Here is a 55,625-nt window from a genome sequence, read left to right as displayed (position 1 = left end):
GCCATGATCTGCGCGAAGAGGCCGACGGTGGGCACCACGAAGATGCGGTCCCGCGCTTCCTCCATCATGTCCAGCAGTTCCTCGTCCGCGTATTCGCAGTGGAACAGGCCGTCCACGCCCGCGCGGACGCAGTGCTTGGAGCCTTCGATCGAGCGCGTGTGGGCGTTGATCTTGCGGCCATAGGCATGGGCGGTCTCGGCGGCGACGCGCACTTCCTCGAACGTCATCGGCGTCGTGTGGCCAGGGGTGCCGGGATAGAATGGGTCGCCCGAGACATCGAGCTTCACGTTGTCGATCCCCTCGCGGCAGTGGAGGCGAACGGTCTTGCGCATCTCCTCCACGCCGTCGACGATGGCGGAGGGGCCTTGCCTCGGATTGTGCAGCTTGCTTTCGTCCCCCATCGCGCCGGTGACGGAGATTTCCAGGCCGCCGGCACGGATGCGCGGGCCGGGAATGCGGCCGGCGTTCACTTCGTCCCGCACGGCGACGGCGAGTTTCAGCTTGGCTTCGGAAGCGCCGTAGGCAGAAGTGAATCCCGCCTCGATCAACGCCTTGGCCCCGCGCGCGGCGGTGAACACCTGGGTTTCGGGGCAGGGGGTGATCAGGTCCTCGGTCGCGCAGACGTTCTCGAAAGAGAGGTGCGCGTGGCCTTCGACCATGCCGGGCATGCAGAACTGGCCGGTGCCGTCGATCACCACGTCATCGGGCCGTGCGGTCGTGGGTTGGCCGACCGACATCACGCGGTTGCCCTCGATAACGAGGTCCCCCTTGATCGCGGCCTTTCCTGTCCCGTCGAATATCGTGGCGTTCTGGATCAGTGTCCGTCCCACGTTTTTTCTCCTGCTGGCCGCGCGTATCCTCGCGGCTGTCGTTTTGCAGGTTAGGAGCGGCGGCGGGCGCGGCAAATGACGGGCCGGGCAGAGGGCTTGTCCTGTACCGGAACGCCGCCCCGCTTCGTGGTGGCGGTTTTCCCGCAGGGGCAAGTCGCAGGGCATGGGGAGCGCTTTGCGCGGGCTCGGGGCTGCGGCATCACCGGTGAAAATCAAACGAAGAGGACCGGGCCGGATTTATGGGCAACCTTCATGTCACCATGACCGACATCGACGGCGTGAAGCACGAATTTTCCGATGTGGATGCGGGCGTCAGCCTGATGGAGCTGGGTCGTGCGCGCGGGGTCACTGGGATCATGGGCGATTGCGGCGGTGGCTGCGCCTGCGCCACCTGCCACGTCTATGTCGCGCAGGACTGGTGGAGCGAAGTGGGCGAGCCCGATGATGTCGAATTCGCCATGCTCGACATGGTGGCGGACGTCATGAAGGACACCAGCCGGTTGGGCTGCCAGATCAAGATGAGCGACGATCTGGACGGGCTGGAAGTGACCGTGGCGCCTGCTTCCGGCTACTGAGAGTGTGATGGTTTTGAAAATGCGCCGAAAGCGCATTTTCGTGCGGCACCGGCCCACGCCCCCACCCGACCTCCCAACAGGGTACACTTCGTGGGAGGTCGGGTGGGGGCGTGGGCCGGTGCCGCAAAATCCGGCGGCGCCGGATTTTCAAACGAACTATCTTCCCTTCGGGGCAAGCCTGGGTTCGAGGGCGGGCATGGCTGGCTGTCGCCACCCGGTCCATAGAAGATGACAAGAGGCGGCGCGGATCGCCGCATCAATTCACGGGACAGGTAGATGGCAACGTCAACGCAAATTGGGGCAACCGAAGATCGCGTCAGTGAGCGCAAGGAACTGACAGCGGAGGAGCAGGCGCTGCTCGACAGCGGTTCACTGGCCGATACCGCGATCCAGGCGCAGCCCAACCAGTTCTACCGCGCGATGCGCCATGGCGATCCGATCCACTATGACGAGCGGCTCGGCTCCTGGCTGGTGACGCGGCATGAGGATATCTCGAAGATCCAGTCCGATCCGGTCACTTTCTCGGTCAAGCACGGCTATTCGGAACAACAGGCGCGCGGCATGCGTGAGGAGTTCCAGGCCTATCTTGAGGAACATGGCGGCGGCTATTTCCCCGACGCGATCATGTCCGATCCGCCCTATCACACGCGCATCCGCCGCTTGATGGAGCAGGCATTCACTGCACACCGCGTGAAGGAACTGGAGCCGCGCATCACCGAAGTCGTGCGCGATGTGATTGCCGGCGTCGTCGCGCGCGGGGAGGGCGAGTGCGATGCGGTGAAGGACATCGCCATCCCGCTGACCATCCGCGTGATCGTGGAGCAGCTCGGGCTCGACCAGGGCATGGAGGAGAAGATCTCGCGCTGGTCGGTCGCGGTAACCGCGCAGATCGGCGCGATGCAGAGCCGCGAGACGATGCTGGCCAATGCCGCGCAGATCGCCGAATTGCAGCAATACCTGATTGGGAAGATGAAAGAGCGGGAAGCGAACCCGTCGGAAGACATGATCTCCGACCTCGTCAACGCGGAAGTCACCAATGAGGACGGCAGCAAGGAGAAGCTGAACTTTGCCGAAGCCGTCTCGCTGGTGCGGGCGACGCTGATCGCGGGGAACGACACCACGGCGACCGCGATCGGCAACTTGTTCTACGTGCTGACCACAAGACCCGGCATGGCCGAACTGCTGGAGAGCGTGGTGGACGACGACCGCCAGCTCAATCGCTTCATCGAGGAGCATCTGCGGGCCGAACCGCCCGTCCGCGCGCTCAGCCGCATGACCACGCGCGAAGTCACCGTGAACGGCACCACGATCCCGGCGCACGCGCACATGTTGCTGGTCTACGGGTCGGGCAACGATGATGAGACGGTGTTCCCGGAACCGCGCAAGTTCGACATTACGCGGGCCAATCTCGGCCGCCATGTCGCCTTCGGCGGCGGTCCGCACCGCTGCGTCGGCCTGGCGCTGGCACGCATGGAAGTGAAGGTGGCCGCGCGGGAGATTTCCCGGCAGATGAAGAACCTGAAGCTGGCCATTCCCGAAAGCGCGATCCGCTACACGCCCACCGTCGCCACGCGCACCATCGAGTCGCTGCCGATCACTTTCGAGGCACGCTGATGGCTAATGAACTCGCAGGCAAAGTCGCCGTCATCACCGGCGGGGCGAGCGGCATCGGCCGCGCCACCGTGGAACTGTTCGTGGGGGAGGGGGCCAAGGTCGTCATCGCCGATATCGCCGACGAGGCGGGCGAGGCGCTGGCGCAGCGGCTGGGCGCTTCGGCGGTCTATCAGCGCACCGACGTATCCGATCCGGCGGCGGTGGAGGCGATGATCGACCTCGCCGTCTCGCGCTTCGGCGGTATCGACGTGCTGTTCAACAATGCGGGCATGTCCTGCGGCGCGTTTCCCAGCTTTCTAGACGATACGCTGGAGGATTTCGATCGGGTGATGCGCGTCAACGTGCTTGGCCCGATGTTGGGCACGCGCAATGCCGCGCGGATCATGGCGAAGTCTGGAAAAGGTGGCGTGATCCTCAACAACGCCTCGATCGCGGGCACGCTCGCGGGCCATGCGATGATGACCTATCGCGCGTCGAAGGCGGCGCTGGTGCAGTTCTCCAAGTCTTCCGCCATCGACCTTGCGCGGCATGGCATCCGCGTGAACTGCATCGTGCCCGGCCATGTGCGCACCGAACTGTCGTCGTTCGGGGAGAAAGGCGCCGATTCCGGGTTGGCGACGCGGATCGAGGAGGGCGTGAATGCCGTCTACCTCTCCAACCAGCTGATCAAGCGGCGGGGCGAGCCGGAGGACGTGGCGCAAGTGGCGCTGTTCCTTGCCAGCGACCGCTCGCGCCACATGACCGGCGCGGTGATCCCGGTGGAAGGCGGGGTGACCGTGGGCGATCCGGTCAACCATCTGGAGCAGATTTTCGACGCTCGCGCGGCGGCATTCGCGGCGATGGAGCGCGTGGAAGGCTAAGAGTTGGTTGAAAATGCCTTTGGGCATTTTCGGCGCGGCACCAGCCCTCTCCCCCACCCGACCACCCGACAGGGTATGCTCATGGGTGGTCGGGTGGGGGAGAGGGCTGGTGCCGTAAAATCCGGCCGCGCCGGATTTTCAAATGAACTCTGAGAGACCCCGAATACGGGGCCAAGGCTTTGAAGCGGTGGTGTGCCGCTTCCGGGGAGGAGAGGGAACATGAGGAACTGGCTGAAGGCCGCGCTGGCGGTCGGCACCGTGCTGTCGGGCGCGAATGGCGCTTATGCACAATCGCAGCAGGCGGCCCCATCGGGCGGCGTCATCATCCACGAAGGCGATATCGTTGTCACCGCGCGGCGGCGGGACGAGAGCCTGTCCACCGTGCCGGGGGCGATCACCGCGCTCAATGCCACCGATCTGGTCGAGCGGGGGGTGAAGACCGATTCCGATCTCCAGCGCATCGCTCCGGGCCTGACGATCCGCCAGACGCAGGGCAACAACTCGCTGACCTATTCGATCCGTGGGCAGACGGCGGATACTTTCTCCGGATCGCCCTCGGCGGTGATCGCCTACCTCAACGAAGTGCCGCTGACGATCAACAGCGCTTCCTCGTTCTACGATCTTGAGAACGTGCAGGTGCTGAAAGGCCCGCAGGGCACGCTGTTCGGCCGCAATGCCACCGGCGGCGCGGTGCTCTACAATACCGCCAAGCCCAGCGACAAGCTGGAGGCCGCGCTTACCGGCCGCGTCGGCAATTTGAGCATGTGGGAAGGCGAGGGCATGCTGAACGTGCCGCTGCTGGCGGACAAGATCCTGCTGCGCGGCGCCTTCAACGTGATCCGCAAGGACGGTTACATCCGCAACTTGCTCAACGATGAGCGGCTGGGCGACATCCGCCGCGACAGCGGGCGCGTGACGCTGACGGTGAAGCCCACCGACGCGATCAGCAACACCACGATGCTGCAATATACCAATACGCGCGGCACCAACACCGGCGCGTCCTACACCTATAGCGTCTATTCCTGCGGCCAGACCAACAACGGCTTCGCACTGACCTGCGGGGCGGGATCGCTGTTCGGGCCGGGGCTGGACGCGATCACCGGCGCGGGCTCTTGGGCCGCCTATCTCGCCGCCCATCCGGATGCCTATGCGCCGGGCCTGATCGATTACGTGAACGAACAGCGCCGCATTGGGCCCTACAAGACCCGCCATCCCGGCGGCGCCAGCCACCACGGCAAGGATTGGTTCGTCACCAACACCACCGAGTTCGAGATCGGCGACGATATGACGCTGCGCAACATCTTCGGCTGGTCGGATTCCAAGACCCGGTCCGAACAGCCGCAGCTGGGCGCACCGTTCGTCACGATCCTCACCGCCAATGCGGCGGCCGGCGAATACGGCAACCAGCTCAAGGTTCGTTCCGTGTCGGAGGAGCTGCAGCTGGTCGGAAATACGATGGATGGCAAGCTGGACTATATCTTCGGCTACTACTTCCAGAACCAGCGCAGCGACACGCTCTGGCCGCAGACCTATTTCGACGTCTCGCCGATCATTCCGCCCAGCTACGTCACCAACAACTTCCGCACGCGCAACCGGACCAACGCCGTCTACGGCCAGGTTTCCTACGAAGTGGTGCCGGACCTGAAGCTGACCGGCGGGTTGCGCTACACCTGGGAACGCGTCTCGATCGCGCAGCTTCCGGCGGCGACGTATACTTACGGGGCGCCGGACCAGAAGAAGACCTTCTCCGACCCGTCCTGGGAAGTGGGCCTGGAGTACAAGGTCACGCCGGAGTGGTTCGCCTATCTCAAGACGCGCGGCTCGTTCCGCTCGGGCGGGTTCAACGGCGCCGCGCCGCCGGTCAACGCCACGGCAACCGATGGCGGCAACCTGTTCGGTTCCGAGCATACGCAGGATATCGAGGGCGGCGTGAAGTTCTCAGGCGAAATTGCCGGCCGCGCCGCCAACTTCGCCAGCGCCGTATTCATCCAGTGGGTGCAGGACGTGCAGCGCGTGGAATTCCCCGATCCGGACGGCCCGGGCGGCCTTTCCTCGATCGCGGTGACGGCCAATGTGCCGTCCGAACGCATCTGGGGCTTCGAGGCGCAGGGCAACCTTCGCCCGGCAGACTGGCTGGAGATCGGCGGTTCGGCCGCCTACACCAAGGCGACTTTCACGGACGGCCATATCGAACTGTTCGGCACGCCCTATTCCTACGGCCCGGTGGGGGATACGCCGAAGTTTTCCGGCACTGCCTATGCGCAAGTGTTCCTGCCGGTGGGTGAGGACGCGGGGCAAGTCTCGCTACGCGGTGACCTTTATGGGCAGACCGCGCAGTATTTCTCCAACGCGGCGGATTCGATCGCGCCGGGCACCAAGCTGCCGGGCTATGTGCTCGTGAACGGCCGGCTGGGCTGGAGCGGCATCATGGGGTCGGACTTTTCGGCCGCGCTCTTCGTCAAGAACCTGACCGACAAGGCCTATTTCGTGGGCGGAATGACCCTGGCCGCCGCGCTGGGTCACAATGCCGCGGCCGTGGGCGAACCGCGCACTTATGGGCTGGAGATCAGCTACAAGTTCTAAATTGTCGGCGGGATTGCGTCGCATTTGTCGCAATCCCGCCAATTCGTCATTCGATCCATGTTGGATGTGAAAAGCGTTGCTTAATTGCATCGCTGAATCGGAAATCATCGTTGCGCAGGTTAAGTACGCTGGTGTGTGAAGTTCTTGTAACGGAAATGTAATCGCCCGTTTCTAGCTGCGCCCATCGGCTCAACCCAAAAGGGACACACCCGTGCGACACATTTCCTGCCTTCGACCCGCCCTTCTGCTCGGCTGCGGCCTTGCTTCGCTGGGCTTTGCCGACGCTGCCCTTGCGCAGGACGCCGATGCTGCCGCGCCCGCCGCGACCGAGGGCCTTGGCGATATCGTCGTGACGGCGGAGCGCCGCCGCGAAAACCTGCAGGACGTGCCGGTGTCGGTCGGCGTCGTATCGGGCGATCAGCTGCGCAATTTCCAGGCGGCGGGTGACGATACGCTGGCGCTGGCGGGCCGCGTTCCGGGTCTCTACGCGGAAACCACCACGGGCCGCATCTTCCCGCGCTTCTACATTCGCGGCCTTGGCAATATCGACTTCTACCTTGGCGCGTCGCAGCCGGTATCGATCATCCAGGACGATGTCGTGCTGGAGCACGTCGTGCTGAAGTCCAACCCGGTCTTCGACATGGACCAGGTGGAAGTGCTGCGCGGCCCGCAGGGTTCGCTGTTCGGCCGCAACACCACGGCCGGCATCATCAAGTTCGATACGATCAAGCCCAACACCGATCACTGGACCGGCCGCGCCAGCGCCAGCTACGGCTCGTACAACACCGCCACCTTCGATGGCGGCGTGGGCGGCCCGATCATCCAGGACCTGTTGGCGATCCGCGTTTCCGCGCTCTACCAGCGCCGTGACGACTGGGTGGACAATACCTACAGCGGCCCCAGCGCCGACGGTACCGTCTCGCCCAAGAAGGACGCGATGGGCGGTTTCGAGGAACGCGACGCGCGCGTCCAGCTGCTGCTGGCGCCCACCGGCAGCGGTTTCTCGATGCTGACCAGCATCCACGCCCGCAAGTATGACGGCACTTCCACGATCTTCCATCGCGGTGCCTTCACCAAGGGTTCGAACGACGTTTCCGACGAGCCGCGCGACAAGATCGCGCTGGACGAGGCGCACAACAACCCGCAGGCTTACGATACCTACGGCGCATCCAGCCGCATCGCGATGGATTTCGGCCCGGTAACGCTGACGTCGATCACCGCGTGGGAATCGACCTCCGGCTACAGCCGCGGCGATACCGATGGCGGCGCGGCCACCAACTTCCCGGTGAATGGCGTGCCCAACGGCTACGGCCAGTCGCAGGGCAATGTGCGCGATCTGGACCAGCTGACCCAGGAACTGCGCCTCGCCAGCAATGGCGACACCCGCTTCAAGTGGCAGGTCGGCGCGATGTGGTTCGATTCGCGCGACATTACCGACTTCTACCAGCGCGCCTATTTCCTGACGCCGCCGGCCAACAATCCCAACAACTGGGTGCGTCTGCGCAACGTCAACACCAGCTGGGCCTTCTTCGGGCAGGCCAGCTATGAACTGGTGGACGGTCTGACGCTGACCGGTGGCGCCCGCTACACCAACGACACAAAGAAGACCCGCCTGATCAAGACTGCGGACACGGCCGCCGGCGCGGTGACCTACACCGGCCGCCGTTACGTGCGCCTGTCGGATGAGAAGCCCAGCTGGGATGTCAGCCTGAACTACAAGGTGAACCCGGACGTCAGCGTCTATGCGCGCGTTGCCACGGGCTTCCGCGGGCCGACCATTCAGGGCCGCTCGGCCGTGTTCAATGCGGACTTCACCACGGCGGATTCGGAAACGATCCTCTCCGGCGAAGCGGGCATCAAGACCCAGCTGTTCGACAACAAGGTGCGCTTCAATCTGTCCGGCTTTGCCTATCGGGTGAAGGACATCCAGCTGAACGGCAACGACGTGAACGGCAACGGCGTGCTGTTCAATGCCGACAAGGCCGAGGCCTACGGCATGGAAGCCGAACTGGAAGCGCGCCCGATCCCGAACCTGACGCTGACCGCGGGCCTCAGCCTGCTGCACACCGAGATCAAGGACAAGAACGTCTACGCACAGGTCTGCGCGCTGAACGGCGTGGTGGTCTGCACCGTGCAGGATCCGACGATCACGATCGCCGGCAAGGGCGTCTTCGCGCAGATCGACGGCAATCCGCTGCCCAACGCGCCGAAGTACACCGCCAACGTCACCGCACGCTACGACGTGCCGCTGGGCAACGGCGGATCGCTGTTCGCGGCGACCGACTGGATGTTCCAGGGCTACACCAACTTCGTGCTCTACAAGACCAAGGAGTTCTACTCCGACGGTGACTTCGAAGGCGGTCTGAAGATCGGCTACTCGGCCCCCGGCGGCCAGTACGAGATCGCCGCTTTCGCCCGCAACATCACCAACGAGAAGAACCTGAAGGGCGTGATCGAGAACTACATGGCCGCCGTGTTCAACGAACCGCGCGTGATCGGCGCCTCGTTCTCCGGCAAGTTCTGATCCGGACGTACGCGATTGAGGAGAGGGGCCGGAGAAGTTCTCCGGCCCCTCTTTTTTGTCGTCGTGGCCTGAAGGTGAAGGGCGTCAGCCTCGCCCGTTACGCCTCTTGTTTCTTCTGCTTGTCGATCAGGACGGCCTGTTGCCACCGGCTTGGCGCCTTGTCCGTGCGGTGGATGCAGCCGGCCCAGCAACAAGGCCGTTTCTTGCCTTCCACCAGTTCCTCGCGGGTTCGCTCGATGCGGCGCTGGCGGGTTTTCGCCTGCTTCGCGTCATCGACCCAGCAGATGAACTCGTTCCGGCCGAGCGGCGTCAGGCTCTCCCACAGCAGCAGGATTTCCGGGTCGGCACGCAGGGCGGCTTGCAGGTCTTCGCCTGCCTGATGGACGGTGCCGTGCGCGAAAGTTGTCACCGCGAAATCTCCGAGTGATCGAGCCGTGGGTTGCAAGAACGAACCTGCTCGCCACGCGACCGAATGTCCATGACAGGAAGCGCGCGTTTCCATTTGAAGGCGGGAAGGCCGCCCGTTCAGCCGCAATCTCCGTTTTCCGCCGTTCGTGAGTGCAGGATTTGGGCGATCCGGATGGCGCATTGGCCCTCATGTTAACGATTTGCGCGGTAAGGTGTACCCGTTCCGAAAAATGACAGGATTCCGGCTGTAGCGGCGCCGCAAGGTCGCGAATTAAGGAGTTTCAATGTTGTTTGGCGTTCTTGCTGCGGCGGCTGTCGTTGCCTCCAGCACCCGGCCGGCCGTAAATGAAGCTCAATTTCAGGATGTTGTGCTCGCCGTTCACAACCGGGAGCGCGCAGCCGTAGGCTCGGCGCCGTTGCGCTGGAGCGCCGAACTGGCCCGCGATGCCGGGTATTGGGCGGACAGGCTGGCGGCATCCGGCGTGTTCCGCCACGATTCGTCCAACCGGGCGGAGGGTGAGAACCTCTGGATGGGCACCCGCGGCGCGTATCGCATCGAAGAGATGGTTTCGGGCTGGGCGAGTGAAAAGGTTCCGCTGCGCCGCATGCGTTCGTGGCAGGACGATTACCATCGCGTCGGCCACTACACGCAGATGGTCTGGTCCGGCACGACGGCGGTTGGCTGTGCCGTATCGAAAGGCGGGCAGTTCGAATATCTGGTGTGCCGGTACGACCCGCCGGGCAACGTCTGGAACGAGAGCCCTTATGGCAGGGCAGCGGCCGCAGACCCGCAAATCTCACGCAGCCGCGTTGTCGCGCGGAAGGTAAGCGCTGTGGGGACCACCCATGTCGCTGCGAAAAGCGGAGTGAAGGCGAGGTAAGTCCACCAAAGCGGCGAATTCGAACCCGTTGTCGTGCGAGCGCAGGGGGTGAGATCGAAGGCCGAAGGCTTTCCCGCGTCGATGGGGGACATGCTTTTCACGATTTCGATCCGGAAGAGGGAATCCGGGATGCGCCGTCATTGCCGTCATTCCCGACTTGGATACACTGCGCCGATGAAATCCAGGTTCGCAGTCGGGATAGTGATCATGGCTGCCGCTGCCAATGGCTGGTGGACGCAGGGGGCAACTCGATACCGACGCATGTTTGGATCACGGCGGGAGCTGGCAGTGAACGTCCGCATCGCAGGCCTTGACGCTTCAACATAGTGGATGTGGTTGATCGCGTGTCCGTTCTGGAAAATGCAGCCAACCTTTCGCTCTTTCGGATAGCCGGTGACAGGGAAAGGACGGAGAACTGCCGATGATGCGCCTTTCCCGCACGAGAACAGTCGCCATCCCGGCGGCATGCCTTGTCGTGGGCATTGCGATCGGGTTTGTAATTCCGCGCCCAGCTCAAGTTGTTCCACCCAGTTCGGCGGGGCAGGACCGTCTGCGTTATGCCAACTCCCCATCGCTCGTGAGAAACATGTGGTCCCCGGACATCCGGCACGATGATTATGTTCTTCGGGAACAACTTAGAATTGTGGAGATGCTTGAGCAGGAATGTCGGGCGACCAGGAAGGACTGCAAGCTAGCCGGAGCAGCCCGACAAACGCTGAATAAGAACCTGAGATAGAGTCGAGGCGGCCCATTCCGGCGCCTCCCAAAGCGGCTATTCCTGACATTGAAAGGACGTGCCGTTAGTGGGTGTCGGCCGGGTTCGAGCCTGCCAACGGTTGGTTCGGTGGGCGGCCAATTCCGCATCCTTCGCTTAAATGCTACACGGCCTTAGGAAAGGAACGCCTTGATTTCGCGGGCCAGCGTGTCGGGTGTTTCAAGGTTGAGCAGGTGCCCGGCCTCGGCACGGTCAAGGCGCGTCACGTTTTGTCCGGCCCCTGCAATCAACTCGGCGATCAGGCGAAAGTCTTCCGTATCGCGCGCGCCGGTGAGCAGCAGGGTTGGCGTGGCTAGGTCGGTCAGGCGGTCCACTTCGGGCAATTCGGGGCGCTGGTCGTCCTGTGCCCACTGGTGGCCGGCGAAGGCGTCGATCGAGGCTTTCAGATGCGCGGCTGCCTCCGGGATTTCGCGCGTGCTGTCGAACAGGGGGTGGTGCCACCAGAGTTCGCGCGCGGTCGCCATGTCTCCGGCGCGGGCGGCGCGGCCCATGGCTTTCCAGCGGTCGATCCAGTCGCTCGTCCACGACCAGCCAAGCATCAGCGGGCTGACCAGAATGAGCCGCCGCACGCGCTCCGGATGGTCGAGCGCGAAGTGGAGCACGTTTCCGCCGCCCATCGAAAGGCCGCAGAGGTCGGCCTGCTCCACGCCCAGCGCATCGAGCAGGGCGAGCAGGTCGTCCGCATGAGAGAAGGCAACGCCCGGCTCAGCAGTGGATGCGCCGAAGCCGCGCGCGTCGTAGGCGATCAACGGCAGTTCCGGGGGCAGGGAGGCTATCACCCGTTCCCAGTCGTGCCGGGAACCGCCGAAACCGTGGGCCAGTACCAGCGGCGTGCTCGAACTTTGGCCCGAACTTTGGCTCGAACTTTGACCCGCACCTTCGCGCCGCACGCCGGCGAGCGTTCCGCCCGGCAGTTCGACGCGAAAGTCTTTCACGACGGGATCACATCCGCTCTGCAAAGCCGCCGTAGCGGCCCTTGTGGAACAGCATCGGATCGTCTTCGCGCACCGTTTCCATGCGCAGCACTTCGCCCAGCACGAACCAGTGGTCGCCCGCCTCGGTCACCGAATAGAGGCGGCATTCGATGGCGGCGATCGAGTTGGCGATGATCGGCAGGTTATGCGCGGACACGGTGTATTCCACGCCCACGAACTTCTCCGCGCCCTTGGCGGTGACGGCGCGGCACACATCTGCCTGGTCGCTGGCCAGCACGTTGACGCAGAAGTGGCCCGCCTTCTCGATCAATGGCCACGAGGTGGAACGCCGGTCGGGAAAGAAGCCCACCAGCGGCGGATCGAGCGAGACGGAGGTGAACGATCCCACCACCATGCCTGCCGGGCGATCCTCGTCCAGCGCGGTGATTACGCAGACCCCGGTGGGGTAGCTGCCCAGCACCTTGCGGAATTCGGCCGGATCGATGGTCGTGATGGTCACTGTGCGGTCTGTCCCTGAATTTTGCCAATCATGGCGTGAGAACTCCCTCCATGTGCCTGACGGTTTCGTCAAGCCACTGCCGGAAGGCGACTACCCGGGGCAGCTTGCGGATGTCTTGGTGCGTGACGAACCAGAAGCTGCGCAGGATGCGCTTTTCGGGGAGGACAGGCACCAGCCGCGCGTCGCCATCGGCCATGAAGCAAGGCAGCACGCCAAGGCCGGCGCCGCTGGCGATCAGGCTCTGCTGGGCGGTGATGCTGGGGGAGCGGATCGTGGCGCGAAGTCCGCCGTGGATCTCGTCCAGATAGCGCAGTTCGGGCGCGTAGATCAGGTCCGGGATGTAGCCGACGAGGCCGTGGCCTTCCAGCAGGTCCGCCGGGCGCTGCGGGGTGCCGTGCCGCTCCAGATAATCGCGGCTGCCATAGAGGGCCAGCGTGTAGTCCGCCAGCTTGTGCGCCACCAACGGCCCGGTGCGCGGGCGCGAGAGCATGACGGCCACATCCGCCTCGCGTCGGCCGGGGCTGAGGAAGCCGCTCGATGCCACAAGATCGATGGCAAGGCGCGGGTGGGCGGACTGGAAGGCGGGCAAGTGGCGGGCGAGGAACCAGCAGCCGAACCCTTCCGAGGTGCTGATGCGCAAGGTGCCGGAAAGCCCGTCGCCGTGCGCGGCCTGTTCGCTGATCTGACCGACGGCCTTGGCCATCGCCTCCACCGACGCGAGGAGGGCCTCGCCAGCCTCGGTCAGATCCTGCCCGCTGCGGGTCTGTTCGAACAGGCGGGTGCCCAGCGCGGCCTCCAGCCGGCGCAGGCGGCGGCCCATCGTGGTGGGGTCCACGCCCAGCGCGCGCGCCGCGGCGGCGAGTTGCCCCGCCCGGGCGATGGCTAGGAAGGCCTGATAGTCGCTCCAGTCGATCGAGGGCATCAGTAAGGCATCGTCACTGCGGGAAATCACCCTTCGGGCTGCAAATGTGCAGTTATCGATGGCGTATTTTCAGCTTGCCTGCAAATCGGACCGGGACCACCTACCCCTTCTAAGGGCGCGAACGTGCCCAGGACAGAATTTCGAAAGGATGAGGAATGCGCCTGATTGACCATTTCGTAGTCGGCGGACCCGGCAGTCCGTCCGCGCGTCTCGGCGACGTCTTCAACCCCAGCACCGGTGCGGTGCAGGCGCAAGTGCCGCTGGGCGATGCCGCGCTGCTCGACCGTGCGGTCGCCACTGCACAGGCCGTGCAGCCCAAGTGGGCGGCCATGAACCCGCAGCGCCGCGCCCGCGTGCTGTTCAAGTTCAAGGAACTGATCGAGCAGAACATGCAGAGCCTCGCCGAACTGCTGGCGAGCGAGCATGGCAAGGTGGTGGACGACGCCAAGGGCGACATCCAGCGCGGGCTTGAGGTCGTGGAATTCTGCTGCGGCATCCCGCACATGCTGAAGGGCGAATATACGCAGGGCGCTGGCCCGGGCATCGACGTCTATTCGCTGCGCGCGCCGCTGGGCGTGGGCGCGGGCATCACCCCGTTCAACTTCCCGGCGATGATCCCGATGTGGATGTTCGCCCCGGCGGTCGCGGTGGGCAATACCTTCATCCTCAAGCCGTCGGAACGCGATCCCTCGGTGCCGAACCGTCTGGCCGAACTGTTCATCGAAGCCGGCGCGCCCGAGGGCGTTCTGCAGGTAGTGCACGGTGACAAGGTGATGGTGGACGCGATCCTCGATCATCCGGGCATCGCCGCCGTCAGCTTCGTCGGATCATCCGACATCGCGCACTACGTCTATTCGCGCGGCGTTGCCGCCGGCAAGCGCGTGCAGGCGATGGGCGGTGCGAAGAACCATGCCATCGTCATGCCCGATGCGGACATGGACCAGGCCGTCAACGACATCATGGGCGCCGCCTATGGCTCGGCGGGCGAACGCTGCATGGCGCTGCCGGTTGCCGTTCCCGTGGGTGACGAGACCGCCGATATCCTGCGCGAAAAGCTGATCGCCGCGATCGACAAGCTGAAGGTGGGCGTCTCCAACGATCCGGAGGCGCAGTACGGCCCGGTGGTCACCGCCGTGCACAAGCAGAAGATCGAGAACTGGATCCAGACCGGCGTCGACGAGGGCGCGGAACTGGTGGTCGACGGTCGCGGCTTCTCGCTTCAGGGGTACGAGGAAGGCTTCTTCGTCGGCCCGTCGCTGTTCGATCATGTGACGCCGGAGATGAGTGCCTACAAGGAAGAGATCTTCGGCCCCGTGCTGCAGATCGTGCGCGCCAAGACGTTCGAGGAGGCGGTGGAGCTTCCCACCAAGCACCAGTACGGCAACGGCGTCGCCATCTTCACCCGCAACGGCCATGCCGCGCGCGAGTTCGTGAACCGCGTGCAGGTCGGCATGGTCGGGGTGAACGTGCCGATCCCGGTGCCGGTCGCCTATCACAGCTTCGGCGGCTGGAAGCGTTCGGCCTTCGGCGATCACAACCAGTACGGCATGGAAGGCGTCCGCTTCTGGACCAAGGTGAAGACCGTGACTCAGCGCTGGCCGGACGGCGGCGCGGGCGACAGCGCCTTCATCATTCCGACCATGGGGTGATATAGCGGGGCAGGAACAGCGGGGCAGGAGCAGCGGGGCAGCCAGGGGCGTTCCTCGTTGAATGCCCGAAGTGCAAGAGGACGTTTCATGATGAATATCAGGACCGTAGCTGCCCCGCTTTCCCTTACCGTTGCGCTCGCTCTCGGCTTGGCGGCCTGCCAAAAGCAGCCGCAGCCGGAGGCAACCGCCACGAGCGAAACGCCGGTGACGCAGGCTACTTCGGAGGTCGTTCCGGCCCCGCTGCCCACCGAAATCCCCCAGGCTCTGCGCGGCCGGTGGGGCGTGGTCGATGCGGATTGCACCAGTACGGCCGGCGATGCCAAGGGCCTGCTGACGATCGATGCCAAGCGGCTGACTTTCTACGAAGCGGTCGCCGGGCTCGGCACCATCAAGTCGGCCTCCGATCATGCGATCACGGCCGATTTCGCCTTTTCGGGCGAAGGGCAGACCTGGAACCTTGACGTTGCGCTCTCCACCCCCGACGGCGGCAAGACGCTTGTCCGCAAGGACACCGGGCCGGACGCCGCGCCCGGAACGCTCACCTATAAGAAGTGCCCCTAGAGGCGCCACCAGACAGCAGCAGGACACTATGACCGAACAGTTTGGCCTCACCGAAGACCAGCTCGCGATCCAGGAAACGGCGCGCAAGTTCACTGCCGACCGTATCACGCCCTTCGCGGCCGAGTGGGATGAGAAGCACCACTATCCGGTCGACGTGTGGAAGGCTGCGGGCGAACTGGGCTTCGGCGCGATCTACGTTTCGGAAGAGAACGGCGGCATCGGTCTCGGCCGTCTGGACGCGGCGCTGATCATGGAGGCCATGTCCTACGGCTGCGCGGCGACCAGCGCCTATATCTCGATCCACAACATGGTCGCCTGGATGATCGACAAGTTCGGCGATCAGCAGTTGAAGGATCGCTACCTGCCCGATCTGGTGACGATGGAGAAGATCGGCTCCTACTGCCTGACCGAGCCCGGCTCGGGTTCCGACGCGGCGGCGCTGAAGACCACCGCGCGGCTGGATGGCGACGCTTACGTCCTCAACGGCACCAAGCAGTTCATCTCCGGCGGCGGCGTCAACGACGTCTATGTGGTGATGGCGCGCACGGGCGAGCACAAGTCGCGCGGCGTTTCCTGCTTCGTGGTGGACAAGGATACGCCCGGCGTTTCGTTCGGCGCGCCCGAAAAGAAGCTGGGCTGGAATGCCTCGCCCACCGCGCAGGTTATCTTCGAGGATGCCCGCATTCCGGTCGAGAACCGCGTCGGCGCAGAGGGTGACGGTTTCAAGTTCGCCATGGCCGGCCTCGACGGTGGGCGCCTGAACATCGGCGCCTGCTCGCTGGGCGGTGCGCAGCGCTGCCTCGATGAAGCGATCGCCTATGTGAAGGACCGCAAGCAGTTCGATCAGCCGATCGCCGAATTCCAGAACACCCAGTTCCGCTTGGCCGACATGGCGGCCGAACTGGAAGCCGCCCGCGCGCTGCTCTACCTCGCCGCCGCGAAGGTGACCGCAGGCGCGCCGGACAAGACGCGCTTTGCCGCTATGGCGAAGATGATGGCCAGCGACACCGGCTCCTCCGTCGTCGACAGGGCGCTCCAGATGTTCGGCGGATACGGCTATCTGAGGGATTATCCGATCGAGCGGTTCTGGCGCGACCTGCGCGTCCATCGTATCCTTGAAGGCACCAACGAGGTCATGCGCATGATCATTGGGCGCGACCTCCTCAAGTAAGCCTGAACGGGGACGACCATGACCACCGATTTGCTGACTGAAGAACTGCTTACGTCCCGCGAAGGCATTGCCGGTGTGATCGCGCTGAACCGCCCGAAGGCGATTCACGCACTCACTTTGGGCATGTGCGAGTCGATGCGCGATTCGCTGGCCGAATGGGCTGACGATCCCAGCGTGAAGGCCGTGTGGATCGAACACAGCGAGGGGCGCGGTTTCTGCTCCGGCGGGGACATCAACCTGCTGCGTCGTTCGGCGCTGGAAGATGACGGTCATTCGGGCCGCCGCTTCTTCTTTGCCGAGTATCAGCTGAACCATCAGCTGTTCGAATATCCCAAGCCCGTGGTCGCCTTCATGGACGGCATCACCATGGGCGGCGGCGTCGGCATCTCGCAGCCCGCGCATTATCGCGTGGCGACCGAGAACACCCGCTTCGCCATGCCGGAAACCGGCATCGGCCTGTTCCCGGACGTCGGCGGCGGCTGGTATCTTTCGCGCCTGGAAGGGCGGCTGGGCCAGTTCCTGGCGCTGACTGGCGCGCGGCTGGACGGGGCGGAATGCCTCTGGGCGGGCCTTGCCACCCATTACCTTCAGAGCGAGGATCTGCCCGAAGCCAAGCGCCGCATCGCCGCCGGGCATGATATCGGCGCCGTGCTCACTGCGCTGTCGGTCACTCCGCCGGAACCGAAGATCGCCGCGCACGATGCGCAGATCCGCAAGCACTTCGCGTTCGATACGCTGGAGCAGGTGCTGGCCTCGCTCGAAGGCGACGAGAGCGAGTGGGCCGTGCGTGAACTTGCCACCTTGCGCACCAAGAGCCCGCAGGCCTGCAAGGTCTCGCTGCGGCAGCTTGCTACCTCACTGACGCTGAGCACTTTCGCGCAGAACATGGCGATGGAGTACCGCATCGGCTGCCGCGTGCTGATCCTGCCCGACTTTGCCGAGGGCGTGCGCGCGGTAATCGTCGACAAGGACCATGCGCCGAAGTGGAAGCCGGCCGAGCCGGAAGGCGTGACCGAGGACATGCTCGATGCGATTTTCGCGCCGCTGGCGCCGGAAGAAGAGTGGAGGCCTTTTTGACTTTTGCGACGCCGATCGATCTCTACCACGTCGTCAAGAAATCCTGGGGTCCCGATTCCATCCCCGATCCGTTCGATCCGTCGAATCCCTGCCGTAACCAGTGCGCGGTAACCGCGCTGGCGGTGCAGCACTATTTCGGCGGGGACATCTTCAAGACGGCCACCAAGGGCGGCACCCACTTCTACAACCAGGTGGACGGCCGCTTCTGGGACCTTGCCACCGATCAGTTCGACGAACCGATCCCTTACGACAACACGCTGACTTCCAAGGAAGAGGCGCACGAACACGCCAGCGCCGCGCATCTTGCCGCGCTGATCGCCAACATCGAAGCGAACACCTGAAGGATATCCGATGAGCTACGAGACGATTCTGGTCGAGAAGAAGGGCAACGTCACTCTCATCACGCTGAACCGGCCGCAGGCGTTGAACGCGCTGAATTCCCAGGTGCTGGCCGATCTGATCGAGGCTTTCGCTGCGTTCGAGGCGGACAAGTCGCAGGGCTGCGCGGTGATCACCGGATCGGGCGAGAAGGCATTCGCCGCCGGCGCCGACATCAAGGAAATGGTCGAGAAGGCCAGCGCCGAATTTTATGCGCAGGACTTCTTCGCCGGCTGGACGGCGCAGATCGTCAAGACCACGCGCAAGCCCTGGATCGCGGCCGTCAACGGCTTCGCGCTGGGCGGCGGCTGCGAACTGGCGATGATGGCGGACTTCATCATCGCCTCTGAAAATGCGAAGTTCGGCCAGCCGGAAATCAAGCTGGGCGTCGCGCCGGGCATGGGCGGATCGCAGCGCCTTGCGCGTGCGGTCGGCAAGTCGAAGGCGATGGACATGTGCCTGACCGGCCGCATGATGGACGCTGCCGAGGCGGAGCGTTCGGGCCTCGTCAGCCGCGTGGTGCCGCTCGATCAACTGCTGGATGAGGCGCTGAAGGCCGCTGCGGCCATTGCCGGCATGCCGCCGTTGGCCGCGATGATGAACAAGGAAATGGTCAACCTGGCGTTCGAGACGACGCTGGACACCGGCCTCGTCATGGAGCGCCGCATGTTCCAGGTGCTGACCGCCACCGAAGACAAGGCCGAAGGCATGGCCGCCTTCGTCGAGAAGCGCCCGGGCGTCTGGAAGGGCCGGTAATATCCAATTGGAGTCATCCCAGCGAAAGCTGGGATCGTTGCGGGCCGGGCACGCTCAGGAGCTGCCCGGCTACTCAACTGGCCTCGCGTAAACCGATAGCGGTCCCAGCTTTCGCTGGGATGACGGGCTTGTGCCCGTGAGATTGGGAGAGAATGTCATGAAAATCGCCTTCATCGGTCTCGGCAACATGGGCGGCGGCATGGCTGCCAATCTGGTCAAGGCCGGCCATTCCGTGAACGCTTTCGATCTTTCCGGCGACGCGCTTGCCCGCGCGGCCGAGCAGGGCTGCGCGGTGTTCGAAACCGTCCCTGATGCGGTCGAGGGTGTTGATGCCGTCGTCACCATGCTGCCGAATGGCGGGATCGTCCGCGCCGTCTATACGCAGGAAGTTTTCGGCAAGGCGCCCAAGGGCGCGTTGTTCCTCGATTGCTCGACCATCGATCTCGCCACTGCGCGCGAGGTGGTCGAACTGGCGCATGGCGAAGGGTACGAGATGGTAGACGCGCCCGTCTCCGGCGGGATCGCGGCGGCCAATGGCGGCACACTGACGTTCATGGTCGGCGGCAGCGATGCGGTGTTCGATCGCGCCAAGGTGGTGCTGGAGCCCATGGCCAAGGCGGTGATCCATGCCGGCGATACCGGGGCAGGGCAGGTCGCCAAGATGTGCAACAACATGCTGTTGGCGATCCACATGATCGGCACTTGCGAGGCGCTGGCGCTGGCCGAGAAGGCGGGCCTCGATCCGCAGACGTTCTATGAGATCAGCTCGAAGGCCACCGGCTATTGCTGGTCGCTCAACGACTATACGCCGATGCCCGGCGTTGGTGCGACCAGCCCGGCGGACAACGGCTATGCCGGGGGGTTCGCCTCGGCGCTGATGCTGAAGGACTTGCGCCTCGCGATGGCGGGGGCGGAGACTTCGGGGGCGACGGTGCCGATGGGCGAGCATGCGACGAAGATCTACGAAGCCTTCGTCGAGGCCGGTAATGGCGGCAAGGATTTCGGGGCGATCTTCACGACGCTTTGAGGGCGGCGGAGGCCGCAGTACGCAGGTTCCAGGCTGGATAGCCTCTCATTCCCATATCTTCACCTCAGCAAACAACCTCGTCATCCCCGCGTAAGCGGGGATCCCGCTTCCTTCTTTAACGCCTGTGCTGAGACGCGCCGTTGCCAAGAAAAGCGGGGCCCCCGCCTTCGCGGGGGCGACGGGTGAGTTAGTTCGGTGAATGAGTTGGTTGGAGACGGTGTAGCTGCAGCAGCGGCAAACCCGCCCCCGCTTATGCCGCCAAAACCTCGGAACGGCCGTCCAGTACCACACGGTTCCGGCCGTCGCGCTTGGCGCGGTAGAGCGCGGCGTCGGCGGCCTTGATCAGCGTGGAGCCGTCGCGCTCCATGTTCTCTTCCCAGGTGGCGATGCCGAACGACATCGTCGTCAGGCCCAGCATTCGGCCTCCCTGGTGGACGGTCAGTTCGCTGATTGCCTGGCGGACCATCTCCACCCGCTCTGCGAGCACGATCGCGGATGAGCCCGGCGCGATGATCGTGAATTCCTCTCCGCCGAAGCGGCAGACGACGTCGCCGTCGCGGAACCGCGCGCGCATTTCCGCGGCCACGGCGTGAAGCACCGCATCGCCGGCTTCATGGCCGAACTCGTCGTTGAAGCGCTTGAAGTGGTCGACGTCGCACATGACGAGGCTGAGCGGGCTGCCGGTGCGCGTGGCGCGGGCGATTTCCAGCGCCAGCGTCTCTTCCATGTAGCGGCGGTTGAACAGGCCGGTCAGCGGATCGCGGATCGTCTGTTCGCGCAGGCCGCGCTGGAGGCGGTGGTTGACGAGGGCGGAGGCGATGTTCTCGGTCAGCACGGTCAGGCGGAAGCGGTTTTCCGCGCCGACCACGCCCTTCAGATAAAGCACGCCGATCACCTCGCCGCCAGCCAGCAGCGGTTCGCAGTGGTAGTGGTCGGTATGGCCGCCGACATGGGCGCAGACGATGTCCGAACCCGGCTCGATCACGTAGTGGCTCTGGCCGCGACGCAGCGCCCAGCACTGATCGGGCGCGAAACCGGCGGTTTCCACTTCAAGGCCGGCCCAGGAGGCGATCGGCACCAGCAGGTTGCGCGAATTGTTGTGGGCGTAGAGCGCGCCGGGGATCTCGGGCAGTACGCGCGGCACGAAGACGCGGATGATCGCGGCCAGTTCATCGTCGGTGCGGGCGGCCTGCATGCGATGGGCCATGCCGCCCAGCAGTTCGATCACCTCGCCCCGCTCGCGCAGCACTTCGGCATTGCGGCTGAGTTCGTGGTTGGCGTTGTGGAGCTGTTCCGCGCTGGTCACCTGATCGGCGACGGCCGCCTGCAATTCGTCCGCCATGGCGTTGTAACCCTTGGCGAGGCGCTGGAACTCGTTCGAATCCATCCGCCCCGTCACGCGTGCGCTGCGGTCACCAGCGCCCAACTGGCCCATCACTGCCATCATCTGGTCGACCGGGCGGCGGATGCGGTGGATCAGGGCCGTGGCCATGAAAGTGATCGTGATGACCGAGATCGGCGTGCCGAAGATCACCAGCCAGCGGATGCTGTCCAGTCGCGCCTGCACGGTGTCCATGCGTTCCGCCGCCAGCGTGCGCTCTGCCGCCAGCAAGTCATTCATCCGCGCGTTGACCAGCAGCATCAGATAGCGGCCCTTGCCCGAGGCGACGCGATCGCGGGCGCCCGCGAAATCGCCCGAGCGGGCAAGGCTGCCGGTTTCTTCCAGCGCCTGCGTGCGCTGCGCGATCAGCGACTGGACTTGCCGTGCGCGGACGTTCTGGAGCGGGTTGTCCGAGGTCAGCGCCACAAGGCCGCCGGCATCGCGGCGGGCCGCTGCCACTTCGTCAGCCACGCTGTTGGCGAATTCGGGATTTTGCGTGAGCATGAAGCCGCGCTGGCCGGATTCGGCGGCCTGCAAATGACGCAGCGCGCGGCTGCCGGTTTCCAGCACTTCGGACGAATGCGCCACCCAGCGAAGGCTCGTGCGCATCTGCGCCGATGCGTCGAGCAGCAGGCCGGCCAGAACGGCCAGCACGACGCTGAGGATGGCGCAAAGCACGACAATGCGCCGGGATAACGATCCGACCAAGGGAAACTCCATAGGGGGCTGAGGGGAAGCCCTCGGTCAATCGTAGGAGTCTTGCAACCTCAATCGGTTGCAATCGCGAAGATTTTACAGGTCGAGGCCGGAATTTCGATGAAGCGAGCTTACGTCGCCATCAGGACTGGTGGCGATCGGCGGGCTGTTCCCCTTCGCGCCTCTCACGCTCGAATCGCGGCAGGCGCATGCCCTTGGTGCGGCTTGTCAGGTGATAATGACGGCATAGCGGGCAGCGGTAGGGGCGCAGCGTCACCTCTGCCCGCGCCGCCACGGCCAGAGCTTCCTCCTCGGTTTCGAAGCGCTTCTTGCGCTGGCATATGCCGAGCGTGGTCTTCATCGCGGTCAATGTCGGAAGGAGAGGGCGATCAACGCCAGTCCGATGAACACCGAAAGGATGCCAACCACGCGCGTGCGCCGGTCCGTCCTGCATGGTGGGTAGGCAATCAGGGAGCGGCGTTCTTCGAAATAGGATTCCGGCGCGCCGCCTTCCAGTTCTTCAAGACGTTGACGCCATCGCGCATTGGCGATGCTCCGGTTGCGGGCTGGCCGGAGCGCCATCGGAACGCCACGGGCAAGGGTCGGGATGCCCAAAAAGAGGGGGAGGGCATCCATCGCTTTCAGCCCAGTATCCGTGCGCCCAGCAGCATCAGCAGCTTTACATCCATCGCATAGCCGGCGCCGCGCCATTCGGCGATCTGGTGCTGGATCCCGGCCAGCGGCACGCGGTGGACGACGATGTCCTCGCTATCGACGCCGCCGCCTTCGCCCACTTTCACCAAGTCATGCGCCTGGAACAGGGTGAAGCTTTCGCTGACCATGCCGGGGGAGGAGTAGAACTCGCCCAGGTTTTCCATGCGGCCGGCGTGGTAGCCGGTCTCTTCCTCCAGTTCGCGGGCGGCGGCGATGGAAGCGTCTTCGTCCGCATGATCGTCATGATCGCCCACCAGGCCGGCGGGCAGTTCGATGCAGCGCTTACCCAGCGGCACGCGGAACTGGTCGACCAGGATCACGTGATCTTCGGCATCCACGGCCAGAATCACCGCGGCGCGAATGCCGCGCGCGCGGCTGACGTATTCCCAGCGGCCGCGCTTGCGGGTGGTGATGAATTTGCCCTGCCACATCACCTCGTCGGGCGCGTCCGCGTCGGGCGGGAGGGGAAGGTCGGTCAATTCGGTCATACTTCGATCAGCCTGTCGGGTAGTTCGTTGATGTCGTCATCGGCGCGGGGGAAGTGTTCGGAAAGGATCGCGCCCACTTTGCCCACGGCCACCACCATGCCGTCCGCCACGCGGTCCTGCCCCACATGGGCGAGCATGGCGGACATGACATGGCCCCAGACGTCGGGATCGACCTTTGCGGCGATGGCCTTGTCGGCCACGATCTCCGCCCGGTGTTCGCGCATCGAAAGGTAGATGAGCACCCCGGTGCGGCCCACTGTGCGCTGTTCCGCGCCGATGCGAAATGCGCGGATGGCGTTGGCGTGGACGCGCATGGTCTTGACCGGGCCGGGCACCAGCCAGAACTTCAGCGGTTGCCACATTTGCAGCGCCAGCATCGCCGCGAACTTGATCGCGACCACGCCGCCGACCAAGCCGACGATCATGCGCGGGGTCCATTCGTGGCCCCACTCGGCCAGCATCCGGTCGTACAGGCCCATGTAGAACCCCGGCGCAATCGTGAGCGCGGCAAGGGCGAGGAAGGCCACGACGACACTCCACGCCAGAGCCACGTCGGTATAGCCGTCCGAACGGTCCGCCAGCACGGTCACGATCTCGCCCGAGCTGTGCATTTCCGCCTCGCCCACGGCCGCGCTGATGCGGGCATGATCGTCGGGCGAAAGGTAGATGGGGGAAGGCATCGTCCGTCTCTCCTCTACCAACTGCCGCTCGCGCCGCCACCGCCGAAGCTGCCGCCGCCGCCCGAGAAACCGCCGCCTCCGCCGAAGCCGCCACCGCCGCCCCAGCCGCCGCCACCACCCCAGTGGTCATCGTCATCGTCGCGGCCGAAGGGGCCGGGCATCCAGATGATCGGACCGCCCAGGCCGCTGCGCCGCCGTCCGCCGCCGCGCGCCTCGTTGATCATCGGCAGCACCACGAACAGGACGATGAAGCCGATGAAGACGATGGTGCCGATCGGGAAGCCGCCCTCCTGCGGTTTGCGCGCGGCATCGGCGTCCGCCGCCACCTTGCGCGCCTGATCGGGCGGCAGGGTCAGCTGCTTGATCAGCGCATCGGCGCCGGCATTGATGCCGCCGGGATAGTCGTTGGCCTTGAAGCGCGGGAGAATATCGTTGTTGATGATCAGGAACGAAAGGCCGTCGGTGATGATCGGTTCCAGGCCGTAGCCGACTTCGATCCGCACTTTGCGCTCGTTCGGGGCTACGATCAGCAGGGCGCCGGTGTTCTTGTCCTTCTCGCCGATGCCCCAGGCGCGGCCGAGCTGGTAGCCGTAGTCCGAAATCTCGTACCCCTGCAGGCTGGGCAGGGTGACGACCACCAGCTGGCGGCCGGAGTTCTTCTCCAGCGCGTCCAGCTTCTGGGTCAGCTGCGCTTCCTGATCGTCCGGGATGATGTTGGCATCGTCGACGACGCGGCCGGTCAGCTTGGGGAACGTCGGTTCGGCGGCTGCTTGCTGGGCAAGCAGCGCGCCGAAGGCCAACAGGATGGCCGCAACAACGGCCCGGAGGCTGTTCACCGGATCACATCTTGCCTTCGAGGCTGGGCGCCACTTCCGCACCCGGCGTCGTCGCCTGATAGGGCACCATCGGCGATGCGCCGCGCAGCTTGGCGCCGATCATTGTCGGGAACGTGCGGACTTCGGTGTTGAAGTCCTGAACGGCGGCGTTGTAATCGCGCACGGAGATGCGGATGCGGTTTTCCTGGCCCTCAAGCTGGCTCTGCAGCATCTGGTAGTTCACGATCGACTTGAGATCGGGATATCGCTCCACGCTGACCAGCAGGCGCGAGAGGCTGTCGCCGAACTGAGACTGGGCGGCCTGGAACTGCTGCATCTTCGCCGGATCGGTAAGGTCGCCGGCGTTTACCTGCACGCTGGTGGCCTTGGCGCGCGCCTCTACCACGCCGGTCAGGATTTCCTTCTCCTGCGTGGCTGCGCCCTTGGCCACGGCGGCAAGGTTCGGCACCAGATTTGCGCGTTCCTGGAAAGCGGCCTGCACGTCGGCCCACTTGGCCTTGGCGGCTTCCTGCTTGGTCGGCACCGAGTTGAAGCCGCAGCCGGCCAGCGATGCGGCCGCGCCGATGACAAGGGCATTGCGGCCGAAACGCGATGCGGTGGAAAGGCGCATGGGGGGATCCTCCTGATGGGCGTGTGTTCCCGAGGGGGCCGGACCGGCCCCATCACGTCCTTGTGCATAGATAGCAGGGGTGGGTGGCGGTTCAAGGACCGTCCCGGATGCAACCGTTGACCGCAACCGATTGTTACATAAGGGCCAATGTGCCACCCTCGCAGGGCACAGCCCGGCCTGCCGGCCGGGGAAACCCAGGGGACCCGTGAAATATGCTTCAGGAATTCAAGACTTTTATCGCGCGCGGCAACGTTCTGGACCTTGCCGTAGGTGTGATCATCGGCGCCGCGTTCGGCAAGATCGTGGCCTCTCTCACCGATGACGTGATCATGCCGTTCATCGGCCTGATCACCGGTGGCATCGATTTCAGCAACAAGTTCGTCGTGCTCGGCACGATTCCGGACACCTACAAGGGGCCGACGACCTATGCCGCGCTGAAGACGGCCGGCGTGGCGATGTTCGGCTATGGCGCTTTCATTACGGCGGTGATCAACTTCCTGATCCTGGCCTTCGTCATCTTCCTGATCGTGCGCCAGGCCAATCGCCTGATGCCGGCCAAGGAAGCCGCGCCTGCCGGTCCGAGCGAAGTGGAACTGCTGGCCGAAATCCGCGATGCGCTGAAGAAGTAAGAGGCCTTTTGGGGATTCGCCGCAGGTGACGGCCCGGAAATGCCCTTTCAGGCATTTTCCAAACAGGCTTTACCGCGTTTCACACCCGAAATGCCGAGGGGGGAGGGCGTTTGCTCTCCCCCTTTTCTTTTGCGGCGGACACCCTATATGCGTCTCTGCCGGCTTGCCGGATATGATGATAAACTGCGCCGTACAATAGGCACAGCGGACCCGGGGGCGGTACCCGGCGGCTCCACCATCACCCGTCCAGCCCAGTGCTGGGCAACCCTGTTGTCGCAGGGGTGATGACGGGGCCGAACTAGGATCGACGTGTGTTGAAAAGCGGTGTTTTCATTCGGGCTGAGTAACCCGTTCAAGGCTCAAAACTCACAAGTGCCAACGACAACGAAGCACTCGCTCTCGCCGCGTAATTCTAGGGCCTAACGGCCTGACGTTACAAAGCTAAAGCGCGGTTGGACCCACCGGGCAACAGAAGGGATTCCAGGGGTCCGGGGTGTACCTTGCAACAGAAACACCCCACCTCCCTTATTATCGATTTCAGACCTCGTCGCGGATTTCAGGCGGACACCGGCACCAGCGCGCTGGTAGCTGGCGTTGCCGTGCCCAGCCGGATGCGGCGCGACAGCCAGTGCGAGGGGCGCTCGACCATCCACCACAGCAGCGCGGCGCCGACGATGGAGGCAGCCAGGATCAGCGCCAGGCAGATGAGATCGGCTGCGGGCCCGCTGCCGAACAGGCGGTGGCCGATGAAGCCGGCCGCGCCGGTCAGCGGGTTGTGGATCAGGTAGAGGCTATAGGAAATCGTGCCCAGGAACTGAAGCCAGCGCCAGTTGAGGCCGGTCTGCGCCCAACCGCTGCGAACGGCCAGGAACAGGAATATCGCGGTAAGCGCGGCGGTGCGATCGAAGCCGGGCGTGCCCAGCAGGATTATGGCCAGCGCAAGAAAGCCCAGCTTCGCCACTTCCGAATCGAGTGCCCGGCGCGCCAGGACGCCCAGGTAGAAAACATGCCAGAACTGCACGAAGACGCCTGACCAATCCTTGCCGAACAGGCAGAAGGCGGCAGCGATGGCCAGCGCAAAGGCCGCCAGGTTGATCGCGGCAGCCATCGGCCACCCCGCCTGCGTCCATCGCGCGCGGACCAGCAGCATCAGCGCGAAGAAGAGGTAGAACTGGAACTCGCAGGCCAGCGTCCAGTAGACCGGGTTGATCTCCGCGACGCCCAGCAGGTCCTGCAAGTAGAGCAGGTGCGCGGCGATCTGCCCGCTGGTCGGCACCAGATGGGGTTCGTGCCGGATCATCGCCGCGAACCCGGCGAAGCCGATGGTGATGAGCATCGATGTCCAGTAGGCGGGATCCAGGCGCAGCGATCGCCGCAACAGGAACCGTCCAAGATCGCCGCTTGTCGCGATCGGCGAATCGCCCCCTCCACGGCCCGACAGGCTATGGGCGATCACGAAGCCGCTGAGTGCGAAGAAGATCGCCACGCCCAGGTGGCCGTCCCTGAAGAGGAACGGCGCGTAGGGCACCAGGCTGTCTATATGACGGCCCTCGGCCGCATGGAAAAGCAGGACCCAAAGGCAGGCGATTCCGCGAAGCGCGTGGACGACCGTGAAGTTGGTACGACTCTGCGGCATGGTGGGCGACATGGTGGCAGAGTGTCAGCAAGCGCACTGCAGCAGCAACAATCAGGACTACGGACTGCAAAGGGGGGGCGGAAGAATCGGGAGGCCGGAAGAGCCGGAATCAGGCCGCTTCGCGTTCCCGCCGCGATGACGATTGCCGGGCCTGTCGTGGGGCAGCCTCTTGCGCGGCGGCGGCCAGTCTTTGCGCCTTCTCGTACTTCAGCGCATCCAGGATCTTGCCGCCGGCCATGAACACCGCGCCTGTGCAGGCCAGGAACAGCAGCTTGCCGCCGAAACCGGGAAAGCGCGTGAGGTAGACGCTGCCACGCTCCACCGCGCCCAGCGCGAGCGCATAAATGATCATGTAAGCTTCCCAGTTCGTCTTGATGACGAAAAGACGGGCGATCTTGCGAAACATGACGTTCCTTCTCAGCCTCGCCCCCACCTAGCTCCAAATTCTATAGAGCAACGTCCATGCCAGTCACGGGTTCCAGGCGGACTCGATGGTTGACGAGTCCTTGCAATGTAAGCGTTTCCGACGGTGTTGTAAGAGGGGCCGACGGGGTACTCCCTTTGCGGCACACTGCGGTAAACGGGGCGAAGGCGCTGTTGCCATTTGCGGATCGATCGGGCATACGGGCGGCCATTCCTCCCCGGGACAGTCTTGGCTACTATCACGGAACGCGCCGCGCCCGCGTGGCTCCGCGCGTATGGACTGCGAGGAATGATGACGGACAATCTGGAGCGTTCGGGCCACATCGAACGAGCTGGCCTGCGGGTCGACGGCGCACTGGCGCGCTTTGTCGAGGAGCAGGTCCTGCCCCCCGTGGGGCTGGATGCGGCGGCTTTCTGGAGCGGCTTTGCAAAGCTGCTGGGCGAATTCGCCCAGCGCAACCGCGCCCTGCTGGCGAAGCGTGACGATCTTCAGGCAAGGATCGACGCCTGGCATGAGGCGCGCACCGGCAAGCCCATCGAGCAGGGCGAATATCAGGCTTTCCTGCGAGAGATCGGCTATCTGGTCCCCGAACCTGACGCATTCACCATCGGCACCAGGGGCGTCGATCCCGAAATCGCAACGATGGCAGGCCCGCAGCTGGTCGTCCCCGTGCTCAACGCGCGCTTCCTGCTCAATGCCGCCAATGCGCGCTGGGGCAGCCTCTATGACGCATTCTACGGCACCGACGCGCTGGACGCTGCGCCCGCGCAGGGCAAGGGCTATGACCCGGTGCGCGGCGCGGCGGTGATCGCGGCGGGCCGGGCGTTTCTGGACAAGGCGCTGCCGCTGGCGTGCGGTTCGTGGGCCGATGCCGAGACCGTGGATGCGCTGCTGGCCGATCCGGGGCAGTACATCGGTGAGACCGCGAGGGGGCGCCTCTACCGCTCCAACGGTCTTGGCATCGAGATCGTTATCGATCCGTCGAGCCCGGTCGGCGCAACCGACCAGGCGGGCATTGCTGATATCGTTCTGGAATCCGCGCTGACCACGATCGTCGATCTGGAGGATTCGGTCGCGGCGGTCGATGCCGAGGACAAGCTGGCGGCTTATGCAAACTGGCTGGGCCTGATCCGCGGCGATCTGACCGAGACGTTCGAGAAGGGCGGCCGCACGCTGACGCGCGAACTGGCGGACAACAAGGCCGTTACCGTCCCCGGTGGTGAGCAGATCGCGCTCTCGGGCCGATCACTGCTGTTCATCCGCAATGTCGGCCATCTGATGACCAATCCGGCGATCCTGCTGCCCGACGGCAGCGAGATTCCCGAAGGCGTGATGGATGCTGTGATCACCAGCGCGATCGGCAAGCAGGATGTCATGGGGATCACCCGCTTCGGCAACAGCCGCGAACGCTCGATCTATATCGTCAAGCCGAAGATGCACGGCCCGGAAGAGTGCGCCTTCACCAACGACCTGTTCGATACGGTGGAGGATCTGCTTGGCCTCGATCGCCACACCATCAAGGTGGGCGTCATGGATGAGGAGCGGCGCACGTCGGCGAACCTTGCCGCCTGCATCCACGCGGTGAAGGATCGCATCGTCTTCATCAACACCGGCTTCCTCGATCGCACGGGGGACGAGATCCACACCTCGATGCGGGCGGGGCCGATGATCCGCAAGAACGCGATCAAGGGCTCCACCTGGATCGCCGCTTACGAGAAGCGCAATGTCGCCATCGGTCTTGCGCATGGGCTTTCGGGCGTGGCGCAGATCGGCAAGGGCATGTGGGCCGCGCCGGACATGATGCGGGACATGCTGGAGCAGAAGATCGGCCATCCCAGGACCGGCGCCAACACCGCCTGGGTGCCGTCACCCACGGCGGCGACGCTTCACGCGATGCACTACCACGAGGTGGACGTGTTCGGCCTGCGGGGCGAGATTGCGGGCGGGGACATCCCCGGCCTCGACCTGCTGCTGCAGGTTCCGCTGGCCGATGGCGTCAACTGGTCCGAGGATGAAATCCGCGAGGAGCTTGAAAACAACGCACAGGGCCTGCTGGGCTATGTCGTGCGGTGGATCGACCAGGGCGTCGGCTGTTCCAAGGTGCCGGACATCAACGATGTCGGGCTGATGGAAGACCGCGCAACCTTGCGCATTTCCAGCCAGCACATGGCCAACTGGCTCCTGCACGGCGTCTGCAGTGAGGCGCAAGTGATGGATGCGCTGCACCGCATGGCGGCCAAGGTCGATGCCCAGAATGCCGGCGATCCGCTTTACGAGCCGATGACGGGCAACTGGGAAACGTCCTTCGCATTCCGCGCGGCCTGCGATCTGGTGTTCCGGGGTGTGGAGCAACCCAACGGTTATACCGAACCGCTGCTCCACGCCTGGCGTCTGCGCAAGAAGGCGGGCGCTTCGGCGATGGTGGAGGCCTGACTTTTTTCAATCTTGCTTAAAAGTTAACTTCCTTTTGAAACTTCCGCTATAGGGTCCCCGGAAAGAGAGTTCCGGGGGCCAAATTCCATGAAGGAGCAGCGGATTCTCGCCGAGGATCGGACGCGTGCGCCCGTCAGGGTGCGTGTGCGCGGTTCTGCGAGCGACGGCGATGCGCGGGTGGTGGGCGCCAGCACGCGGGCACTCCGCGTGACGATGGACCGACCGCCGGCTCGCGGCGAGATCGTCGAGGTTATGGTGGGTCGGCAGGCGCTGGTCGGCCGCGTGCGCTGGCGGATTGGCCGGCGTTGCGGCATTTCACTGGGTGAGGCGATCAACGTGGCGGCGCTGCTGCTGGGCGATGCGGTTCCGCTGCGCCTGAGCCCTGCGGCGGCAGCAGCTTTCGAGCCGCGTCGCGGGTTGGCAAAGGCCCTCGCTTCGGATGGACCGCTTTCCGCGCGTATGCTTCAGGCGGCCGTCATGCTGGTGATCCTGGCCGGTGGCGTGGCCTGGGCGCTGTATCTTGCGGATATCGCGATCTAGGGCGTTTTCTAATCAGGTGGACTCACCTGATGACTCGGAAATGCGGAAAACCAAAAACTTAGAGCAGTTGATCCGATGCAATCGGATCGGAAACTGCTCTAAGTAAGGCTAAGCCGAAGCCTCAGGATAGGGCGCGGCCAACTTCCACGAATTCGGAGACGGACAGCGTTTCGGCGCGGCGCTGGGTGTCGATCCCCAACCGCTCCAACGCGTCCAGCGCGCCGGGAACGCCCTTCAGGCTCTGACGCAGCATCTTGCGGCGCTGGCCGAAAGCGGCCTCTGTCACCCGCTCCAGCACGCGCATCGATACGCCTGCGGGGGCCTCGCCCGGCACCACGTGAATGATCGCGGACATGACCTTGGGCGGCGGTGTAAAGGCGCTGCGATGGACCTTCAGCGCCAGCTTCGCTTTCGAACGCCACTGGGCCAGTACGGCAAGACGGCCATAGGCGGACGTGTTCGCCTCCGCCACGATGCGGCGGGCCACTTCCTCCTGGAACATCAGCGTCAGCGATTGCCACTGCGGCGGCCAGGATTCGCCCGAAAGCCAGCCGGTAAACAGCGCGGTGCCGACGTTGTAGGGCAAGTTGGAGGCAATATGGTAAGGCCCGTCGAACAGCGTCGCCGGGTCGATCTTCATCGCATCCCCCTCGATCACTTTCAGCTTGCCGGGAAAGGCGGCTTCCAGTTCGGCGAGCGCGGGCAGGCAGCGCCGGTCCATCTCGATAGCGGTGACATTGGCACCGGCACGCAGCAGCGCGCGGGTCAGGCCGCCGGGGCCGGGGCCGACTTCCAGCACGTTGGCGCCGTCAAGCTTGCCGGGGATGGCGGCGATCCGGTCCAGCAACTGTTCGTCGAACAGGAAGTTCTGGCCCAGCGCCTTGCTGGCCGAGAGCCCGTGCCTGGCGATGACTTCGCGCAGGGGGGGAAGGGACGGGAGAGGGGTATTCATGCGGTAATTCCTGCGGCGCGTCGGGCCGCGCATTCGCCTGCCATGCGCAGGGCTGCGATCATGGCGCCGGCGCTGCCCACGCCCTTGCCGGCGATGCCGAAAGCGGTGCCGTGATCGGGCGAGGTGCGGACGATCGGCAGGCCCAGCGTGACGTTGACGCCGGCATCGAAGTCCAGCGTCTTGATCGGGATCAGCGCCTGATCGTGGTACATGCAGAGCGCCACGTCGAACCTGTCGCGCTCATGCGCGGCGAACAGCGCGTCAGCGGGATGGGGGCCGGTGACGGCAAGGCCCTCGGCCGTGAGTGCGGTAATGGCGGGGATGATGGTGTCGATTTCCTCGCGCCCCATGCGGCCGTCCTCGCCGGCGTGGGGGTTGAGGCCGGTGATGGCGATGCGCGCGGGGGAGAGGCCGAAGTCCCGCGCCAGCGCGCGGGCAACGATCCGCGCCTTGCGCTCGATCAGGTCGCGGGTGAGCAGCGCGGGCACTTGCGTCAGCGCGACGTGGACGGTCAGCGGCACGGTGCGCAAGTTCGGGCCGGCCAGCATCATCACCGCATCGTCATGCGCGACACCGCAGGCATCGGCGCAGAATTCGGTCTGGCCGGGCTGGGTGAAGCCGACTTCGGCCAGCTTCGACTTGGCGATGGGGCCGGTGACGATCGCGCCTGCCGCGCCGGAAACCGCAAGTGCGGCGGCCTGCGTCAGCGAATGGAGCGCCAGTTCGGCGCCCTCACGCGAAGGCTGGCCGAACTGGACCGGCGCATCCGCGTCGCCCAGCACCGGCAGGCCGCTGGCGAAGGCTTCCACGGCTTCCGCCGGATCGGCGATGCGGATCACCGGCAGATCGATGCCGCGCGTGTGGGCGGCTGCGGCAAGGACATTGCCGCCGCCCACCACGAAGAACGGTGCGAGCGCAACCTCGCCGCGGCGGGTCCAGCTTTCCGCGATCAGTTCCGGGGCGATCCCGGCCGGATCCCCCAACGAAACGGCGAGCGGCGCCGCAGGCATGGCTTCGGAGCCGCTCATCGCAGGATCAGTTGTATTCGATGATCGCGTCACGCCGCAGGTCGCGCAGGTACATCTGCGCGCGCTTGTTGACGCGGTCGTCCTCGATCTGGGCCTGAAGCTGTTCGAAGCTGGGGCCCGAATCGACCTGCGGATCGTCGCGGCCGCAAAGCATCAGGATGCGCACGCCCTCGGTCAGCGAACCGAACGGAGGCAGCGTCTCGCCGGGCGAGAGGTTGAGGATAGAGGTCTGGATCGGGCCGGGCAGATCGCGCGCCTTCACCTGATCGTTGGTGACGACCTGGGCGCCGATGCCGGTGGCAACCTTGTCCACGTCGCCGCAGCCCTTGGCGGTGGCGATGCTCTTGGCGAAGGCTTCGGCCTTGCTGTTGGCTTCGGCTTCGCTGATGCCCTTGGGGAAGTTCATCGAGATCTGCTTGAGCGACAGCACGGCGTCGCGCGGGTCGGCGGTCAGCACCTGGCGCTTGTCGATCAGGTAGATGATGTCGAAACCGCCGGGCACTTCGACCGGGCCGACCAGCTGGCCGGGCTGCATGTCGCGCGCGGCGGTGGCCAGTTCTGCCGGCAGCTGGCCCAGACGGATCCAGCCGAGGTCGCCGCCGACCGCGGCGGTGGACGCCTGCGAATACTGGCGGGCATAAGCGACGAAGCTGCCGCCCTGCTTCAGCTGCTGCACGATCTGCATCGCGTTCTGGTAGACCTGCTGCGACGATTCGGGCGTGGAGGACAGGTAGATCTCGCCAAGGCGGTACTCGTCCGTGCCCTTGGCGGCCTTCATGCGCTCCATCATTTCCTTCACTTCGTCATCGGAGACGTTGATGAAGGGCTGGACGTTGCGCTGGAGCAGGCGCTGCCACGAAAGCTCGCCGCGGATCTGGCGCTTCAGCGATTCGGGGGAGGAGCCCACCCGCTTCAGGTAGGCGTCCATCGCCTTGGTATCCTGGCCGAAGTTCTGCGAGGCGACGCGTGTATAGGTCTGTTCCACGTCGGCATCTTCTGCCGAGACGTCGGCAGCCTTGGCGGCCTGGATCTGGAGCGTTTCGTCGATCAGGTTGCGCAGCACCTGCAGGCGCAGGCGCTTCTTTTCTTCTTCGTCGATCTTGCCCTGGTTGGCGGCCAGGATCAGCGCCAGGCGCTGGTCGACGTCGGTGCCGGTGATGATGTCGCCGTTAACCACGGCCGTTGCGCGGCGCAGGTTCGGGTTGTCGTTGCCGAAGATCTTGACGTCGTCGGGAATGACGATGTCGCCCTGTTCGGAAGTGGCGGTCTCGGCCGGGCCGTTGGCCTGTGCGAAAGCGGCGGTGGACGCCGCAAGCGGGGAGAGGGCGGACGCGATTGCGCCACCGGCGATCGCGCAATTGCGTGCCGCGCGCTTGAACCTGCTACCTTGGATTGCTGTCACCGTGATCTCTATCCCGTCTGCGACCGTCATTTCCGGTCCCCGGACGCGGGGGTCGAAACACCCCGCGCACGTTTTCCGGCCTATGTCGGCCTGCGGCTTAACCGAAACTGAGTGCGTCCGATAGCGGCTTTGGCATGGCCTGCCAACGCCCCGGACGCTGCTTGGTCAACCTGTTGATGCGCGTTTCTGTATGAAGGATGTCCGCCTTAGTGGACCCCGATGTTCTTGAGGGCGAAGTGAAGCTGGAAGGAATCGCCCTTGCGCGCGTCGCCGTTGGACACATAGTCGCGCCGCCAGGTGACCGCGATCTCCAGGCAATCGTCCTCGTAGGCGACGCCAAGACGCGTGCGCAGCGGCTGGAAACCGTCCGACCCATACGTCGGATCCTCGTTCTTGTCGGTCAGGTTGACCACTGCCGAACCGAACATCGACCAGTAGTTGGCGAAGGCGACGCGGCCGGCTGCACGCACTTCCTCGCGATCCTGAAGATCCTCGATCGTGTTGGAGATATTGCGGTCCAGCTTGGCGTAGCCCAGTTCGAAATAAGTCTGGTTGCTGCCCAGCGAGAGGTCGAATTCGTTGCGGCGGAACGCCAGCGTGTCCTTGTCCAGCCGGAAGCGGTGGATCACGCTGACGAAGTTGCGATAGCGCACTTCGGTACGGCCGACGAAGTCCGACACCTTGTCGGCAAGGCCGGTGCCGTCCGGCAGGATCTGCTCTTCGTTGCTGAGCCGGACCGACTGGCCCACGGTGCTCTTGATCCGCCAGCGCGGACGTTCGAACGTCCAGTCGAACCCGTAGGTGAAGCGCACGCCGTCCTCGAACCGGTCGTAGCCGGGGAAGCGGTTGAGCGAGAAGAGGTTGGTGTCCTCCAGTTCGACCGCGCGCGAATCCTCGTTCGGGATCTCCAGATTCTTCAGGTGCGGCGTGGCGACGAGTTGGACGCGCGGTGTGAAGACCTGCGTGCCGCCGAAGACCTGTCCGACCAGCGGCCACTTCACGTCCACTGCGGCCAGCGCGATGGCGCGGCCCTGCCAGCCCGATTCGCCCCGATAGAGCGCGGTGGTGGTCGTGTCGTTTTCGTCCGAGTGATAGACGTCCCCGCGCACCAGGCCGGTCAGCACCACTTCCTGGCCCATGCTGGTGAGCTTGCGCAGCGACCACTGGGCGCTGGCGAAGGCACGCTGGGTATCCTGCCCTTCCTTGCGGGTGATCCCCATGGTGTTGGCCTGGATCTCGAACTTGCCGCCCAGCCATGGGTCATCGATGCGGCGGCGATAGTCGATCACCGGGATGGCGATCGGCATCAGCCCCTGGTCCTGCCCGGAACGCATGGTCTGTGTGGTGTAGCCGGCGAACGAGAAGTAGCTGTCCTGGTCGATCCGCTCGATCTCCACGCTGGAGCGCAGGCGGTCGTCGCGGCTGATGTCGTAGCGGCGCAGGAACGTGCGGTCGGTCGCGCGGCGGATCGATGCGGTGATGCTCCAGGCCGGGTCGAGCTGGAACTTGCCGTTGGCGAAGATGTAGCCGCGGAACGCGCGTTCGCGGTTGGGATCGGGGTTGGTATCGTCTAGCGAGATGCGGTTGGACGAAGTGGCGTAGCCGGTGATCTGGTATGCGCCGATGTCGGTAAGGGCCCGATACTCGAACGAGGCCATCGGCGCCGATTTGGTGAAGACGTGCAGCGTACCGGTGAGATCGCGGTTGTTGGCGATCTTCCAATAGTACGATTCGGCGACTTCGATGCCGTTCGACGGGCTGGACTTGATATCGGGCACCAGGAAGCCGGAAACCGCGCCGCCATTGGTGCTGACCGTCAGGCCCAGCAGCGGAATCTGCACTTTGCCGAAGAGTTCGAGGCGCGCGTCGGAAAAGCGGACGAGGTTCTTTTCCTCGCTCCAGATCACGGACTTGGCCAGGACGCTCCACGTCGGGCTCTTGGGACAGCCGGCATCGTCGGCCACGCCGCAGCCGGTATAGGCGGCGTGCTGCAGCACGACATCGCCATTGGCCAGCCGTTCACCCTTGTTCGCCGCCAGCCGCGCACCTTCGCGCAGCACCAGCAGCAGGTTGTCCATCGCGCCGGTCTTCAGCTCGTCCGTCAGTTCGACCTGTTCGGTGAACAGCTGGTTGCCGTTCTGGTCCACCAGGCGGACATTGCCGGAGCCGACGATCTTGCCGGTATTGCGATTCCAGGTGACGGTGTCCGCGCGGACCGACTGCTTGTCCTTGCGCAGCACGACATTGCCCTTGGCGGTAACCGTTTCGCCGTTCTGGTCGTACTCCACCGTGTCGGCCTCGAAGGCGACCGGCACTTCTTCCGCAGTTTCTGCGGGCGGTGCAGGAGGAGCGCCTTGGATCGGGGTGGTATCCACCGGCCGCGTAAGGTCCTGCGCATAAGCCGCGCAAGGCACTGAAAGAGAGGCAATTCCGGCAGCCAGCAAAGGCAACGGAAGGGATAGCAAGCGCAATTTGCGGGCATGCAGCAGGGTCTGAGCGGCCGGGAGCATGACTTGCCTATCGCACCGCCTGTGCCTAACTGCAATCCGCTGTTGCGGCGAAGCGCACAAGTCCGTCGTTCGCCCACGAGAATTCAGGAGATCCCATGAATATCCAGTTCCTTGACGCCGCTGCCGCCCCCACGGCGCGTCTGGTCGCCCGCTTCGTGAATCAGGATGCGATTCCTGCCGATCTCGAAGCCGTGCTGGTGGAAGGCGCGAAGGCTTCGCGCTTCGCCGGCAAGGCGGGTCAGGTGTTCGAGGGTTTCGTTGAGCGTGACGGCAAGATCGTGCGCGTGGCGCTGGCCGGGATCGGCGCGACCGACGGTAAGGACCGCAAGGGCGCGATCGAGCGCGCGGGCGCGGGCGTTGTCGCCAAGTACCTGACTTCGGGCGAAACCGCCGTCACGCTGGACCTGACCGGCGCGGGCCTTTCGGCTGACGAAGCGGCGGGCGCTCTCCTCGGCGCGGTGCTGCGCGCATGGCGTCTCGACACCTATCGCACCAAGCTGGCGGACGACGCCAAGCCCACGCTGGTTGATATCGCCGTGATCGGCGCACCCGAAGGCACCGAGGCGGTCTGGGCCGTGGAGCAGGCCATCGTCGAGGGCGTGTCCTTCACCCGCGAACTGGTGACCGAGCCGGCCAACGCAATCTATCCGGAATCGTTCGTCGCCCGCTGCGAAGCGAAGATGGCGGGCAGCGGCCTGAAGGTCCGCGTGCTGGACGAGAAGGAAATGGCCGACCTCGGCATGGGCTCGCTGCTGGGCGTGGCGCAGGGTTCGGCGCGTCCGGCGCGTCTGCTGGTGCTGGAATGGCTGGGCGGCAACGCCGGTGAAGCACCGGTCGCTTTCGTCGGCAAGGGCGTGACCTTCGACACCGGCGGCATCTCGATCAAGCCGGCGGCTGGCATGGAAGACATGAAGTGGGACATGGGCGGCGCCGGTGCGGTGGCCGGTACCATGCTCGCGCTGGCGCTGCGCAAGGCGAAGGCCAACGTGGTCGGCGTTTGCGGCCTTGTGGAAAACATGCCCGACGGCAATGCCCAGCGCCCCGGTGACGTCGTCACCTCGCTCTCGGGCCAGACCATCGAAGTCATCAACACCGATGCCGAAGGCCGTCTGGTGCTTTGCGATGCGCTCACCTGGGTGCAGCGCGAATACAAGCCCGCCAAGATCGTCGACCTCGCCACGCTGACCGGCGCGATCATCCTCAGCCTCGCGCATGAGTACGCGGGTCTGTTCTCGAACAACGACGAACTGGCCGGCCAGCTCAACGCGGCGGGCGATGCTTCGGGCGACCGTCTGTGGCGCATGCCGATGGGCCCGAATTACGACAAGATGATCGACAGCCCGATTGCCGACATCAAGAACGTCGGCCCGCGCTTCGGCGGCTCGATCACCGCGGCGCAGTTCCTGCTGCGCTTCATCGAGAACGACACCCCCTGGGCGCACCTCGACATTGCCGGCACCGTGTGGACCGACAAGCCGGGCGCGACCTGGGATAAGGGCGCATCGGGCTTCGGCGTGCGCCTGCTCGACCGTTTCGTGCGCGACACTCTGGAAGCGTAAGGTACGGGCTCGAAACGTAAGTAAGGCAGGGGACGCGGCTGATGCGCGTGGATTTCTATCAGCTCAGCCGCGACCCGGCCGAAAGCGCGCTGGCGTTGATCGCCGGCAAGGTGGCGGGGAGTGGCGAGCGTCTGCTCGTCGTCTCCGCCGATCTTGGCCAGCGCCAGCGGATCTGCCAGGCCCTGTGGTCCAGCGGCCCGGAGAGCTTCCTGGCCAACGGCTTTGCGGGCGAGGGGGGAGAGGATCGCCAGCCGATCCTCATTTCCGAAGCAGCGGAGCCTGCCAACGGCGCGAAGTTCATGGCTATCGCCGACGGCCAGTGGCGCGAGGGCGATCGGCCTTTCGAACGCACCTTCTTCCTGTTCGACCAGTCCACCCTGCAGCATGCGCGCGACACCTGGCGCGCGCTGCGTGAGCGGGAGGGGGTGGAGCACTATTACTGGAAGCAGGATGGCGGAAAATGGGTTCAGGCTGGATGATTCTCCCCTCTCAGGGTTGATCATAACGCAGCCTCATTCTTGCGGAGCCGCGCGTTCCCGGCTAGGGGCGCGCGCAACAATTCAAAACTCCTACTTCGCAAGGAACCTACCATGGCGGTTACCCGCACCTTCTCGATCATCAAGCCCGACGCGACCCGCCGCAACCTGACCGGCGGCGTCACCAAGCTGCTCGAAGAAGCCGGCCTGCGCGTCGTCGCTTCGAAGCGCATCCAGCTCTCGCAGGAGCAGGCTGAAGGCTTCTACGCCGTCCACAAGGAACGCCCCTTCTTCAACGACCTCGTGTCGTTCATGATCTCGGGCCCGGTGGTCGTGCAGGTTCTCGAAGGCGAAGACGCCGTGAAGACCAACCGCGACGTGATGGGCGCCACCAACCCGGCCGACGCCGCTGAAGGCACCATCCGCAAGACCTTCGCCGAATTGATCGAAGCCAACTCGGTCCACGGTTCGGACTCGGATGAGAACGCAGCGATCGAAATCGCCTACTTCTTCAAGCCGGAAGAAATCGTCGGCTGAAGCAAACGCTTCATTCGATAATGAAAGGGCCGTCCGCTTGGGCGGCCTTTTTGTTTTTATCGGTGCGTTCCCAATGATATTCATCGCCAGTCCCTTGCGACTGGAGGCAGACGATGAAGCAATTCGCCGGATCGAGCGTACTCCTGTTTCTCGCCGCCTGTTCAGGCGGCGGCGGTGCCGATCCAAGCCCATCGGCCAGCCCAAGCGTTGAGGATACCGCTACCGAAGTGGTCACCGAAACCGTTGCCGCCACCGATGCCGCGCCGGTCGCGGTGGCAACCCCCAGTTTCGATTGCGCCAAGGCCGATGGCGATGCGCAGAAACTGGTCTGCTCCACGCCCGAACTGGCAGCGATGGACCGTGAACTGATGCGGCTCTACGATCTCGCGTCGACCGGCCCGAACATCAACGCGCAGCGCAAGCAGCAATTGCAGGCCACCCAGCGCGGCTGGGTCAAAGGCCGCGACGATTGCTGGAAGGCGGATGACAAGCCCGCCTGCGTGCGCGACCAGTACGCCATGCGCATCCACGAATTGCGGCAGGGCTATGCCGATGCCCGCGCGGACGATGCCAAGGGCGTTTCGAAAGGTCCGCTGGCACTCACCTGCACGGGCCAGGATTTCGGGGTGTCCGTCACTTTCGTGAATACCGATCCGGGCGCGGTCTGGCTGTCATAGCGCGATCAGGGCGTGGGGCTGGCCCATGTCGTCAGCGGATCGGGTGCGCTTTACGAAGGGCAGAACCATGCCGGCAAGGCCAGCCTCTTCACCAAGGGGAGCGATGCCATGCTGACATTGCCCGGGGGCACGCAGAAGCAGTGCAAGGTAGAGGAAATCGGCTGAGCGGCGCCAATTTCGATTTGGCAGCGCGCGCATCTTTGTTACCCTCCCCCACAAGAGGAGAGTAAAAATGCAAGGCATGGGTGAGACGGGCGAAGCCTGCCCCTTCGAATTCAATTTCGACGCAACCAGTTTCAAGGTGGGCGATACCGTCAGCTACCGCGTAAACGGCAGCCTTGAAGGCTTTCCCTTCGTGGGCACACTGGTGGAAGTCCATGACGACCACGTCCTGATCGCGGGCGACCCGCGCGAACCGGACAAGCGCTATCGCGGCACGCGGGAGAGCCGGCCGCAAGTGGATTACTCGCAAATCTGAATGTACCCGCCTTGCGCTTGATCTCGCGCAAGGCGCGGGGCGGGTAAGAGGCTAAAATCGAAGCTCTATCGAGCGCAGAGGAGAGCCGATGACCTACAAGCCCCACGAACTCGCCGAGGAATTTCCCGAGGACATCGAAGTCCTCCAGCACCTCAAGGCCACGCGCGGCCATTTCGCGGCGCTGGTGGACCGTTACAATGAGGTCAACGGCAAGATAAACCGGATCGAGGAGCAGCTTGAGGCTGCCTCCGACGCGCGATTGGAGGACCTCAAGAAAGAGCGTCTGACGTTGCTGGACCAGATCGGACGCATGATCCGGGATGCGAGGGCAGTCGGGGCCTGAGCCAAGCGGCGATTTGGCGCGTCGCGGCGTCTAAATTGCTCGCCGGAACGCCGTGATTTAACTGATAACACTTCGTCGCCCCCGCGAAGGCGGGGGTCCCGCTTCCTTGTTTTGCGCACGCGAAGAAAAGCGGGATCCCCGCCTTCGCGGGGATGACGAGATATAGTTTGATGCGTCGAGCTGGATCAAAGGGGGCGAGCTTCAGCCCGCCCTCTGGCATTTGTTCAAAACTGATCCGCCACATCCAGCAGCCCGGCCAGCTTCTTCGGGGCCACAGCGCGCCATGAACGCGATAGCCAGTCCGCAATCGCGTCCCAGTCGTTCTCGCCAAGATCCAGACGAATGCCGACCCAGCCGTCGCCGAAATAGGCGGGGCGGAAGTAGCGATCCTCGTCCTGGTCGATCAGCATGGTCTGCTCGTCCACGCCGCTGATCTTCACCAGCAGTGCAGTGCGGCCATCGCCGTGGTGGTCGGAGGTGAAATAGGCGAACTTCTTGCCCTTCACGATGCCGAAGCAGGGCATGCCGTGGCTGGAAATCTCGTCGCTTTCAGGCAGCACCATCGCCCGCTCGCGCACGCGTTCCAGCAGCCACTCGGGCGAGGCTTCGCGGGAAACGAGTTCGGCCAGGCAGCGCGGATAGAGCTGATGCTCGGCAAAGAGCACGCGCGCGGCCAGGCTTTCGGCAGTATCGCCGGCATGGATGGCAACGGGAATTTGGCCGAGAACCGGGCCTTCATCCAGTTCGGGAATGACGAGGTGAACGGTCACGCCGCCGTGGCTGTCCCCCGCTTCGATCGCGCGCTGGTGGGTGTGGAGGCCGGTGTACTTGGGCAGCAGGGAAGGGTGGATGTTGACCATCCGGCCCTGCCATTTGACCACGAATTCGTCGGTCAGGATGCGCATGTAGCCGGCCAGCGCCACCCACTGCGCGCCGGATTCGCGAATTGCCGCGTCCATCGCCGCGTCGTGCTCGTCGCGGCTGAGGCCCTTGTGGCTGAGTGCAAAGGTCGGCACGCCTTCGGCCTTGGCAAGTGCAAGGCCTCCGGCGTCCGGCTTGTTGCTGGCGACGAGGACGATCTCGTAGGGACAGTCCTCAAGCCGGCTGGCGTAGAGCAGGGCAGCCATGTTGGTGCCGCTGCCCGAAATGAGGACCGCAACCTTTGCCTTCTCAGGCAAGGTGCACGGCCTCCCAATCCTCGCGGGCGGACCATTCCTCGGCCTTGCCCTGCACGGTGCAGCCCTTGTCACCTTCTTCGATCACGCCGATCACGTAGACCGTCTCACCGGCGGCTTCGAGTTCGGCCTTGAGCGCGGCGACTTCGTCGGCTGCGACTGCCAGCACCATGCCGATGCCGCAGTTGAAGGTGCGGGCCATCTCGCCGGGCTCGATATTGCCCTGCGCCTGCAGGAACGCCATCAGGCGCGGCTGCGGCCATCCGCCCACGTCGATGCGGGCGTGGAGGCCATCGGGCAGCACGCGCGGGATGTTTTCAAGGAGGCCGCCGCCGGTGATGTGGGCCAGCGCATGGATGCGGCCCGCGCGGATGAAGGGCAGCAGGCTCTTCACGTAGATGCGGGTGGGCGCGATCAGCGCGTCGATCAGCAGCGTGTCCGAATCGAACAGCGCCGGGCGGTCGAGCTTCCAGCCCTTGTCTTCGGCCAGGCGGCGAACCAGCGAGTAGCCGTTGGAGTGCACGCCGGAAGAGGCAAGGCCCAGCAGGATGTCGCCATCGGCAACCTTGTCGCCGGTAAGCTGTTCGCCGCGCTCCACCGCGCCGACGCAGAAGCCGGCAAGGTCATAGTCGCCGGCGGCATACATGCCCGGCATTTCGGCGGTCTCGCCACCGATCAGGGCGCAGCCGGACATCTTGCAGCCTTCGGCAATGCCGGCGACCACACGCTCTGCAACGCCGTTTTCAAGCTTTCCGGTGGCGAAGTAGTCAAGGAAGAAAAGGGGCTCCGCGCCCTGCACGATAAGGTCGTTCACGCACATGGCGACAAGGTCGATGCCTATGTGGTCGTGACGGTCGTGATCGATCGCCAGCTTGACCTTGGTGCCCACGCCGTCGTTCGCTGCGACCAGCAGCGGGTCCTTGTAGCCGGCGGCGCGCGGATCGAAGAATCCGCCGAAGCCGCCAAGCTCGGCATCGGCGCCGGGGCGTGCGGTGGATTTTGCCAGCGGGCCGATGGCCTTTACCAGCGCGTTTCCTGCGGCGATCGAGACGCCAGCCTGCTCGTAAGAGTAGCTCTTGGGTGAGTTATCGTCGGACATTGCGCGCCCCTATCGCTTTCCGGCTTGGATTTCCATTCCCGTTTAGGCAAAAGGCCAATCGGTTTCGACGATGGCGATCACGTTCTCCCAGAATTTCCGGCGATTGGCCGGCCGCGACAAGGGTCGGCGCTGGACTGCGGTACGCGCAGCCGTGCTCCTTGGCGGCGTGGCCGCGCTTGGCACGGTCGGATTCGGCGCATGGCGAATCGCCGCGCAAGTCGAAGGCGATCGCGGAATCGCGCCGCTCGCCAACTCCGAAGACATTCAGGTCAACGGCATTCATGTCGATGTGACGGCCAAGACGGGTGCCGAAGCGCGACTCGAAGGCTGGAAGCAGGCCGAGAAGGAAGCCTGGAAGAAACTGGGCGGGCCGGACATGCCGGTCGAATTGATCGATGCCATGGTCTCCTCGGTGGTGATCGGGCAGGAACAGGTCGGTCCGCGCCGCTATATCGCCACGCTGGGCGTCATCTTCGACAAGGGCAAGGCCGGTCAGTTCGTCGGCGGCGGGGGCGCGGCCGTGCGCTCTGCACCGCTGCTGCTGGTGCCGGTGCTCAATTCGGGCGGCGTGCAGCAGGTCTTCGAAGTGCGCGGGCCGTGGCAGAAGGCGTGGGCGGAATTCCAGGCCTCGCAAAGTTCCATCGATTATGTGCGCCCTGTCGGCGCGGGCGGCGAATCGCTGATTCTTACCGCCGGCCAGGCCACGCGCCGCAGCCGCCTGTGGTGGCGCGGCCTGCTGGACCAGTTCGGGGCGACCGACGTGCTGATCCCGGTGGCCCGGCTTGAGCGCCAGTGGCCGGGTGGCCCGATCCACGGCACGTTTACCGCGCGCTATGGCCCGGACAACACCTTCCTCGACAGTTTCGAGATGGATGCCGCCAGCGACCAGGAACTGCCCGGCATGCTTGCCAAGGCAGTGGAGCGGACTGACGAAATCTATCGCAGCGCGCTGGCCGGCGGACAGTTGAGCCCCGACCCCACGCTGACGATGAGCCAGGTCGCGCTCGATCGTGCCTTTGCCGAACTGCGCGAGAAGCTGATGCCGCAAGGCGGCGCGGCCCCGCAGGAAGAAACGGCGCCGCTGATCCAGAACGTGCCGCCGCCTCCGCCTGCCGCACCGGCGGCAGCGGCCCCGGTGGAGACGGTTTCGGTCCAGTTCGCCAGCCCCGACGCCGCATCGGTCGATGCCGCGCTTGCCGCCGTGCGCGGCGCGCCGGGCGTGAAGGGCGCAGCCACCGTCAGCCTGGCGATCGGTGGCATTTCCGTATTGCGGGTGAGCGCCGAAGGCGGCGCCGACCGGCTGGCCGCGGCCCTGCGTGCGCAGGGCTGGAAGGTTTCGGCAGGGGGCGGCGCGCTGAGGATCAGCCGCTAGAAGGTTCCGGGGGATGAGGCAGATACCACTTCCGCTGTCGACCGCGAGCGACAGCCCGCCGCGCATTGTCGTGGGCAATGCGAACGCGCATGCGGTAGATGCATTGCTGGAGCCGGGCCAGTGGCCCTTTCACACCGCGATTCTCTCGGGCCCGGCGCGCGCAGGCAAGTCGCTGCTGGCCCGCTGGTTCGTGGAAGCCGGGCATGGCGATGCGCTGGACGATGCCGACCGGATGGAGGAAGACGCGGTGTTCCATGCCTGGAACCGCGCGCAGGAAAGCCGCCGGCCGCTGCTGATCGTCTCCAGCCATCGCCGCGGCGAAGGAGAGGGGCGCTGGCAGGTGGCCCTGCCAGACTTGCGTTCGCGCCTTGGCGCCGCGCTTGAGCTGGAAATCGACGCGCCGGATGAGGCGATGATGGCCGATCTGATCGACGTTCACGCGCAGATGCGCGGCCTTGTGCTCGATCCGGCGGCGATCGACTACCTTGTACCGCGGGCGGAGCGTAGCCATCTGGGCGTCGAACGGCTGGTCGCCGCGATCGATCGTCTCAGTCTGGAGCGCAAGCAGCCGCCGACACTGGCGATCTGGCGCGACGCGCTGGAAGAGGTTAAGGGCGGCGACTCCAAGGGTACATGAACCACCGGTTCGCGCAGATGACTTGCCATGCGAACCGTTTGATGGGAGATTCGCGCGATGCTGGGTAATCTCGTCCGCTATCTGGACTCGGTCGTCGCGCGCGACCCTGCACCGCGTTCGCGGTGGGAAGTGCTGCTCTATCCGGGTGTCTGGGCGCTGTTCTTTCACAAGATCGCGCACCGCCTGTTCCGTGCGGACCTGTTCTTCCTGGCGCGCGTGGTCAATCACCTCTCCCGCTTCCTGACCGCCATCGATATTCATCCGGGCGCGACGATCGGCCGGAACTTCTTCATAGACCACGGCTTCACGGTGATCGGCGAAACGGCAGAGATCGGCGACAACGTCACGATCTACCAGTGCGTGACGCTGGGCGGCTCCAATCCCACCAACGGCAAGGGCGGCAAGCGCCACCCCACGCTGCTGGACAACGTGATCGTCGGTTCCGGCGCGCAGATCATCGGCCCCGTTACCGTGGGCAAGCGCGCCCGCGTGGGCGCCAGCGCGGTGGTGACCGAGGATGTGCCGGAAGGCGCGACGATGATCGGCGTCAAGGCCCGCTCCACGCTGGTCAAGGCGGAGACTTACGCCAAGGAATTCATGCCCTATGGCACGCCCTGCAAGGAGCCGTGCGAGCCGGTGGGCAGCCAGCGCGTCGACGAGTTGGAAGAACAGGTTGCCGCGCTGCGCGCGCAGGTCGATCAGCTTCTGCGCGCCCGCGAGGAAGAAAAGCACGCCGAACCGGTCGTGAAGGGCGTTTGACGGGCGGATGGCGGTAGGCCCTCACGGCGGCACGAGTCCCCTTCCGGCAGGCGTAGTTGCCTTTCCTGGGCGGATGCCGCTGCAGATCGGTTTCGACCGGCTGGAACTGCAGAAGATACTCGATCTTTATGGCCGGATGGTCGCTGCCGGGTTCTGGCGCGACTATGCGATGGATTTCGGCAAGGACGCCGCGCAGTTCTCCGCCTTCCGCCGCGCGGCGGAACGGCCGCAGGCTCGGGTCGAAAAACGTCCGGCGCTGCGTGGAAAGCAGGGCATGTGGACGCTGTTCGGCGAAGCAGGCCAGATCCTCAAGCGCGGGCACGAACTGGTGAACGTGCTCAGCCCGCTGGAGCGCAAGCTGCTGAAAGTGGTCGAGGACTGACGCTCAAGCGAAGGCGTGGCCGGCTTCGAGGTCAGAGGTTTGGGCGCGGGCGATGCCGTTGACGATTTCCAGCAGGAACCACGCTGCTGCTATGCCAAAGATCTGCCGGATGATCGAGAGCCCACCGGCTGCGGCGGGGTCGGGAATGCGAGATGCCACGTTGCCGGCAAATTGGCCGATCAGCCAGCACGTCCACCATGCGACCAGCCGGTAGTCTGCCTTGTCTTCTGCGTTCGATTGAAGGTGGCTGCGCTCCCACAGTTCGCGCATCGCCGAGAACGGCTTGAACAGGCTGGCTATGGGTATGAAGAACCACCCGACCGACCAGCCCGGCGTGTAATCCAGTCCTTCCAGCCCGGCTGCGAAGAGATTGGCGTGCGCGCGATGGATCCACATGCCAATGGGGATGGCGCAGGCCATTATCAGCAGCGCCATCAGGCCCGTTATCATTGTGCTGATCTGCCCCGCGGCTTCGCCCGACGCCATGGCTGCGCACAGGCCTACAGCGGAGGCGGCGGCCAAGCCGATGTAAGCCCACAGCGTCATCCGCACCACTTTCGTGCGGGACGCCATGATCGCCAGACCGTAGGCGAGGCTCGTTTCCGTCATCCGATTGTTCCGCTTTCTATTTTGTCGTTGCGGGAGCTGCCGATCAGGCGAAGATCGACTTTCCATCAATAAGCGAGTCTTGCGCGGTGGTGATCCGGCGCACGATCAGCGCCAGATAGCCAGCCGCCGCGCACCAGAAGACAATGCCCGCAAGCATGAAGGCGATGGTCAGCAAGGCGGGGGTCATGATCTTGAACGGGGTCAGCAGGTTGATGATCCCCGTAACCGTGACGACCGTGACCAGGAGCACGCCGGTCAGAAGGCAGGTCCACCAGGTCGTAACCGTGCCGACGCTGGCACCCGCCTGATACTCGTCCTCACCATGACTGCGATTCCACAGTTCTCGCATCGTCGCGAACGGAACGAATAATTGCGCTACGGGTACGAAGAGGCTGGCGACCGCCCAGAGCGGTTTTGCCGTCAGGCCCGATAGCCCGATCTTGCGCAGATTGGCGATTGCCTTGTGAAACCACAGCAGGAACGCAATGGTGCCGATTATAAAAAAAGCTGCGGCGGCAATGAACGCGAACCCGGTTGTCATCGCCCAGACCTGGAATTGGGGCGATCTGTAAAGCCCGCTACGGACTACTTGCTGCATGCCGATAGAGGCTGGAACCAGCGCGACGCAACTCAGCACACCACCCACCGCAGCCACTTGGGTGACGATGGAATACGCCTTCAGCCGTGCCTTGTCGCGCGGCGCAATCTGCCCCTGCATTGCCCCTTGTTCCCCCGGTGACGTCGCTGTCTTTGGAATTGTAGCGCGGGGTGGGGACCGTCAATGCCGGAGAACGAATTTTAATCGTTTGATTTCAGCAGTAACGACAAGGCGTGATGTGCCTGTTCCATACCGGTTTCCAGCACCCGGTCTCCTGCACGGTTGCGCACACGGTCCCATGCGGTGGCAAATCCTTCGACGGAGAGCGCCTCACCTTCCAGCAGCACGCCATCGTTCATGGTGATGAACACGCCCTGGCACACGCCGCCACCGGCCGCGACGATGGCATCGGTGGGCGCGTCCTGCGAAACGAGATAGAGCGCGGCGGGCACCACGGCTTCGGGTTCGAACGCGGCGTAGGCTTCGTCCGGGAAGATATCCGCCGTCATCCGCGTGCCGGCGGTGGGGGCCAGCGAGTTGACGCGGATGCCGTACTTGGCGCCTTCCATGCGCAAGGTGCGGGCCAGGCCCAGCACGCCCGCCTTAGCCGCGCCGTAGTTGGCCTGCCCGAAATTGCCGCCAAGGCCGCTGGAGCTGGTGGTCATCAACACGCGGCCATAGTTCTGTTCGCGCATCGTTTCCCACACCGCCTTGGTGGCGCAGGCGCTGCCGAGCAGGTGCACGCGCACCACCAGTTCGAAATCGGCCATATCCATCTTGGCGAACGTGCGGTCGCGCAGGATGCCGGCGTTGTTGATCAGGATATGGATGCCACCCCAGGCTTCCCTTGCGCGGGCGACCATGGCCTCCATCTGCGCGAAATCGGAAACGTCGCCGCCATCGGCCATGGCTTCGCCGCCAAGCGACTGGATTTCCGCGGCAACGGCAAGCGCGGCATCGGAGTGGCCGGAGCCGTCTCGCGTGGTGCCAAGGTCGTTCACCACCACTTTCGCGCCGCGTCGTGCCAGTTCCAGCGCATAGGCGCGGCCCAGGCCGTGGCCTGCCCCGGTAACGATGGCAACTTGTCCGGCAAACGAGATGGTATCCTGCATCACGCCGAAATGGCAGGTTGGCGAACCGCCTTCAATTGCAAAGGTGGCATCGAACGGTCCCTCACACCTTGCCCCGAAGCGTTCTCGGGGCCATAGGCGCTTTGAAACGAATCTGCGCTCCGCGAAGCGAAAGGTCCCCAGATGAAAGTCCGCGTCCACGTCAGCCTCAAGCCCGGTGTTCTCGACCCGCAGGGCCGTGCGATCCACCATTCGCTCGAAGGCCTCGGCTTTGCAGGCGTCAACGACGTGCGCGCCGGCCGCCTGTTCGAGCTGGATGTCGCCGAAACCGTCACCGACGAAGCGCTTGACGACATGTGCAAGAAGCTCCTCGCCAACATGGTGATCGAGAACTACCGCATCGAGAAGGTCGCCTGATGTCGTTCCGCTCCGCTGTCGTCACGTTCCCGGGTTCCAACTGCGACCGCGATCTGGCGGTGGCGCTGGAGAAGATCTCCGGCAACGAATGCATCCGCGTCTGGCACGGCGATGCCGATCTGCCCGATAAGCTGGACTTCATCGGTCTGCCCGGCGGCTTCTCCTACGGCGACTATCTGCGCTGCGGCGCGATCGCCTCGCGCTCGCCCGTCATGCGCGCCGTTGTCGAGGCCGCCAATCGCGGCGTGCCGGTGTTCGGCGTGTGCAACGGCTTCCAGGTGCTGACCGAAAGCGGCCTGCTGCCGGGCGCGCTGCTGCGCAATTCGGGCATCCGCTTCGTCTGCCGCGACGTGACGCTGAAGGTGGAGAACGCGCAGTCGCTGTTCACCTCCGGCTATGAAGCCGGGCAGGAGATTTCGATCCCCGTGGCGCACCACGACGGCAACTACCACGCCGACGCGGAAACGCTGGATCGCCTCGAAGGCGAAGGCCGCGTGGCGTTCCGCTATGTGGGCGAAGTCAACGGATCGGCTCGCCAGATCGCCGGCGTGCTCAACGCGGCCGGTAACGTGCTGGGCATGATGCCGCACCCCGAACGCGCGATCGAAGCGACGCATGGCGGCACCGACGGCCGCGCGCTGTTCGAAAGCGCCATCCGCGGAATGGTCGGCGCCTGATAGGCCACATTCCGATTTGACGGATAGAATGAACGCCCCCGGTTACCGGGGGCGTTTTTCGTTGGGGCTCAGCGTTTGTCCCAATAGGAGAAGTAGAGGAACGCGGCGCCGTCCCCGCTGAACCCGGCGCTGTTCGCGGCAAGTCCCTTTGCCGAAAACCTGTCGTAGAAGGCCTTCGATTGGAAGTCCTCGGTCAGGGCTTTGTTCTGCGCAAAGGTGATCGTCGCGCGTAGGGCGACCTCACAGACCGTAGTTGCGCAGCGAACACGCACCGTATCTTGGACGCCGCGATCGCGAAGCACTTTGCCATATTCCTCAACAATGGCGCGCTCGGCCGGCGTAGCCCATGCCTCATCGCGCTTCTCCGTCCGAACCAGCCGGTATTGCTCGCCGGGAGACATGCTGGATGCCAGCTTTCCGATTAGTGGATCTACCGGTTCCGGCCCTTTCATCTGATTAGGTGCTGATTGAGCGAGCATCGTTCCAGCGAGCACGGCGCCTGCAAGTGCGATCATGATAAAGATTACTCCAGCCAACAAAGGCCACCGCTTCGTCGCGTTGGCCGGGATGCTGCCTTGATGACCTTCATGCCGCTGATCGAGATCGATTTTATCGTCCCGATATTCTTGTGCCGCCAGGATGCGTGCCAATTCACGGCTACTGGCAATGCCTGTCTTGCGGCGCGCTTCGCGCAACCGTTCGTTCACGGCACCGACAGTGCGCTCGGTTTCGGCCGCAACACTCTTGGCTGTGTGCCCTTGCGCGAAAAGTCGAAGGATATGGAGTTCGGTCTCGCTCAGCTTCGACAGGTCGATGGTCTCGTCGGACATGATCCGATGTTCAGCCAAAGCCGCTCCGCCGCGCAACCACAATTAATTCGTGGTGCGCGTCGATCGCTGGATCGTGGTGCTCAAGCGGCCGTCTGGTCGTGCGCGAAGCTGCGGTTGTGGAACAGGCCGAGGGCATCCTTTGCCGCCATCGGGCGGCCGAAGTAATAGCCCTGGATCTTGCGGCAGCCGAGTTGGCGGATCATCTCCACTTCCTTCTCCGTCTCCGCGCCTTCGGCGGTGGTCGACATGTCGAGGCTGTCCGCCATGGCGACGACGGCGCGGATGATGGCCAGGCTCTCGGCATTGCCAGTCGCGGCGCCTTGCACGAAGGAGCGGTCGACCTTGATGGTCGAGAAGCGGAGCTTGCGCAGGTAGCCGAGCGAGGAATAGCCCGTGCCGAAATCGTCCAGCGCCACCTTGCAACCCAGCGCCATGACCTGTTCCAGTGCCGAGCGGGCGAGGGTGGCATCGCGCAGGAAGATGCTTTCGGTGACTTCCAGTTCCAGGCGCGAGGCGCTGAGGCCGCTCTGGGTGAGGGCGGCGACGACGCTGGCCGCGAAGTTGTGGTCCAGCAACTGCTCGCCCGAGACGTTGACGGCCACGCGCACATGTTCGGGCCAGTTGATCGCCTCTCGGCACGCTTCCTTCAGCACCCATTCGCCGATGGGCACGATCAGGCGGGTATCCTCTGCCAGCGGGATGAACTTCGCCGGGCTGACGAAGCCGTGTTCCTTGCTGGTCCAGCGCAGCAGTGCCTCGAACGAAACCACGGCTTCGCTGTCGGCATCGACCACCGGCTGGTAGTTGAGCGTGAATTCCTGCCGCTGAAGCGCGTTGCGCAGCGAGAATTCGAGCTGACGGCGTTCCTCTGCATGGGCGTGGAGCGCGGGCTCGTACGTGTAGTGCGCGTTGCCGCCGCCGTCCTTGGAGCGATAGAGCGCCAGATCGGCGTTGCGCATCAGCGTCTCGACCGTCTGCCCGTCGCGCGGGCCGATCGCGGAGCCGACCGAGGCGCCGACGTAGAGCGTGTGATGGTCGACGTGATAAGGCTGCGAGAGCGACTGGATGACGCGCTGGGCCACGCGGTTGACGTGTTCCAGATCGGTGGCGTCGCGGATCACTACCGCGAACTCGTCTCCGCCCAGGCGGCCGCAGAGTTCCTTGTCGGTCATCTGGCCCTTGAGGCGTTCGGACACGCGCGCCAGCAACTGATCGCCGACGAGGTGGCCGAGCGTATCGTTCACCGCCTTGAAGCGATCGAGGTCGATCATCAGGAAAGCGCAGCGGGTGCGCCACTTTTCGGCATAGGCCAGCGCTTCGCCCAGTGCCTCGGTCAGCATCAGGCGGTTCGGCAGGCCGGTGAGGGTGTCGTAACGGGCGAGCCAGGCGATCTTGTCGCTGTTCTCTCGCGCCTCGGTCACATCCGAGCCGACGCCGCGGAAGCCATCGAACTGGCCGCTGTCGGAAATCTTCGGGGTGCCGGAAAGCTCCCACCAGCGCGGGCGGCCATCGATAGTGACGCGCACCAGCAGGTTGGAGAAGCTTTCGCGGCGCTTCAGGCGCTCGGCCAGGTCGTGGAGGCTGGGCGGGAACTGGCCGCTATCCCACGCCGAACCGGCGATCAGTTGGATGAAGGGGACGCCCTCGATCTCCACCGCGTCGCGGCCGAGCGCATAGGCAAAGCGCGGAGAGACGGCGCGCACGCGGCGGGCGGTGTCGATCTGCCAGAGCCAGTCGGCCTCGCCTTCCTCGAACTCGCGCAGCAGCATGGAGACGACTTCGTCCCGCTCATGCATGCCGGCTTCGGCGACTTTGGTGGAGAGATATTGGCGCGCGCTTTCGACCGCGCCGGCAATGATCACGCCCACGAACGCAAGGCCGACCAGGGCCATGTCGTAGCTGCCCAGCACGACGAAATAGGCGATCGTCGATCCGCCGACGATGCCGGTGAAGATCAGCGTGCCCAGCGGTACGCCCGGCACCAGCACGGCGCAGCCGGTCATCAGCATGGCCATCACGGTCCACAGCTTCACTTGCGCCTGAACGTCGATAAAGGGGCCGAAGGCGCAGACCGGAACGGCCCATACCACGGCCCGTGCCACCATGGTCATCGCATGGCGGCGAATTTCAGCGCTGGTCAGGCGGCGGCGATCGGCATCGGCAAGGGTGCCTTCCACTTGCGTGCCCCACAGCAGCACGGCGCAGACGGCGATGGCCCAGCCGCCGATCGCGGCGGGATGCATGTGCCCGAACAGCACCGCGACGGTGGCGACCACGGCTGCCACTTGCGTTGCGATTCGCGTCGCGCGTCCGCGACCGAGGCAGGAATACTGGAGTCCGCGAAGGCGTGCCCAATCGCCCTCGGCCGGCTCGGAAAAGCCGAGCACGGCGAGGACGGGCAGCTCTTTCGGGAGCGCTTGAGGGGTTTGCGACCGTTTTTCCACGGATCCGGACATAACCGCAGAAGGGTTATTACCAGGTAAACCTTTGGCAGCCGCGCGACCCCCGGATTGGGGGATTATTCGACCGTCACGCTCTTGGCGAGGTTACGCGGCTGGTCGACGTCCGTGCCCTTCACGCAGGCCACGTGATAGGCCAGCAACTGCACCGGCACCGCATAGACCAGCGGGGCGATCAGCGGGTGGACGCGTGGCATCTCGATCGTGGCGATGCAGCCTTCGCCCGCTTCGGCAATGCCTTCGGCGTCGGAGATCAGCACGACCTTGCCGCCCCGCGCGCGCACTTCCTGCATGTTGCTGACGGTCTTTTCGAACAGCGGGCCGGAGGGTGCGAGTACGATCACTGGCACCGCCTCATCGATCAGCGCGATCGGGCCGTGCTTCATCTCGCCCGAGGCATAGCCTTCGGCGTGGATGTAGCTGATTTCCTTCAGCTTCAGCGCGCCTTCCAGCGCCAGCGGATAGTCCGGACCGCGGCCGAGGTAGAGCACGTCACGCGCCGGCGCGATCAGGTGCGCCATGGCGGCGATCTCTTCGTCGAAGGCGAGCGCGGCGTTCAGGCTGGCCGGGGTCTGGAGGAGGTGCTGGACGACTTCGTTCTCTTCCTCGCGGTCCATGCGGCCACGCTTCACGGCAAGATGCGCGGCGAGGGCGGCGAGCACGGCTAGCTGGCAGGTGAAGGCCTTGGTGGAGGCGACGCCGATTTCCGGACCGGCGTGAGTCGGCAGCAGCAGGTCCGCCTCGCGCGCCATCGTGCTGGTGGGCACGTTGACGACGACGGCGATGGTCTGTCCGGCCGCCTTGCAGTGCTTGAGCGCGGCGAGGGTGTCCGCCGTCTCGCCCGATTGCGAGATGAACAGGGCAAGGCCGCCCGGCTCCAGCACGGGATCGCGGTAGCGGAATTCGGAAGCCACATCGATGTCGACCGGCAGGCGGGCGAACGTCTCGATCCAGTACTTCGCCACCATGCCGGCGTAGAAGCTGGTCCCGCAGGCGACGATGGTGATGCGCTTGATCGCCGAAAGGTCGAAATCGATCTGCGGCAGCGCCACCGACTGGTCCACCTGATGGATGTAGCTGCGCAGGGTCTGCGCCACCACGGTCGGCTGCTCGAAGATCTCCTTCTGCATGAAGTGGCGGTAATTGCCCTTCTCGATGGCGACGGCCGAGGCACCGGAAGAGACGATTTCACGCTCCACCGGGTTGTTGTCGGCATCGAAGATGCGCGCGCCTTCACGGGTGATGACCACCCAGTCGCCTTCCTCAAGGTAGGAGATGCGCTGGGTCAGCGGGGCGAGGGCGAGGGCGTCCGAACCGAGGTAAGTCTCGCCATCGCCATAGCCCACGACCAGCGGTGAGCCGAGGCGGGCGCCGATCAGCAGGTCCGGGTTCTGGCGGAAGGCGATGGCCAGCGCGAAGGCGCCGCGCAGTTGGGGAAGCACCACCTTCACCGCCTCATCCGGCGAAAGGCCGGCTTCGACCTGTTCGGAGACGAGGTGGGCGACCACTTCGGTATCGGTCTGGCTCTCGAACGTGCGGCCACGCGATTCGAGCGCTTCGCGCAGCGGCTTGAAGTTCTCGATGATACCGTTGTGGACCAGCGCGAGGTGCTCGGTGGCATGCGGGTGGGCGTTGGCGGCCGTTGGCGCGCCGTGCGTCGCCCAGCGGGTGTGCGCGATGCCGATCAGGCCGGGCGCGGGATCGCGCGCCAGTTCGTTCACCAGATTGATCAGCTTGCCCTGCGCGCGGCGGCGGATGAGCTGGCCGTTCTCGACCGTGCAGACGCCCGCGCTGTCATAGCCGCGATATTCCATGCGGCGAAGGCCGTCGACCAGCCGATCCGCGACCTGTTCCTTGCCGACGATGCCGATGATTCCACACATTGCGCTTACGTTACCTTGTTTGAGCGGAGAGAGCCTTGCTCTAACCCGTTAGAGATTGGCGTTTGGTGGCGCCACTATGAAGCCTTGGTAATGTGTGCAAAGCCTTCGTGCGAGAGGAAGTCGCATAGATTTGGCGCGTTTACCTGATCGGGGTGATGCAACGGAGGAGACAGAGCGGACCAACACCAGGGTGTGTTCGAAAACATCTGAAAGGTGAGGCGAGATTGAAATAAGGCTTGCCGGGATGTGGGAGCGGCGAAACATCTTGTCAAACCCCGTTCCTCCGATAGTCTGGAAGCTTCGACGAAGACCGTTCGATGAAACAGCCCGGCAAAGACTGGCGCGCGAAGGTCCGATCGGGAGAGGACAGTGCCGATGAACTTCACGTTGAAGTCGGTTTCGTTGCTGGTTTGCAGTGCCGCTCTGGCGGTGCCGGGCCTTGCAATGGCCGGAGAAGCCACGCCAATTGCGCTGGTGAGCAGTGCCGCCCATGCCGAATATGTCGGCACGGTCAGCCGGGGTTTCGACATGATCCGCGCGGGCAAGCCGGGCAAAGCGGTAAAGCTTTTCGATTCGGTGATTTCCGCGAATGAGCAAGGGCTGG

56 protein-coding genes and 1 other RNA gene (2 of these 57 only partly in view) are annotated in these 55,625 nt (G+C 64.7%); 31 read left to right on the top strand and 26 right to left on the bottom strand.

Going from position 1 to position 55,625, the window contains the following annotated elements; genetic code table 11:
• Positions 1-830: the 5' portion of an amidohydrolase family protein gene (locus WBP07_RS08465; RefSeq protein ID WP_395395488.1), read on the bottom strand. It extends 457 nt beyond the left edge of the window; the window shows 830 of its 1,287 coding nt (coding positions 1-830); it begins with the start codon at positions 828-830; the stop codon falls past the left edge of the window.
• Positions 831-1,069: 239 nt separating this feature from the next.
• Between WBP07_RS08465 and WBP07_RS08460 the strand changes: the two genes are divergently transcribed.
• The 5 genes from WBP07_RS08460 (at position 1,070) to WBP07_RS08440 (ending at position 8,986) form a co-directional block, all read left to right on the top strand.
• Positions 1,070-1,405 (top strand): 2Fe-2S iron-sulfur cluster-binding protein, encoded by a 336-nt coding sequence (locus WBP07_RS08460; RefSeq protein WP_395395487.1) that lies wholly within the window; start codon positions 1,070-1,072, stop codon positions 1,403-1,405.
• 276 nt (positions 1,406-1,681) lie between these two features.
• The gene (locus WBP07_RS08455; RefSeq protein WP_395395486.1) at positions 1,682-3,019 is read left to right on the top strand and encodes a cytochrome P450; all 1,338 of its coding nucleotides are present in this window, start codon (positions 1,682-1,684) and stop codon (positions 3,017-3,019) included.
• On the top strand, positions 3,019-3,879 hold the full coding sequence (locus WBP07_RS08450) for an SDR family NAD(P)-dependent oxidoreductase (protein ID WP_395395484.1): 861 nt from the start codon (positions 3,019-3,021) through the stop codon (positions 3,877-3,879). Before WBP07_RS08455 ends, WBP07_RS08450 begins: the two co-directional genes overlap by 1 nt.
• A 219-nt stretch (positions 3,880-4,098) precedes the next feature.
• On the top strand, positions 4,099-6,462 hold the full coding sequence (locus WBP07_RS08445) for a TonB-dependent receptor (protein WP_395395483.1): 2,364 nt from the start codon (positions 4,099-4,101) through the stop codon (positions 6,460-6,462).
• A gap of 211 nt (positions 6,463-6,673) precedes the next feature.
• Positions 6,674-8,986, top strand: coding sequence for a TonB-dependent receptor (locus WBP07_RS08440; RefSeq protein ID WP_395395482.1), 2,313 nt, complete (start codon positions 6,674-6,676; stop codon positions 8,984-8,986).
• Positions 8,987-9,083: 97 nt separating this feature from the next.
• On the opposite strand, the gene WBP07_RS08435 is transcribed toward WBP07_RS08440, so the two are convergent.
• Positions 9,084-9,488: a YdeI/OmpD-associated family protein gene (locus tag WBP07_RS08435; RefSeq protein WP_395395480.1), complete on the bottom strand. Its 405-nt coding sequence runs from the start codon at positions 9,486-9,488 to the stop codon at positions 9,084-9,086.
• 190 nt (positions 9,489-9,678) lie between these two features.
• Here WBP07_RS08435 and WBP07_RS08430 point away from each other — a divergent pair, with 190 nt between their 5' ends.
• Entirely contained in the window at positions 9,679-10,275 is a 597-nt protein-coding gene (locus tag WBP07_RS08430; RefSeq protein WP_395395478.1) for a CAP domain-containing protein, read from the top strand.
• A gap of 888 nt (positions 10,276-11,163) precedes the next feature.
• Here WBP07_RS08430 and WBP07_RS08425 read toward each other — a convergent pair.
• The 3 genes from WBP07_RS08425 to WBP07_RS08415 are packed head-to-tail and all read right to left on the bottom strand — an operon-like array spanning position 11,164 to position 13,406.
• Positions 11,164-11,985: an alpha/beta fold hydrolase gene (locus WBP07_RS08425; RefSeq protein ID WP_395395476.1), complete on the bottom strand. Its 822-nt coding sequence runs from the start codon at positions 11,983-11,985 to the stop codon at positions 11,164-11,166.
• Between the two features lie 7 nt (positions 11,986-11,992).
• A complete protein-coding gene (locus tag WBP07_RS08420; RefSeq protein ID WP_395395474.1) occupies positions 11,993-12,484 on the bottom strand; it encodes a flavin reductase family protein in 492 nt (163 codons plus the stop codon).
• A gap of 28 nt (positions 12,485-12,512) precedes the next feature.
• The gene (locus WBP07_RS08415) at positions 12,513-13,406 is read right to left on the bottom strand and encodes a LysR family transcriptional regulator (RefSeq protein WP_395395472.1); all 894 of its coding nucleotides are present in this window, start codon (positions 13,404-13,406) and stop codon (positions 12,513-12,515) included.
• Positions 13,407-13,561: 155 nt separating this feature from the next.
• Between WBP07_RS08415 and WBP07_RS08410 the strand changes: the two genes are divergently transcribed.
• From WBP07_RS08410 to mmsB, 7 genes are all read left to right on the top strand, one after another.
• Entirely contained in the window at positions 13,562-15,055 is a 1,494-nt protein-coding gene (locus WBP07_RS08410) for a CoA-acylating methylmalonate-semialdehyde dehydrogenase (RefSeq protein WP_395395470.1), read from the top strand.
• 87 nt (positions 15,056-15,142) lie between these two features.
• The gene (locus tag WBP07_RS08405; RefSeq protein ID WP_395395469.1) at positions 15,143-15,616 is read left to right on the top strand and encodes a hypothetical protein; all 474 of its coding nucleotides are present in this window, start codon (positions 15,143-15,145) and stop codon (positions 15,614-15,616) included.
• A gap of 28 nt (positions 15,617-15,644) precedes the next feature.
• Positions 15,645-16,787: an acyl-CoA dehydrogenase family protein gene (locus tag WBP07_RS08400; RefSeq protein ID WP_395395468.1), complete on the top strand. Its 1,143-nt coding sequence runs from the start codon at positions 15,645-15,647 to the stop codon at positions 16,785-16,787.
• Positions 16,788-16,805: 18 nt separating this feature from the next.
• Positions 16,806-17,864 carry an enoyl-CoA hydratase/isomerase family protein gene (locus tag WBP07_RS08395; RefSeq protein ID WP_395395467.1) on the top strand — a complete coding sequence of 353 codons (1,059 nt, stop codon included), beginning with the start codon at positions 16,806-16,808 and terminating at the stop codon, positions 17,862-17,864.
• Positions 17,861-18,205, top strand: coding sequence for a hypothetical protein (locus WBP07_RS08390; RefSeq protein WP_395395466.1), 345 nt, complete (start codon positions 17,861-17,863; stop codon positions 18,203-18,205). Before WBP07_RS08395 ends, WBP07_RS08390 begins: the two co-directional genes overlap by 4 nt.
• A 10-nt stretch (positions 18,206-18,215) precedes the next feature.
• Positions 18,216-18,998 carry an enoyl-CoA hydratase-related protein gene (locus tag WBP07_RS08385; RefSeq protein WP_395395464.1) on the top strand — a complete coding sequence of 261 codons (783 nt, stop codon included), beginning with the start codon at positions 18,216-18,218 and terminating at the stop codon, positions 18,996-18,998.
• 157 nt (positions 18,999-19,155) lie between these two features.
• Positions 19,156-20,025 carry a 3-hydroxyisobutyrate dehydrogenase gene (mmsB, locus tag WBP07_RS08380; RefSeq protein ID WP_395395462.1) on the top strand — a complete coding sequence of 290 codons (870 nt, stop codon included), beginning with the start codon at positions 19,156-19,158 and terminating at the stop codon, positions 20,023-20,025.
• A gap of 250 nt (positions 20,026-20,275) precedes the next feature.
• Here mmsB and WBP07_RS08375 read toward each other — a convergent pair whose 3' ends face one another.
• The 7 genes from WBP07_RS08375 to WBP07_RS08345 all read right to left on the bottom strand — a co-directional run bounded on the left by WBP07_RS08375 (position 20,276) and on the right by WBP07_RS08345 (position 25,430).
• Positions 20,276-22,114, bottom strand: a complete 1,839-nt coding sequence (locus tag WBP07_RS08375) for a diguanylate cyclase (protein WP_395395461.1) — start codon at positions 22,112-22,114, stop codon at positions 20,276-20,278.
• Positions 22,115-22,244: 130 nt separating this feature from the next.
• Entirely contained in the window at positions 22,245-22,463 is a 219-nt protein-coding gene (locus tag WBP07_RS08370) for a hypothetical protein (protein ID WP_395395459.1), read from the bottom strand.
• 5 nt (positions 22,464-22,468) lie between these two features.
• The gene (locus WBP07_RS08365) at positions 22,469-22,738 is read right to left on the bottom strand and encodes a hypothetical protein (RefSeq protein ID WP_395395458.1); all 270 of its coding nucleotides are present in this window, start codon (positions 22,736-22,738) and stop codon (positions 22,469-22,471) included.
• 5 nt (positions 22,739-22,743) lie between these two features.
• Positions 22,744-23,304, bottom strand: coding sequence for an NUDIX hydrolase (locus tag WBP07_RS08360; protein ID WP_395395457.1), 561 nt, complete (start codon positions 23,302-23,304; stop codon positions 22,744-22,746).
• Complete coding sequence (locus WBP07_RS08355) at positions 23,301-23,984, bottom strand: TPM domain-containing protein (RefSeq protein ID WP_395395455.1); 684 nt, start codon at positions 23,982-23,984, stop codon at positions 23,301-23,303. The genes WBP07_RS08360 and WBP07_RS08355 overlap by 4 nt, the downstream gene beginning before the upstream one ends.
• A 14-nt stretch (positions 23,985-23,998) precedes the next feature.
• A complete protein-coding gene (locus WBP07_RS08350; RefSeq protein ID WP_395395454.1) occupies positions 23,999-24,820 on the bottom strand; it encodes a TPM domain-containing protein in 822 nt (273 codons plus the stop codon).
• Between the two features lie 4 nt (positions 24,821-24,824).
• Complete coding sequence (locus WBP07_RS08345) at positions 24,825-25,430, bottom strand: LemA family protein (protein ID WP_395395453.1); 606 nt, start codon at positions 25,428-25,430, stop codon at positions 24,825-24,827.
• Positions 25,431-25,642: 212 nt separating this feature from the next.
• On the opposite strand from WBP07_RS08345, the gene mscL reads away from it, so the two are divergent.
• Together mscL and ssrA are read left to right on the top strand one after the other, a co-directional pair.
• On the top strand, positions 25,643-26,059 hold the full coding sequence (gene mscL, locus WBP07_RS08340; protein ID WP_395395452.1) for a large conductance mechanosensitive channel protein MscL: 417 nt from the start codon (positions 25,643-25,645) through the stop codon (positions 26,057-26,059).
• Positions 26,060-26,177: 118 nt separating this feature from the next.
• Positions 26,178-26,580, top strand: a transfer-messenger RNA (tmRNA) gene (ssrA, locus tag WBP07_RS08335).
• A 35-nt stretch (positions 26,581-26,615) separates the two neighbouring features.
• On the opposite strand, the gene WBP07_RS08330 is transcribed toward ssrA, so the two are convergent.
• Entirely contained in the window at positions 26,616-27,695 is a 1,080-nt protein-coding gene (locus tag WBP07_RS08330; protein ID WP_395395451.1) for an acyltransferase family protein, read from the bottom strand.
• A 109-nt stretch (positions 27,696-27,804) separates the two neighbouring features.
• Positions 27,805-28,101, bottom strand: a complete 297-nt coding sequence (locus tag WBP07_RS08325; protein ID WP_395395450.1) for a hypothetical protein — start codon at positions 28,099-28,101, stop codon at positions 27,805-27,807.
• 306 nt (positions 28,102-28,407) lie between these two features.
• On the opposite strand from WBP07_RS08325, the gene WBP07_RS08320 reads away from it, so the two are divergent.
• Together WBP07_RS08320 and WBP07_RS08315 are read left to right on the top strand one after the other, a co-directional pair.
• Positions 28,408-30,552, top strand: a complete 2,145-nt coding sequence (locus WBP07_RS08320; RefSeq protein ID WP_395395449.1) for a malate synthase G — start codon at positions 28,408-28,410, stop codon at positions 30,550-30,552.
• An 87-nt stretch (positions 30,553-30,639) separates the two neighbouring features.
• Positions 30,640-31,092 (top strand): hypothetical protein, encoded by a 453-nt coding sequence (locus WBP07_RS08315; RefSeq protein WP_395395447.1) that lies wholly within the window; start codon positions 30,640-30,642, stop codon positions 31,090-31,092.
• 121 nt (positions 31,093-31,213) lie between these two features.
• On the opposite strand, the gene rsmA is transcribed toward WBP07_RS08315, so the two are convergent.
• From rsmA to WBP07_RS08295, 4 genes are all read right to left on the bottom strand, one after another.
• Positions 31,214-32,044 (bottom strand): 16S rRNA (adenine(1518)-N(6)/adenine(1519)-N(6))-dimethyltransferase RsmA, encoded by an 831-nt coding sequence (gene rsmA, locus WBP07_RS08310; protein WP_395395446.1) that lies wholly within the window; start codon positions 32,042-32,044, stop codon positions 31,214-31,216.
• The gene (gene pdxA, locus WBP07_RS08305) at positions 32,041-33,072 is read right to left on the bottom strand and encodes a 4-hydroxythreonine-4-phosphate dehydrogenase PdxA (protein ID WP_395395444.1); all 1,032 of its coding nucleotides are present in this window, start codon (positions 33,070-33,072) and stop codon (positions 32,041-32,043) included. Before pdxA ends, rsmA begins: the two co-directional genes overlap by 4 nt.
• A gap of 7 nt (positions 33,073-33,079) precedes the next feature.
• A complete protein-coding gene (locus WBP07_RS08300) occupies positions 33,080-34,504 on the bottom strand; it encodes a peptidylprolyl isomerase (RefSeq protein WP_395395443.1) in 1,425 nt (474 codons plus the stop codon).
• Between the two features lie 176 nt (positions 34,505-34,680).
• Positions 34,681-36,984 carry an LPS-assembly protein LptD gene (locus WBP07_RS08295; RefSeq protein ID WP_395395442.1) on the bottom strand — a complete coding sequence of 768 codons (2,304 nt, stop codon included), beginning with the start codon at positions 36,982-36,984 and terminating at the stop codon, positions 34,681-34,683.
• Positions 36,985-37,079: 95 nt separating this feature from the next.
• Here WBP07_RS08295 and WBP07_RS08290 point away from each other — a divergent pair, with 95 nt between their 5' ends.
• The 7 genes from WBP07_RS08290 (at position 37,080) to WBP07_RS08260 (ending at position 41,054) form a co-directional block, all read left to right on the top strand.
• Positions 37,080-38,543 (top strand): leucyl aminopeptidase, encoded by a 1,464-nt coding sequence (locus WBP07_RS08290; RefSeq protein ID WP_395395441.1) that lies wholly within the window; start codon positions 37,080-37,082, stop codon positions 38,541-38,543.
• A gap of 41 nt (positions 38,544-38,584) precedes the next feature.
• Positions 38,585-39,022 (top strand): DNA polymerase III subunit chi, encoded by a 438-nt coding sequence (locus WBP07_RS08285; RefSeq protein WP_395395439.1) that lies wholly within the window; start codon positions 38,585-38,587, stop codon positions 39,020-39,022.
• A 111-nt stretch (positions 39,023-39,133) separates the two neighbouring features.
• A complete protein-coding gene (ndk, locus tag WBP07_RS08280) occupies positions 39,134-39,556 on the top strand; it encodes a nucleoside-diphosphate kinase (protein WP_395395437.1) in 423 nt (140 codons plus the stop codon).
• A 113-nt stretch (positions 39,557-39,669) separates the two neighbouring features.
• Positions 39,670-40,233: a lysozyme inhibitor LprI family protein gene (locus WBP07_RS08275; protein ID WP_395395435.1), complete on the top strand. Its 564-nt coding sequence runs from the start codon at positions 39,670-39,672 to the stop codon at positions 40,231-40,233.
• A 12-nt stretch (positions 40,234-40,245) separates the two neighbouring features.
• Positions 40,246-40,398 carry an MliC family protein gene (locus WBP07_RS08270; protein WP_395395433.1) on the top strand — a complete coding sequence of 51 codons (153 nt, stop codon included), beginning with the start codon at positions 40,246-40,248 and terminating at the stop codon, positions 40,396-40,398.
• A 67-nt stretch (positions 40,399-40,465) separates the two neighbouring features.
• Positions 40,466-40,711 (top strand): hypothetical protein, encoded by a 246-nt coding sequence (locus tag WBP07_RS08265; protein ID WP_395332365.1) that lies wholly within the window; start codon positions 40,466-40,468, stop codon positions 40,709-40,711.
• An 88-nt stretch (positions 40,712-40,799) separates the two neighbouring features.
• Complete coding sequence (locus WBP07_RS08260; protein WP_395395431.1) at positions 40,800-41,054, top strand: YdcH family protein; 255 nt, start codon at positions 40,800-40,802, stop codon at positions 41,052-41,054.
• A 224-nt stretch (positions 41,055-41,278) separates the two neighbouring features.
• On the opposite strand, the gene purN is transcribed toward WBP07_RS08260, so the two are convergent.
• Together purN and purM are read right to left on the bottom strand one after the other, a co-directional pair.
• A complete protein-coding gene (gene purN / locus WBP07_RS08255) occupies positions 41,279-42,232 on the bottom strand; it encodes a phosphoribosylglycinamide formyltransferase (RefSeq protein WP_395395429.1) in 954 nt (317 codons plus the stop codon).
• Positions 42,225-43,328: a phosphoribosylformylglycinamidine cyclo-ligase gene (gene purM / locus WBP07_RS08250; RefSeq protein ID WP_395395428.1), complete on the bottom strand. Its 1,104-nt coding sequence runs from the start codon at positions 43,326-43,328 to the stop codon at positions 42,225-42,227. The genes purN and purM overlap by 8 nt, the downstream gene beginning before the upstream one ends.
• A 70-nt stretch (positions 43,329-43,398) precedes the next feature.
• Between purM and WBP07_RS08245 the strand changes: the two genes are divergently transcribed.
• The 4 genes from WBP07_RS08245 to WBP07_RS08230 are packed head-to-tail and all read left to right on the top strand — an operon-like array spanning position 43,399 to position 46,478.
• Positions 43,399-44,700: a heavy-metal-associated domain-containing protein gene (locus WBP07_RS08245; RefSeq protein WP_395395426.1), complete on the top strand. Its 1,302-nt coding sequence runs from the start codon at positions 43,399-43,401 to the stop codon at positions 44,698-44,700.
• Between the two features lie 13 nt (positions 44,701-44,713).
• Entirely contained in the window at positions 44,714-45,337 is a 624-nt protein-coding gene (locus tag WBP07_RS08240) for an ATPase (RefSeq protein ID WP_395395425.1), read from the top strand.
• Positions 45,338-45,394: 57 nt separating this feature from the next.
• The gene (gene epsC / locus WBP07_RS08235; protein WP_395395424.1) at positions 45,395-46,096 is read left to right on the top strand and encodes a serine O-acetyltransferase EpsC; all 702 of its coding nucleotides are present in this window, start codon (positions 45,395-45,397) and stop codon (positions 46,094-46,096) included.
• A gap of 7 nt (positions 46,097-46,103) precedes the next feature.
• Positions 46,104-46,478 carry a DUF2794 domain-containing protein gene (locus WBP07_RS08230; RefSeq protein WP_395395422.1) on the top strand — a complete coding sequence of 125 codons (375 nt, stop codon included), beginning with the start codon at positions 46,104-46,106 and terminating at the stop codon, positions 46,476-46,478.
• A 3-nt stretch (positions 46,479-46,481) separates the two neighbouring features.
• Here the strand turns inward: WBP07_RS08230 and WBP07_RS08225 are convergent, their stop codons facing one another.
• From WBP07_RS08225 to WBP07_RS08215, 3 genes are all read right to left on the bottom strand, one after another.
• Complete coding sequence (locus WBP07_RS08225) at positions 46,482-47,087, bottom strand: DUF4328 domain-containing protein (protein ID WP_395395421.1); 606 nt, start codon at positions 47,085-47,087, stop codon at positions 46,482-46,484.
• Positions 47,088-47,130: 43 nt separating this feature from the next.
• Complete coding sequence (locus tag WBP07_RS08220) at positions 47,131-47,805, bottom strand: DUF4328 domain-containing protein (RefSeq protein ID WP_395395419.1); 675 nt, start codon at positions 47,803-47,805, stop codon at positions 47,131-47,133.
• An 80-nt stretch (positions 47,806-47,885) separates the two neighbouring features.
• Complete coding sequence (locus WBP07_RS08215) at positions 47,886-48,797, bottom strand: SDR family NAD(P)-dependent oxidoreductase (RefSeq protein ID WP_395395418.1); 912 nt, start codon at positions 48,795-48,797, stop codon at positions 47,886-47,888.
• A 141-nt stretch (positions 48,798-48,938) separates the two neighbouring features.
• Between WBP07_RS08215 and purS the strand changes: the two genes are divergently transcribed.
• Together purS and purQ are read left to right on the top strand one after the other, a co-directional pair.
• A complete protein-coding gene (gene purS, locus WBP07_RS08210; protein ID WP_142634639.1) occupies positions 48,939-49,172 on the top strand; it encodes a phosphoribosylformylglycinamidine synthase subunit PurS in 234 nt (77 codons plus the stop codon).
• Positions 49,172-49,849, top strand: coding sequence for a phosphoribosylformylglycinamidine synthase subunit PurQ (gene purQ / locus WBP07_RS08205; protein ID WP_395395417.1), 678 nt, complete (start codon positions 49,172-49,174; stop codon positions 49,847-49,849). The genes purS and purQ overlap by 1 nt, the downstream gene beginning before the upstream one ends.
• 68 nt (positions 49,850-49,917) lie before the next feature.
• Here the strand turns inward: purQ and WBP07_RS08200 are convergent, their stop codons facing one another.
• From WBP07_RS08200 to glmS, 3 genes are all read right to left on the bottom strand, one after another.
• Complete coding sequence (locus WBP07_RS08200) at positions 49,918-50,679, bottom strand: hypothetical protein (RefSeq protein ID WP_395395416.1); 762 nt, start codon at positions 50,677-50,679, stop codon at positions 49,918-49,920.
• Between the two features lie 80 nt (positions 50,680-50,759).
• Positions 50,760-53,135 carry a putative bifunctional diguanylate cyclase/phosphodiesterase gene (locus WBP07_RS08195; protein WP_395395414.1) on the bottom strand — a complete coding sequence of 792 codons (2,376 nt, stop codon included), beginning with the start codon at positions 53,133-53,135 and terminating at the stop codon, positions 50,760-50,762.
• Positions 53,136-53,197: 62 nt separating this feature from the next.
• Positions 53,198-55,021, bottom strand: coding sequence for a glutamine--fructose-6-phosphate transaminase (isomerizing) (glmS, locus tag WBP07_RS08190; RefSeq protein ID WP_395395413.1), 1,824 nt, complete (start codon positions 55,019-55,021; stop codon positions 53,198-53,200).
• 375 nt (positions 55,022-55,396) lie between these two features.
• Here glmS and WBP07_RS08185 point away from each other — a divergent pair, with 375 nt between their 5' ends.
• Positions 55,397-55,625: the start of a diguanylate cyclase gene (locus WBP07_RS08185; RefSeq protein ID WP_395395412.1), read on the top strand. The gene runs 479 nt beyond the window's last position; 229 of the gene's 708 nt are visible here — the first part of the coding sequence; its start codon is at positions 55,397-55,399; the stop codon falls past the right edge of the window.

Source organism: Novosphingobium oxfordense (assembly GCF_044029435.1).
Lineage (GTDB): Bacteria > Pseudomonadota > Alphaproteobacteria > Sphingomonadales > Sphingomonadaceae > Novosphingobium.
The sequence above is the reverse complement of the archived record's forward strand: the minus strand, read 5'-3'. Positions and strand labels throughout refer to the sequence as shown.

Excerpts from the sequence above, each read along its gene's own strand:
- WBP07_RS08460 (WP_395395487.1), top strand. The coding sequence starts at position 1,070 with ATGGGCAACCTTCATGTCACCATGACCGACATCGACGGCGTGAAGCAC.
- WBP07_RS08455 (WP_395395486.1), top strand. The coding sequence starts at position 1,682 with ATGGCAACGTCAACGCAAATTGGGGCAACCGAAGATCGCGTCAGTGAG.
- WBP07_RS08450 (WP_395395484.1), top strand. The coding sequence starts at position 3,019 with ATGGCTAATGAACTCGCAGGCAAAGTCGCCGTCATCACCGGCGGGGCG.
- WBP07_RS08445 (WP_395395483.1), top strand. The coding sequence starts at position 4,099 with ATGAGGAACTGGCTGAAGGCCGCGCTGGCGGTCGGCACCGTGCTGTCG.
- WBP07_RS08435 (WP_395395480.1), bottom strand. The coding sequence starts at position 9,488 with ATGGAAACGCGCGCTTCCTGTCATGGACATTCGGTCGCGTGGCGAGCA.
- WBP07_RS08430 (WP_395395478.1), top strand. The coding sequence starts at position 9,679 with ATGTTGTTTGGCGTTCTTGCTGCGGCGGCTGTCGTTGCCTCCAGCACC.
- WBP07_RS08415 (WP_395395472.1), bottom strand. The coding sequence starts at position 13,406 with ATGCCCTCGATCGACTGGAGCGACTATCAGGCCTTCCTAGCCATCGCC.
- WBP07_RS08410 (WP_395395470.1), top strand. The coding sequence starts at position 13,562 with ATGCGCCTGATTGACCATTTCGTAGTCGGCGGACCCGGCAGTCCGTCC.
- WBP07_RS08405 (WP_395395469.1), top strand. The coding sequence starts at position 15,143 with ATGATGAATATCAGGACCGTAGCTGCCCCGCTTTCCCTTACCGTTGCG.
- WBP07_RS08400 (WP_395395468.1), top strand. The coding sequence starts at position 15,645 with ATGACCGAACAGTTTGGCCTCACCGAAGACCAGCTCGCGATCCAGGAA.
- WBP07_RS08395 (WP_395395467.1), top strand. The coding sequence starts at position 16,806 with ATGACCACCGATTTGCTGACTGAAGAACTGCTTACGTCCCGCGAAGGC.
- WBP07_RS08385 (WP_395395464.1), top strand. The coding sequence starts at position 18,216 with ATGAGCTACGAGACGATTCTGGTCGAGAAGAAGGGCAACGTCACTCTC.
- mmsB (WP_395395462.1), top strand. The coding sequence starts at position 19,156 with ATGAAAATCGCCTTCATCGGTCTCGGCAACATGGGCGGCGGCATGGCT.
- WBP07_RS08370 (WP_395395459.1), bottom strand. The coding sequence starts at position 22,463 with ATGAAGACCACGCTCGGCATATGCCAGCGCAAGAAGCGCTTCGAAACC.
- WBP07_RS08365 (WP_395395458.1), bottom strand. The coding sequence starts at position 22,738 with ATGGATGCCCTCCCCCTCTTTTTGGGCATCCCGACCCTTGCCCGTGGC.
- WBP07_RS08360 (WP_395395457.1), bottom strand. The coding sequence starts at position 23,304 with ATGACCGAATTGACCGACCTTCCCCTCCCGCCCGACGCGGACGCGCCC.
- WBP07_RS08355 (WP_395395455.1), bottom strand. The coding sequence starts at position 23,984 with ATGCCTTCCCCCATCTACCTTTCGCCCGACGATCATGCCCGCATCAGC.
- WBP07_RS08345 (WP_395395453.1), bottom strand. The coding sequence starts at position 25,430 with ATGCGCCTTTCCACCGCATCGCGTTTCGGCCGCAATGCCCTTGTCATC.
- mscL (WP_395395452.1), top strand. The coding sequence starts at position 25,643 with ATGCTTCAGGAATTCAAGACTTTTATCGCGCGCGGCAACGTTCTGGAC.
- WBP07_RS08330 (WP_395395451.1), bottom strand. The coding sequence starts at position 27,695 with ATGCCGCAGAGTCGTACCAACTTCACGGTCGTCCACGCGCTTCGCGGA.
- WBP07_RS08325 (WP_395395450.1), bottom strand. The coding sequence starts at position 28,101 with ATGTTTCGCAAGATCGCCCGTCTTTTCGTCATCAAGACGAACTGGGAA.
- WBP07_RS08320 (WP_395395449.1), top strand. The coding sequence starts at position 28,408 with ATGATGACGGACAATCTGGAGCGTTCGGGCCACATCGAACGAGCTGGC.
- WBP07_RS08315 (WP_395395447.1), top strand. The coding sequence starts at position 30,640 with ATGAAGGAGCAGCGGATTCTCGCCGAGGATCGGACGCGTGCGCCCGTC.
- rsmA (WP_395395446.1), bottom strand. The coding sequence starts at position 32,044 with ATGAATACCCCTCTCCCGTCCCTTCCCCCCCTGCGCGAAGTCATCGCC.
- pdxA (WP_395395444.1), bottom strand. The coding sequence starts at position 33,072 with ATGAGCGGCTCCGAAGCCATGCCTGCGGCGCCGCTCGCCGTTTCGTTG.
- WBP07_RS08300 (WP_395395443.1), bottom strand. The coding sequence starts at position 34,504 with ATGACGGTCGCAGACGGGATAGAGATCACGGTGACAGCAATCCAAGGT.
- WBP07_RS08295 (WP_395395442.1), bottom strand. The coding sequence starts at position 36,984 with ATGCTCCCGGCCGCTCAGACCCTGCTGCATGCCCGCAAATTGCGCTTG.
- WBP07_RS08290 (WP_395395441.1), top strand. The coding sequence starts at position 37,080 with ATGAATATCCAGTTCCTTGACGCCGCTGCCGCCCCCACGGCGCGTCTG.
- WBP07_RS08285 (WP_395395439.1), top strand. The coding sequence starts at position 38,585 with ATGCGCGTGGATTTCTATCAGCTCAGCCGCGACCCGGCCGAAAGCGCG.
- ndk (WP_395395437.1), top strand. The coding sequence starts at position 39,134 with ATGGCGGTTACCCGCACCTTCTCGATCATCAAGCCCGACGCGACCCGC.
- WBP07_RS08275 (WP_395395435.1), top strand. The coding sequence starts at position 39,670 with ATGAAGCAATTCGCCGGATCGAGCGTACTCCTGTTTCTCGCCGCCTGT.
- WBP07_RS08265 (WP_395332365.1), top strand. The coding sequence starts at position 40,466 with ATGCAAGGCATGGGTGAGACGGGCGAAGCCTGCCCCTTCGAATTCAAT.
- WBP07_RS08260 (WP_395395431.1), top strand. The coding sequence starts at position 40,800 with ATGACCTACAAGCCCCACGAACTCGCCGAGGAATTTCCCGAGGACATC.
- purM (WP_395395428.1), bottom strand. The coding sequence starts at position 43,328 with ATGTCCGACGATAACTCACCCAAGAGCTACTCTTACGAGCAGGCTGGC.
- WBP07_RS08245 (WP_395395426.1), top strand. The coding sequence starts at position 43,399 with ATGGCGATCACGTTCTCCCAGAATTTCCGGCGATTGGCCGGCCGCGAC.
- WBP07_RS08240 (WP_395395425.1), top strand. The coding sequence starts at position 44,714 with ATGAGGCAGATACCACTTCCGCTGTCGACCGCGAGCGACAGCCCGCCG.
- epsC (WP_395395424.1), top strand. The coding sequence starts at position 45,395 with ATGCTGGGTAATCTCGTCCGCTATCTGGACTCGGTCGTCGCGCGCGAC.
- WBP07_RS08230 (WP_395395422.1), top strand. The coding sequence starts at position 46,104 with ATGGCGGTAGGCCCTCACGGCGGCACGAGTCCCCTTCCGGCAGGCGTA.
- WBP07_RS08225 (WP_395395421.1), bottom strand. The coding sequence starts at position 47,087 with ATGACGGAAACGAGCCTCGCCTACGGTCTGGCGATCATGGCGTCCCGC.
- WBP07_RS08220 (WP_395395419.1), bottom strand. The coding sequence starts at position 47,805 with ATGCAGGGGCAGATTGCGCCGCGCGACAAGGCACGGCTGAAGGCGTAT.
- WBP07_RS08215 (WP_395395418.1), bottom strand. The coding sequence starts at position 48,797 with ATGCAGGATACCATCTCGTTTGCCGGACAAGTTGCCATCGTTACCGGG.
- purS (WP_142634639.1), top strand. The coding sequence starts at position 48,939 with ATGAAAGTCCGCGTCCACGTCAGCCTCAAGCCCGGTGTTCTCGACCCG.
- purQ (WP_395395417.1), top strand. The coding sequence starts at position 49,172 with ATGTCGTTCCGCTCCGCTGTCGTCACGTTCCCGGGTTCCAACTGCGAC.
- WBP07_RS08200 (WP_395395416.1), bottom strand. The coding sequence starts at position 50,679 with ATGTCCGACGAGACCATCGACCTGTCGAAGCTGAGCGAGACCGAACTC.
- WBP07_RS08195 (WP_395395414.1), bottom strand. The coding sequence starts at position 53,135 with ATGTCCGGATCCGTGGAAAAACGGTCGCAAACCCCTCAAGCGCTCCCG.
- glmS (WP_395395413.1), bottom strand. The coding sequence starts at position 55,021 with ATGTGTGGAATCATCGGCATCGTCGGCAAGGAACAGGTCGCGGATCGG.